Origin of the sequence: Collinsella sp. HCP28S3_E12 (assembly GCF_052065595.1) — a bacterium.
In the GTDB taxonomy this organism is placed as follows: Bacteria; Actinomycetota; Coriobacteriia; order Coriobacteriales; family Coriobacteriaceae; genus Collinsella.
Genome location: NZ_JBQHTS010000013.1, coordinates 1 through 57671 on the forward strand (window position 1 = coordinate 1; position 57671 = coordinate 57671).

Sequence of the window (57671 nt, forward strand, 5' to 3'; positions counted from 1 at the left end):
CAAGGGGATCCATCCCTTGCGCCGCTATGCGGCTATCCTTACATGAAAAAAGGCGTGATCACTTTCGTCACGCCTTTTGCCTATTTAACTGTCTTACGAACACCCCGCTAAAGCGGCGCATTCTTTCATATCCACATTTGAGTGTATCAGCGAACCCAAAAGGTTGTGCAACGAATGGGCAAATACGAGGTGCGAGTGGACCCATCCACGCGATAAGCGGATGAAAAGCAGGTTTGTTGCGCAACAAATGCATGAACGCGTGCCCAATTATGAGCGCCCCGTGCGGCAGGCTGACGGGACATGCCGCGGAGCTGACGCCGCCTAGATCGCACGACGGGCCTCGATGGCACGGCCGAGCGTAAGCTCGTCAGCATACTCCAGGTCGCCGCCCACGGGCAGGCCGCTCGCCAGACGCGACACCTCGACGCCCAGAGGCTTGATGGTGCGGGCAAGGTAGCTCGCCGTGGTCTCGCCCTCAATGTTGGGGTTGGTGGCGATAATGACCTCGTGGATGTCCTCGTGGCCCAAGCGCGCCAGCAACTCGCGGATGTGCAGCTGCTCGGGGCCGATCTTGTCCATGGGGCTGATCACGCCGCCCAGCACGTGGTAGAGGCCGTGGTAGCTGCCCGTGCGCTCAATCGCCTGGACATCGCGCGGCTCACCCACCACGCAGATGCGGGTGGTGTCGCGCATCGAGTCTTGGCAGATGGAGCACTCGTCAGCGGTGGCGTAATTAAAGCAGCGGCTGCAAAAATGCACTTCCTGCTTAACCTCTAGAATGGCCTCGGCCAGGCGGCGCGCCTCCTCGGCGTCGGCCTCGAGCAGGTAGTAGGCGATGCGCTGGGCCGATTTGGGGCCAATGCCCGGCAGACGGCCCAGCTCATCGAGCAATTTTTGCAGACTATGGTTGGCACTCATTATATGTGCGCGTCTTAGAACGGCATGCCCGGGATGTTGAGGCCGCCGGCGATGGCGCCCATCTGCTTGTTGGCGAGCTCGTTGACGCCGCGGACGGCCTCGTTGACGGCAGCCATAATCATGTCCTGCAGCATATCGACGTCCTCGGGATCGAGCGCATCGGGGTCGATGGTGAGGTTGACGAGCTCCATCTCGCCGTTAACGGTCACCTTGACCATGCCGCCGCCGGCAGAGGCGTCGACGGTCTGGGACTTGAGGTTCTCCTGCGCGGCGGCAAGCTGCTCCTGCATCTTGCGGGCCTGCTTCATCATCTGCTGCATGTTCATACCGGCCATGATGGCTCCTTTACGTGTGGTCGCGCGACAAGCTGCAAGGGCAGCCGGGCACGGCGGGACTTTCAAACTCAAAAATCGTACCACGGCGCGGGGCAAACGAGCGGGGCGGTCGCGCTAACTCAGTCGATGTACATGTCCTCTAGCGTGACGCGCCGCCCAAGACTATGCAAGGTCGAATTATGCAAGGTCTCACAACTCGGCGTATATACCCGCCCGCATAGTTACTCCACCGGCTTGAAGATGGTGGACTGGCCAAAGACACTACGTATGAGGGCTTTGGCCTCGTCCTCGGTCTGCGGGATGCCCGGGGCTGCGCCCTGGTGACCGAAAGGACTGCCAGCACCGGGGTTGGACTCCCAAGGGGCAGCGAGGCCGTCGTCACTTGCAGGAGCGGACGTCGCAGCCGCGGGAGCTGCGGCCGAAGCGGCAGGGCTGGGCGCAGGCGCCGCGGCAGGCACGTCGAACGGAGGAAGATCTTCCCCGCTCGCATCGCCGGCGAAGCCGCCGACCATGGCGTCGTCGTAGGGTACCTGCTCGGATTCCCATGGCGCAGCCTGCGCAGACGGCTGAATCTTGGGAGCAGACGCGCACTCGGGCGCTCGGGGCGCGGGCTCGGTCGGGAGCTTGCCCGTGGCAGGAGCACCGGCAGGGTTGTCGGAGCGCAGCCAGGGGGCCTTGGCCAGGTCGGATGACTTGGGTGCAGGCGCGGCAGCGGGCTTGGACGCGGGGATCGGAGCAGCCGGTTTGGGCACGGCGGGTTCAGTCACCGACGGGATCGGTGCCGCTACCGGTGCCGCTTTTGGCTGCGTCGCGCTGGCGCTCAAGGATGCAGGGGCCGCCGAGGACACGGGTTGCGGGTCCGCAGATGCCGCAGCCCGTGCAGATGGAGAATGCTCCTCATGTTGAGGAGCCGGCCTGACACCCCCATCCAGAACATAGTCGACGGTGCGACGACCGAAGACCGCACTGACTGTCGGCAAAAACACCGCCTGTGTATCAGCACGCCCGAGCATCTTGATAGCAAATGCCGTAGGGAACGAGACCGTGAGCTTAGAACCATCGTCTGCCGTAGCGCGAGCGTTCAACAGGAGTGCCGCATAAGAAGGTTGTTGGGCCTTGACGCGCTCGACGACCTCGACCCATTTGCGCTGGAGCTCGCCGGCATCCTCTACCGCAGGGGTCTCGGCGGCGCCGGCGGCAGCAACCTGAGCGGCAGTGTTGGGCTGGGGCTTAGGCGCCGGAGCGGTGATAGGCGCGGGGGCCGCAACGGGCTGAGGCGTCGGAGCTGGCGCAGGCCGAGGCGCAGGCGCCGCAGGCTTGGAAGCTGACACGGACGCAGGCTGGGCCGCCGGAGCGGCGGCGCCGCGATCCCAAGGCATGCCGCCCTGGCGCGCGGGCGTAGCAGTGGGAGCGGCGGATGCCACAGGGGCAGCAGCTCGGGCACCCGAAATCAGCGTCGGTTGTTGTGTCGCCACAGGTGCAGCCGCGACAGCCGCAGGCGCAGCACCAGCAGCAGCCACGCTCGCCGGCACCGCGGCGTTGGCGACCATGGCCTCCAAGCGTGCCACGCGCTCGGCCAGGGCCTCAATGGTCAGATCGGCCTCGGGACGTGCCAGGCGCGTGCAGGCGATCTCGAGCACCAGGCGCACGTCGCTCGCACCCCTCATCTCCAACGCGGCATCGTCGAGCACTGTCAGCACGCGGGCCAGACGGTCGGCCGGATGCCCGCCAAAGGCAGCGGCCTCGGCAGCAAGCGCCTCGGCCTGCTCGGCCCCGCCCTCAAACAGCTCGCCACGGGTACCGGCAACGCAGGCCACATACACGTCGCGCACGTGCGCCACCAGGTCGCGCGTCAGCTCAAGCAGGTCATTGCCCTCCTCGACCTGTGCGCGAATGAGCCCATAGAGTTCAGCAATATCACGCTCGGCGATGGCGCGGGCAAACTCGCCCAGGATCTGGTCCGAAACCTCGCCCAAAAGCGAGCGGGCATCGTCCGCATGCACGGAGCCGTTGCCAAAAACGCTCAGCTGCTCCAGCGTGGAAAGCGCGTCGCGCATGCCGCCCTTGGCATGGCGCGCCACGATGGCGAGCGCCTCGTCGTCGTAATCGAAGCCCTCCTGCTCGCACACGTAGGACAGGCGATGCTCGATATCCTCGTTGCCGATGCGGTGGAAATCGAAGCGCTGGCAGCGCGAGAGGATGGTCTCCAGAATCTTTTGCGGATCGGTGGTGCACAACACAAAGATCACGTGCGCCGGCGGCTCCTCGAGCGTCTTGAGCAGCGCGTTGAACGCCGCCGTCGTGAGCATATGGACCTCGTCGATAATATAGATCTTGTACTTGCCACGCACCGGGGCAAAGTTAACGGAGTTGATGATCTCCTCGCGCACATTGTCCACGCCCGTACGGCTTGCGGCATCGAGCTCGTAGACATCGGGGTGGTTGCCCTCGGCGATGAGCTCGCACTCTTCGCAAGTGCCGTCGGGCATGCAGCCGCTTGCGCCCTCGGCGCGCGCCGCCTCGGCATTGCGGCATAGCAGCGCCTTGGCCAGAATGCGCGCCATGGTGGTCTTGCCCGTGCCGCGCGGTCCGCAGAACAGGTACGCGTGGGACAGGCGTCCCTCGGTGATGGCGTGCTCGAGCGTCGAGACGATATGCTGCTGGCCCACCACGGAGTCGAAGGTGAGCGGGCGATACTTTCGGTACAACGATTCCATGGGTGCTCCCCCGGGTATACTGAGTTTTGTTGCCGCGACGGCCATGCGGTCGCACGGCATACTGCACTCATAATAACCCGTACGGCGAGCCCGCCGCGATAGGAGTCCAAAGAGCATGGCAGACGCAGAGAGCAACCTCGTTCCCTCCGAAGCAGCCGACCAGGTCGAGGTCGCGCTCGAGAAACAGGCAGCAGCCGACGACGGCATCCTGTACCTCAACGAGTATCAGTACGAAAACGACCTCGTCACCGACTTCGCCCGCTTGGTCGCCTCGCCCAGGCGTCGCGGCTCGCTGTATGTCGCCGCGGCAATTGCCGCGCTGCTCGGCATCGGCATGTTGGTGGCCGGCGGCAACTGGATCAAGTTTGGCGTCGTCCTGATCGTGTTCGGCGCCTTTTTGGCCTGGTGGAGCAAAAACCTGCACCACACGCTCGCCCGCGACTTTATCGACGCCGTCGAGGCCGACAAGTCCATGGGTGGCCGCTATCGCCGCGTCGCCGCCAACGAGGACGGCTTGATGGTTTGGGGCAAGAGCGGCAAGTCGCAGTTCTTCCCGTTTGAGAAGCTCGACCACGTACTCGACGGCGAGCGCATCTTTGTTGCCATGTTCGCAGACCAGGGCGTGACGATCCCCAAGGACACCTTTGTTCGCGGCGACGCCGAGCAGTTTGGCTCCTTCCTTAAGGCGCGCATCAACAAAAAGCTCCGCATCGAGACCAAGAAGAAGAAAATGAAGGCCGAGAAGGCTGCAGCCGAGGCCAAGCAGGGAGACAAGGCAGACAAGCCCCAGGACAACAAGGGCAAGCAGTGCAAGCAGAAGAAGGGCAAGAAGAAGCGCTAAGGCCAAGTCAGACAGGCAGCCTCGCATCCCGCTATCCTCCCCATGCACCAGAGCGTGCTACACTAGCAGCATCTATGCCACCGCGAATGGCTCGGCCCCGCGCCCGCCGCTCGCAAACGAACTTTAAACGCACGAGGGTTGGCCATGCCGCTTTTCTCGCAACATACCGCCCGGTTCTCGCCGGACGTCCCTTTGGAGGGCACCAGCTCTCGCGAGCTGCTCAAGCGGTACCAGCCGCTCGAGACGCTTGCGACCGGCGGTTTTGGCTCCATCGAGATTTGCCGCGACACGCACCTGCGTCGTCGCGTGGCCATTAAGCGCATCCCTCTTATCAACGGCTCCGGCATGCCCGCCAGCGACATCATGGATGTACTGCGCGAGGCACATACCGCCGCCATGCTTCAACATCCCAATATCGTGCAGGTTATCGACTTTACGCATGACACCGCCTATGCCTACCTGGTCATGGAGTATGTCGACGGCATGTCGCTGGCCGAGTTTTTGCATCGCGTGGACGGCCACTCGCTCACCTTTGACGAGGCAGCGACCATTGCCGACGCATTGGGTCAGGCGCTCACCTTTGCCCATGCAAACGGCGTGCTTCATCTGGACATAAAGCCCGCCAATGTGCTCATTGACCACTCGGGCAATGTAAAGCTCACCGACTTTGGCATGGCGCGGCTGTCATCTGCCGGCGGCTTTGGCGGATCGCGCGGCGGCACCATCGGCTACATGCCGCCCGAACAGCTCGATATCGAGACCGGCACGGTCGACGAGCGCGCCGATGTCTTTGCCCTTGCCTGCGTGATCTACGAGAGCCTGTGCGGCAGCGCCCCCTTTATGGCGGCAACGCCTGCCGACTCGCTCGACCGCATCATCGGCGGCGCCACCTACCCCAGCGAGCTGATCCCGCACTTTCCCCCGGGAGCCGAGGCAGCGCTCATGAGCGCCCTCTCCCCTATGCCGCAAGACCGCCCCGATAGCATCGAGGCATTCTGCGACCAACTCCTTGCCGGCTTGGGGAGCGTGCGCGAAGGCCGTCGCAGCTTGGAGCAGATGGTAAGCGAGCTATCGGACGACGAGCACGCGGCAGACGATATGGAGTCGCTGCCTTACGAGGATAACGCCATCGAAGTCGACCCCGCGCTCGGTTGGGCGGGCACGCGCTGGAGCTGCGCGCGCGATTACACCATGCGCGGCATCTCGGCGCTAACGTGTGCAACCTTCAGCTTTTTGTTTATGCAGACAGCGGGCGTCGCGGCGCTTCCCGGGCTGGTCGCCGCGGCCATCGCTATTGGCGCGGCGGCAGGCTTGGCACCGCAGATCGGCTCGGCTATCTCGGCCGTAGGCTTTTTGGTGCTCATGGCCAACGCCACCATGCAGGCGCAGGGCATCCTGTCGATGCTGCCGGTCGCGGTCATTTTTGCCGCCGCCATGTCCGGATGGTGGATTGCCTGGGGACGCACCGAAGCGGCCGCGAGCGCGGCACTCACCTGCACGCTTGCGCTAGGTTGTCTAACCGGCGACGCCATCCTTGCCGCCGGGGCCGCCGCGGGCTTCGCGGCGTTTTGGCTCGGCCCGGCAAGCGCCGCTGCCGCCACGGGTATAGGCGCGCTTTTTGCCCGCCTGGCCGCAGCTGCCCTCCCTACGGGAGGCGTGCTGGGGCTTGGCAATGTCGCCGCAGCGCTGGGCGACGCGTTCCTCTGGGCCGCCTTCGCACTGATTGCAGCAGCAGCCGCGGCAACGTCGCTGCTGCTCAATGCCCATGCCAAGCGCGCCGAGCAGGGGTCAAACCTCGCCGCCATCGTCGCAATTGCCGTCGCCGGTATCGGCTCGGCCGTATCGTTTTGTCTTGCACACCATATGGAAATTGCCAGCCTTGCGGGCACGGTCGTCGCCAAGGCGGCGGTTGCGGGAATCCTATCCTCTATAATCGTTGGGATATGCCTGTATTTGCTCGGATACCAAAGAACCTATACGGAGAGTGATCTTTCGTGAACTTCCTGAACATCTTCGAGGACCACGTGGCCGGCATCTTCGGTGCCACCCGTGCCCCGTTCTCCTTTAAGAAGCTTGCCAAGCAGGCTGCTCGCGACATGGAGGATCAAACTCTGGTGATCAACGGCGTCAACACCGCGCCGGCGCTCTATACCATCCTGATCGCCACCGATGACGATCCCATGCTTGCCCCGTTCTATCCCGAGCTTTCGCGCGAGGTGCGCGAGTTTGTGAAGGCGCAGGCCGAAAAACGCCGCTACGTCTTTGTCGGCGAGCCCCTTGTTCGCTTTATGATCGACCCTCAGCTGCGCGCCGGCAAGTTCTCGGTCTTTGCCGAGAACGTCGACGCTCCCACACTCGGCCGTCTGTACGAGGAAGAGCGCGCCTATCAAAATGGCCTGGGACAGAACAGCTCGGCCACAAGCCGTGCCGCAAGCGCCCCCCGCGCCGGTCAGCAGCAGTTTGCATCGCCGCAGCAACACCCGGCCGCCATGCCCCAGCAGCAGCCGACACCCCGCGCTGCCACTCCCGACCCGCTCGCTGTGGCCGACCCCTTTGCACCCAATGTCCCCGATCCCGCAGCCCCCATCCCTGTGCCGCAAACCGTCTCGCGCGACGCACTTGCCGGTATGGGCGGAGCGGCTGCCACTGGCGCCGCCGTGGGCCTTGGCGCTGCGACCAGCATCGCCTCCAACATGGCAAGCCCCCGCGCCCCGCAGCGTCCGCTCGCCCAACTCGTCGACGTCGTGAGCGGCGAGAGCCACAACATCACCTCCGCGCAGGTGACCATCGGTCGTGAGCGCTCGGTATCCGACATCGCCCTGCGCGATCCCAACGTGTCGCGCCGTCATGCCCAACTCACCTTTACCGGCTCTGACTGGTCGATCGAGGACCTCAACTCCACCAACGGCACGCTCGTCAACAACCGCCGCATCACGCGCTGCCCGCTGCGCAACGGCGATCTGCTAACGTTTGGCCTGAGCACCTTTGAATTTAGGGGTTAATCGCTTATGAACATCGATATCGTCCTTTTTGCAGGCCGCATCGTACTGGTCGTCCTGCTTTATATCTTCTTGTTCGCCGTCATGAAGACCGGCGTGGGGCTCGTGCGCGGCCAGCGCCGAGACTCTGCCATCTGGACGATCGATGTGGACAAGGGCCCGCGCGGCATCCGCGGTATTCACGTGGATATGCTTGGCCCCGTCATCGTCGGTCGTTCGCCGTCATCTGACATCTGCATCAACGAGCCGTTTGTCTCTGCCTCGCATGCGCGTTTTTCGCTGCAGGGCCCGGCACTTATTATCGAGGACCTCAACTCGCTCAACGGCACCCTTGTTAACGGCCGCCAGCTGGTGGAGCCCGCAACGCTGCGCGAGGGCGACGAAGTCCAGATTGGCGACGTGGTCATGAAGGTGAACCGTCGATGATCGACGAGGAGAACAAGTCCACAACCATGTCCGAGGCGCTGGCTGCCCCCGCGGCCGTGCCGGCTCATGCCGCCCCGGCGGGCCCTGCGCCCGTTGAGCCCGAGGACACCGTGTTCTCCCTGCCTCTTTCGCATGTAACGCAAGACCATCCAATGCCCATCGATGGCCAGGATGAAGATAATTCCACCGATGCCCCCATCGGCGCGCACGCCGTTGCCGATCAACCTTCGGCACCGGAAACTACACCTGCGCCGGCCCACTTTGCCGAGTCTGTCGCCGCGGCAATCGATGAGAGCGCCGCGGTGTTTTTGGCCCCCGAGCCCACGGCACCGGTGTTTCCCGTAGTTCCAGCACCCACCGCAGCGCCCGAGCCCGCATCTACACCGGCACCCGCGGCGGCATCCTCCCCCGCGGCCGCATCGGCGCCCGAGGCCGTGCAGCCTACGGCCGAAGAGATGCCCGTCACAGCGACGGAGGACGCCTCTCAGCCCCACAGCACGCCCGCGCCCGCGCACTTCGCGGCACCCGAGCCCGCAGCCGTCGCCCCGCAAGACGAAGAGCCTGCCGACAACACAACCGAAGTGCCCGCCACGTCTAAAGTCGACGATCCGAGCAACGAGGCCAACGCCGTCTCGCCCGGCGACACGGCTGAGATTGATGTCGCCGCCGTGGAGGCCAAGCTCAAGGACCCTGGTTCGACCATGAGTTTTGAGCCGCTGGCCGACGAGCGCATCGAGACCGATTCGACCTACGATGCCGGCACCACCACGCAACTCATGTGGGGCGCCCGCTCCGATGTTGGCTGCGTGCGTCCGCACAACGAGGACTCCTACCTGGTACAGTCGCCGCTCTTTTGCGTGTGCGACGGCATGGGTGGTCACGCCGCCGGCGAGGTAGCCTCCTCCATCGCGGTCGAGACCATCGCCAAGACGGCGCCACAGGCTGCCGACGCCGCGCGCCTAGCCGCAGCCGTCGAAGCTGCCAACGCCGCCGTCATCGAGGCCGCACTCAACGGCCTGGGCAAGCCCGGTATGGGCTGCACGGCAACCTGCGCCTATATCGAAAACGACATGCTCGCCATCGCCCACGTGGGCGACTCGCGCGCCTACCTGCTCCACGAGGGCACGCTCATCCGCGTGACCCGCGACCACTCCTATGTGGAGGAGCTCGTGGACGCTGGCGAAATTACGGCCGACGAGGCGCGCGTCCATCCCAACCGCTCGGTTATCACGCGTGCGCTGGGTTCGGACCCCGCCATGTATGCCGACCACTTTACCCTGCACATCGAAGAGGGCGACCGCCTGATCCTGTGCTCGGACGGCCTTTCGAGCATGATTCCCGATAGCGAAATCGAAAACATCGCCACGCAATCGTCTACGGCGCAGATTTGCGTCGACAACCTGGTGGACGCCGCGCTCGCTGCCGGCGGCCACGACAACGTGACGGTAGTCGTTGTGGACCTGGTCGACGACGGCGTCATGCGCGAGGCAAAGCGTGTTCGCCGCCGCAACGTCACCATTGCCGCCATCCTGGGCATCGCTTTTGTGCTGGCGGCAACCATCTGGGCCTACGCGGGCGTCACCGGCTCGTATTACCTGGGCACCTACAAGGACACCGTCGCGGTCTACCGGGGCATTCCCGGCAAGCCGCTCGGCCTTAAGCTGCACTGGCTCGAGAGCACGACCGCCATCAAGCTATCCGACCTACCCGAAGACACGCAGAATCGTCTGAAAGCAGGCATTCCGCAAACGAGTGTCGACGACGCGCAGGACACTATCTCCAAGTACCGTCATCAGATCGATGAGGAACAGACCCGCCAGGTGATCGACGCGCAAACGATTCGCGACAACACCGACCAGGAATCGACTTCCAAATCGAATTCCGAAAAAACCGCCGAACAGTCCGCCGAGGCCGAAGCCTCCGATAAGAATTAGAAAGGGAGTGCCGCTTATGAGTCGCCGCAACACCGAAATGCTCTTGCTCATCGCCTCGGCGTTCCCCGTCATCCTGCTGTATGCGATGTACGTGCTCACCGCAGGCGCTTCCATCTCGTTTGAAACGCTCGCCGTGCCGATCGGTCTTTTTGCCGCCTTCGCCGCGGCGCATATCGCCGTGCGCATCCTGGCGCCCGGTGCCGATCCGGCCATCCTGCCCATCGTCTTTGTGCTTTCGGGTATCGGCATCACGTTCGTAACGCGTCTGGCACCCGCCCTCGCCATCTCGCAGCTCGTCATTCTGTTTGTCTCGGTGGCACTGATGGTGGGCACGCTCGCGATGATCAAGAATCTCGATGTGGTCATGCGCTACAAGTACACCTTTGGCATCATCGGCATCATCTTGCTGATGCTGCCCATCTTTATCGGCACCACCATCTCGGGCTCCAAGCTGTGGATTCGCATCGCCGGCTTCACCATCCAGCCCGGCGAGTTCGCCAAGATTTTTATCGTATTGTTCTTGGCCGGATACCTAGCCGAGAACCGCGAGCTACTCTCCATCTCCAATCGCAAGATCTTGGGCCTCAAGGTCCCGCGCCTGCGCCTGCTGCTACCGCTGTTCGCTGTGTGGGGTGTATGCCTTCTGGTCGTTGTCTTCGAGCGCGACTTGGGCTCCGCCGTGCTGTTCTACACCATCTTCTTGCTGATGCTCTACGTCGCCACGGGACGTTTCTCGTATGTCGTCATCGGCCTTGCGCTTTTGGCAGTGGGTGCCGTGGGCGCCTACAAGTTCCTGTCGCATGTCCAGGTACGTTTCCAGATCTGGGCCGACCCCTTTAAGGATGCCCAGGGCCAGGGCTACCAGATTGTGCAATCCCTTTTCTCGTTGGCTGACGGCGGTCTTATCGGCGTTGGCATCGGTAATGGCATGGCCAATAACATCCCCGTCGTCGAGTCCGACTTCATTTTCTCGGCCATCGGCGAGGAAATGGGCCTTTTGGGCGGCGGCGCCGTACTCGTCCTGTTTATGCTCTTTGCCGTGCGAGGCCTGACCACGGCCGCCCGCGCTAAGTCTGACCTTGCCGCATTTAGCGCCACGGGCCTCACGGCCGCCATTAGCTTCCAGGCCTTCTTGATCGTTGGCGGCGTTACCCGCCTGATTCCGCTGACCGGCGTCACCCTGCCCTTTATGAGCCAGGGCGGCTCCTCGCTGCTGGCGAGCTTTATCATTGTCGCGCTTTTGCTGCGCGCCGGCGATGAGGCCACCGGTCGCGAGGCCGAGCTCACCGGCACCGGCACCATGGCCGCCATCACTGACGACCAGGTCGCTTCTGCCGCGGCGCATGCCGGCACGCGCTTCGCTTCTTCGTCTTCCTACGGCCGTGGCAGCCACTCCACCGGCTCGCGCATGCGTCGTCGCCTGCTCGATACGCCCGAATCTGGCGTGCTCGGCCGCGTGGCGCTCGCTAACCGCCTAACCCGCGCGGTATTTGCCTTTACGGCCCTGTTCGCCATCCTCATCGGCAACCTCACCTATGTCCAGGTCATCAAGGCCAAGGATTACCAGGATATGCCGACCAACAATCACACCATCGCCCGTTCCAAGTACATCCAGCGCGGCTCCATCATCACGTCCGACGGCGTGACGCTGGCCGAATCGCTGCAACAGGAGGACGGCACCTACGTACGCTCCTACCCTAACGGCAACCTGGCCGCCCATGTGGTTGGCTATGTGAGCCAGCAGTACGGCACCGCCGGTATCGAGAGCGTGATGAACGACACGCTCACCGGTTCCAAGGATTACTCCAGCTGGAACAACGCCATCGCGTCGCTCGCGGGCCAAAACCAGCCGGGCAACACCGCCAAACTCACCATCGACTCCCGCATCCAGACGGCTGCCGAACAGGCTCTCAAGGGCTTTAAGGGCGCCGTTGTGGTCATGGACCCGCGCACTGGCGCGGTGCTCGCATGTGCCAGCTCGCCCACCTACGACAACACCAACATCGACGCCCTGCTGCAATCGGGTGGCGGTGAGGACGGTTCTATGTACGACCGCGCCATGGACGCCCTCTATACTCCGGGCTCCACGTTTAAGGTCGTCACGCTTTCGGCGGCGCTCGAGTCCGGTGCAGCGACGCTCGACACCACCTATAGCGCTCCGGCCGAGATGGAGATCGGCGGCGCTGCCGTCACCAATGCCGACGACATCGGCTACGGCACCATCTCGCTCCGCCGCGCGTTTGCCGTGTCGTCCAACGTCGCCTACGGCCAGCTGGCCCGCGACCTCGGCGCCGAGACGCTCGTCAACCAGGCGAACGCCTTTGGGTTTGGCCAGTCGCTCGGCCAAGACTTCTCCACCACGCCCTCCATCATGCCCGACCCGTCGGTGATGACGGAATGGGAGCTCGCCTGGGCCGGCGCCGGCCAGCCCGTCGGCATGGACCACACGCCGGGTCCGCAGACCACCGTCATGCAGAACGCCGTTATCGCGGCGGCCATCGCCAACAGCGGCGTCGTCATGGACCCGTTCTTCGTTGCCCAGGTGCTCGCCCCAGACGGAACCGTGGTCAAGACCACGCAGTCCCGCTCACTGGGCCAGGCCGTCAGCGCCACCACGGCCGAACAGGTCAAACAGGCCATGCTCGACGTCGTTCAATCCGGCACCGGCACCGATGCCCAGATTCCGGGCGTCAAGGTTGCCGGCAAGACCGGCTCTGCCGAGATCGTCGGCACCAAGGTCAACTCGATGTTCGTCGGTTTTGCGCCTTACGATTCACCCACGGTCGCCATCTCGGTAGCCTTGGAGGATTACGACAAGCACGACGTCGAGGCGGCAAAGATCGCCGGCATCGTCCTGACCGCGGCGCTTGCCGCCCAGGGAGCGTGATGCCCGTGATTGATGCGCAAGCATGGGGCGTGCCGCGGCCGATAACACTAGCGGCAATGCGCCACACGGCCCCAGCGGCCTCAAATTTGGTACTACACACATCGTTGAGCGAATAGTCATGTTAGGAGCAGGAATGGAACAGAGGGTCCTCGGGGGAAGATACCTCCTCAAGGATAAGGTAGGGACAGGCGGCATGGCGACCGTCTACCGTGCACAGGACCAGGTCCTCGACCGCACGGTAGCTATCAAAATCATGCTGCCGCAATATGCCGGCGACGCCACCTTTGCTGCACGCTTTAAGCAGGAGGCCCAGGCAGCCGCCGGCCTCTCCTCCCCCTATATCGTCGGCGTCTACGATTGGGGCAAGGACGGCGACACCTATTACATCGTCATGGAATACCTGCGCGGCACCGACCTTAAGAGCGGCATCAAGAGCCACGGCGCCCTTGATCCCAAAAAGGTCGCTCAGATCGGCTCGCAGATCAGCTCCGCACTTTCGGTCGCCCACAAGCACGAGATCATCCACCGCGATATTAAGCCGCAGAACATCATGGTGCTGCCCGACGGCAACATCAAGGTCATGGACTTTGGCATCGCGCGCGCCAAGAACAGCCACCTTACGCAGGACAACAACGTTTTGGGCACCGCCCACTACGTAAGCCCCGAGCAGACCCGCGGGCAGGATCTAGGCCCCACCTCGGACATTTACTCGCTGGGCGTCGTGATGTACGAGTGCGCCACCGGCCGCGTGCCTTTCGACGGCGACGATGCCATCTCGGTCGCACTCAAGCAGGTCAACGAGCTGCCCGTGCCGCCGAGCCAGATCAACTCCGGTGTCGATGCCGATCTTGAGCGCATTATCCTCAAGTGCATGGAAAAAGATCCGGCTAACCGTTTCCAGACGGCCGACGAGCTGCGTCAGGTGCTCAACAGCTACCTGTCTGGTCGCGCCGTCAACGTGCCGGAGCCTACGCGCGTTATCGGCGCCGTTGGCGACCTGGGTGCCACCAAGACCCGAGAGCTATCCGACCAGACGCGCGCCATGGTACGCCCCGTCTCGGGCGTGAGCGGACAAAATAACGCTCGCAGCTCCGTCTCGGGTTCAACCGGCTCTTACGCCACCGAGCAGCCCAAATCCAACAAGAACAAGATCATCGCCGCCGTAGTTGCTGCGGTAGCCGTAATCGGCGTCATCGTGGCCTTTGCCACCGGACTCTTTGGCGGCGAGCAGGTCCCGGTTCCCGATGTGTTGGGTAAGGACCAGGAGACCGCCGTCGAACTGATTAAGGATGCCGGCCTTGACGTCGGAACCATTGACCAGAGCTACAACGACGACGTCGACGAGGGAAAGGTTGTCGAGCAGACTCCTAACGGTCACACCAAGAAGCCCAAGGGCACCAAGGTGAATCTGGTAATCTCCAAGGGTCCCAAGCCCTCCGAGAAGGTTGATGTCCCGCAGCTCGTTGGTCTGACCAAGGACCAGGCAGAGGCGGCGCTGGCAAGCGTCGGCCTTAAGGGCAATGCCACCGAGGAAGCCAACGAGGCCGAAGAAGGCCAGGTCTTTGAGCAGGGCACCGATGCGGGCAAGGAAGTCGAGAAGGGCACGACCATTTCGTACAAAGTCTCGAGTGGACCCGACACCACCTCCGTTCCCGATCTGACCGACATGACCGAGGCTCAGGCACGCAACGCCCTCGATATGGCCGGCTTCGGCGTCGATGTGACCTACCAGGAGAACGATTCCGTCACCGAGGGCACCGTCATTAGCTGGAACCCCAGCGGTAAGCAAAAGCCCGGCGCCACGATTACCGTCGTCATCGCCAAGAAGTCCGGCAAGGCAAACGTTCCGGGCAACCTGTACGGCAAGAGTATCTCCTCCGCCGTCACCGCGCTCAACAACGCCGGATTCTACAACATCGCATTCTGCGATCAGAACGGCAACCCCGTGAGTGGTAACGAAAACGCCACCGTGACGGGCGTCTCCCCCACTGGCAAGCAGTCCACCGACAGCACGATCACGCTGACGGTTTCGATTTCTGGCTCTGGCACCGATTCAGGCGACGATTCCGGCACGACCAACTAGTCATCGAGACATTGCCCACAGCAGCTGATGCCACAAACATATTCGCTCACAGGCGCCCGCTTGCTCCCCCAGCAAGCGGGCGCTTTCTTTATCCGAAGCAGTGAAAACTACGGTATGCCTTTAAACCAGAAGAGCCCGGTACCGCAGCGGTACCGGGCTCGATATTGCTCTGGTGCCCCCGGGCGGATTCGAAAACTCCCCCCGCGGGGAAATCGGTGACGCGGGTGTCGACGGCCCGAATCCGGCCCTTAGACCAGAAGAGCCCGGCACCGTGGTGGTACCGGGCTCGATATTGCTCTGGTGCCCCCGGGCGGATTCGAACCGTCGACACCCGCTTTAGGAGAGCGGTGCTCTATCCCCTGAGCTACGGAGGCATGTTGTACTAGTGTAGCAGATTTGCGCCACTGCCATGCAGCGCATAGCCACTCTTCGAAGTTACGGTGGGACAGCCTTCCGGAAAGCGTGTCCCACTATCCAGACGAATTCTGGGACGTGCTTTCCGGATGGGGCCTCTCTAGGAAACTACGACCCGAAATTTGAGCTCGAAACGGGATATGGTTTCCCAAATGAGCCTGTTCCGGAAACTGCATCCCAGAATAGGCGCTCAAACAGGGATGATATTTCCCCAGCGAATCCCGCGAAGAGCTACAGGTAGTCATTGGGGACGTTCTTAAATGACTAGTCGTATAAGAACGTCGCAGGCGACTAGCTGCCTTTGTGGAAAAGGCCTTTGATAACGGAGGGGATGCTCTTGGCGCCCTTGGCCGTCACATCGATAAAGTCGGGCGAACGCACGAGCTTATCCTCGTCGACGTACTTGCGAACTGCACGAAGCGTCTCTTTGTCGTCGCGCGTCGAAAACGTAAAGTGGCCGTTATCCTTGGTAAAGATAGCAAAACGCGTGATCTTCTTAGTGCCGCGCAAAACCTCGGCGGCAATATAGTCGACCTCGTCCCACGGAATTTGAATAAAATCCTCGGGATTGCGCTCGTTGTAATACTCGAACGCCTTATTGCCCACCATCACGTTACCGTGGCTGGTAAGGCCCATCAGGCAGGTTGCCGGTGTTGCCAGATCGACCGTGCTGTTCTGAGATTGCGCCATGCGCGCCTCGCCCTCCAAATAAAACAATCGGACCGCATCCAGTGTACCCACCGGGTGCGGTCCGTTTCAATGGCTCAAAAGCCCTTGCCTAGCAACTCTCGGTCTTAAGCCGAAGCGTGCTTACATGAAGCCGCAAACGCGACCGATGATACCGACGGCGAAGAGAGCCAGGATGATGACGATCGGGCTGACCTTCTTCTTGAGCAGCTTGCAGACGAACAGCGTCAGGCACACGGCAGCAAGGCCGGGGATGAGCTGATCGAGGTTAGCCTGAAGCGTGGTGACCTTCACCTGATCAAGGGCGGTAGCACCGACGGAGTTGTACATCGTCAGTGCTTCCTTGATGCCCTCGGCACCGGAAGGCAGGTTAGCCCAGTCAATGAAGGCGCCGGCAGACTGCGTGACCTTGGAGACGACCGGGGTGAAGGAGATGGACACCCAGCGCTCGACCAGGGCGCCGATGATGAACATACCCAGGATGGAAGCACCCTCGGTGACCTTGCCCATCAGACCGCCGGAGAGATCCTTGGCGATGGAGGAGCCGACCTTATAGCCAAACTCCTGCGTGTACCACAGGAAGGCGTAACGGATGATGTTCCACGCGAAGAAGAACAGCAGCGGACCGGCGATGCTGCCGGACAGGGCCAGGGAAGCGCCCAGAGCGCCCAGGATCGGGCGAAGGGTGAACCAGAAGGCGGGGTCGCCGACGCCGGCGAGCGGGCCCATCATACCGACCTTGACGCCCTGAATGGCGACGTCATCGATCGGCGCACCGTTGGCGCGCTCCTCCTCGAGAGCGAGGGTAACGCCAATGACGGGGGCGGAAACATAGGGATGGGTGTTATAGAACTCCAGGTGGCGCTTAAGCGCGGAAATCTGGTCGTCCTTGCTGGTGTAGAGCTTCTTGATCGCAGGGATCATTGCGAAGCACCAGCCGCCATTCTGCATACGCTCGTAGTTCCACGAGCCCTGAAGGAACTGATGACGGAAGCAAACCTTCTTGCGGTCAGCCTTGGTGAGCTGAATCTTGTTCTCTGCCATATGTATCACTCCCCTCCTACTCGTAATCGTTCAGAATGTCGCCGAGCGGGTCACCGGAGCCACCGCCCATGCCGCCACCCTGCTTGGCCAGATCCTTGAGGCCAAGGTAGATGAGGGCAAGGGAGATGCCGATGAGGCCAAGAGCGATCAGCGTGAGCTGAGGGATGGCAGCAAGGACAAAGCCGAGGATGAAGAACGGCCAGGTCTCCTTGGTGGCCATCATGTTGATGACCATGGCGTAACCGACGGAAGCGACCATGCCGCCGCCGACAGCCATGCCGCCGGACAGCCAGTCGGGCATAGCGTTAAGCGCGTTGGTAACCGCCTCGGCCGGGATGATGCACAGAAGTACTGCCGGGATGGCGATACGAAGGCCCTGCATGAGGATGGCGGCGTACTGCCAGCGCTCGATGCCGGAGAAGTCGCCCTTCTCGGCGCAACCGTCCATGGCGTGAGCGATAGCGGTAGCCAGGGTACGGCAGATCATGGTCAGGAACAGGCCAGCGACCGACAGCGGGACGGCGACGGCGATGGCGGCGGTAACGGCCTTGGCCGAATCGGTGGCGCCACCGTTGAGGGCGAGCACCATGATAATCGAAGAAGCGACCGAGGCCAGAGCGGCGTCAGGCGCGACGGCGGCGCCGACGTTAGCCCAGCCAAGGGCCATCATCTGGAGCGAACCGCCCAGGAGGATGCCCTCCTGAAGGTGACCGGTTACGAGACCGATAAGCGTGCATGCCACGAGCGGCTGATGGAACTGGAACTCATCCAGAATGCCTTCCATACCGGCAAGCAACGCGACAATCGCAACAAGCAGAATAGTGATTGCAGACATGTATCGGACCCTCCTTTACTATGCTTGAGCGGCCAGTTCGGCCTTAGCTTTCTTCAACATGGCGTCGAGATCCTCGGAGGAATCCGAAGGAACCTTGCGGACCTCGAACTTGACGCCCTTGGCCTTGAGGGCCTCGAGAGTCTTAACGTCGTCATCGCCCATAGCGACGGCGTTGGTGACGACGACCTTGCCCTTGGAGTGAGCCATGGAACCGATGTTGACTTCCTTGATGTCGACGCCGGCCTCGATAGCCTTGAGCAGATCCTGCGGGTTCTCAAAGAGCAGCATGGCCTTGGTGTCACCAAAGCGCGTGTCCTTGACAACCTCGGCCATCTTCTTGATGGGCACGACGTTGGCATGGACTCCCGGAGGGGCAGCCTGCTCGATCATGGTCTTGCGGAGCTCGTCGTGAGCAACGCCGTCGGAAACCACGATGATGCGGTTGGGGTTGATCTGCTTGGTCCACGTGGTGGCCACCTGACCATGCAGCAGACGGGTGTCGATACGGACGTGGGCGATCTTGATGTGCCCATCGCCGATGACCGTTCCCGGAGGGATGGCGCCTGCAGGAGCAGCGGCGGCCGTGGCCGGCTTCTTCTCCTCGGGCTCCAGAGACTCGGGCTTGACGCGCACGCCAGCCTTAGCCTCAGTCACGAGATGTTTTGCGATCGCATGTGCAGTGTTCTTTGCGTCAAAGCGCTGCGAATATGCCTCGATGAGCATAGGCAGGTTGACACCGGTGACGATAGCCCAGGAATCGTGGCCCTCGATGAGACCGCTGATCTGGTTGAACGGCGTGCCGCCCCACAGATCAACGAGGAAGAGCACCTGCTCCTGGTCCTCGAAGGAAGCGATTGCTTCCTCGACCTTGGCACGGAAGTCGTCGGGGCCCATGCTCGGCTCGAGCGAGACCACGGCCACAGACGGCTGATCGCCAAAGACCATCGAGCCCGTCTGCTTGATTCCGGCTGCCAAGTCCCCGTGGCTAGCAAGAACAATACTTACCATCACATAACCTCCTCTTTGTCTACGTATTTCCTACACGACATGAAAGGAGTATACCTGTTCGTCCTGTAAAATTATAGAGAAAAATGCGAATGATTGGATAATTTGTTTAAACGTCTAGGTTTGTTACAAGTTGATTACGTTACTGCTTTTTGACGGATTACACGCCAAGGCATCACTTATCAAGCCATTCATTTTACAGATACAAGCAGGCTGGTCATTAATATCGATTTTAGGCAAGCGCGAATGCGCTTGTACTGCAGTTATTTTGTTTAAACAGACATAACTTGACTATTAGCGTGACTTATGCACTAACGTAAGTAGTCATTGGGGACGTTCTTAAACGACTAGTCAAACAAGAACGTCCCCAACGACTAGGGGCTAGACGATGTGGAGGGGGTTGGCAGCGTCGACGGCATCGGGGGCGTCGGAGAGGCCGTCGGGAGCAGCATCTGGCGGGTCCTCGTCGGGGGTCTCAATCTGCTTGATCATGACCTCCTGGCCCTGCAGCAGGTATGTCTCGCCGCTACCGCAATGGGGACAGATCTTGCCGTGCTCGACCGTCGCATAGTCGCGGCCGCACGCCTCGCAATGCGTCACGGCCTCGACAGGCTCCACGATAAGCTCCGTGCCCTCGGTGATAGGCTTTTTATCTGCCGCCCAGCGCCAAGCGTCGAGCAGCAAGTCGGGAACGACGCCCGAGACCTCGCCCAGCAGCAGCGTGACGCTCGAAACGCGACTCACGCCATTGGCGCGCGCCACGTTCTCGACATCGCGAATAATGTGATAGACGATTCCCAATTCATGCAAGGTAGAAACCTTTCAGCAACGGTTGATGCGATGTCAGCCAAACGTCAGCGAGCGGCGATCCAGGTGCCCCAGGTTGCCCCGAAACAAGGCGTCCGCTGGGCTTTTTGCCCGCGGCGCCGCAGTTGAGGGGCAAGATGGGGTATCTGGGCGCCGCGCAGCGTCGGCAGTGCCGCCGTTCGTTAGAACGGCGGAACCTCATTACTTCTTCCCGAATTTGATCTTGATGGCACGCTTGAGCGCGTACTTGCCCAAGCTGGGGAGCTTTTGCTCGTATTTGACCATCGTGGAGCACTCGGGGCGGTCGCGATCCAGGTGGATGGCATCGAACGCGCACTTGGTAGTGCACAGACCGCAGCCGATGCACTTGTTGGGGTCGACGATCGAGGCACCGCAACCCAGGCAGCGAGCGGTCTCGGCGCGTACCTGCTCCTCGGTAAAGGTCTCGATGTACTCGCTAAAGGGCGCGGCCTTCTCGCGCTCGCGGTCGACATGTGCCACCTCGCGGCTCGCGTTGTCGTAGCTCTCGATCACGACATCGTCGCGGTCGAGCGCGATGTAGCGGCGCTGGTTGCGGCCGATGGTGAGCGTGGAGCCCGGTTGCACAAAGCGGTGGATGGACACGGCGGCCTCGTGACCGGCAGCGATGGCGTTGATGGCAAAGCTCGGACCGGTGTAGACGTCGCCGCCCACAAAGATGTCGGGCTCGGCGGTCTGGTAGGTCTGAGGATCGGCAAGGGCACCCTGGCCACGGCCAAGCTCCACCTTGGAGCCAGCCAGCAGGTCGCCCCACACGATGGACTGACCGATCGACATGACCACGCGGTCGGCGTCGACACGACGCAGGTCGTTCTCGTCGTACTCGGGCGCAAAACGGCCCTCGTCGTCAAAGACACGCGTGCAGCGCTTGAAGGTGATACCGCACACACGACCGGCCTCGTCCAGATGGACCTCCTTGGGGCCCCAGCCGCAGCTGATGTGGGCGCCGTCCTCAACGGCCTCGCGACGCTCCTCCTCGCTGGCGGGCATCTGGTCCTCGCTCTCCAGGCAGAACATCTCAACGTGCTCGGAACCCAGACGGCAGGCGTTGCGCGCGACATCGACAGCCACGTTGCCGCCGCCCACCACGATGGTGCGGCCGGGCAGCGTGTCGATCTTGCCACTGTTGACCTCACGCAAAAAGTCGACGGCCACGGTCACGTCCTCGGCATCCTCGCCCGGAATACCGGCGAGGCGGCCGCCCTGGCAGCCAATGGCAACATAAAAGGCCTTAAAGCCCTGCTCGCGCAGCTCGTCGAGCGTCACATCGCGACCGACCTCCACGCCATAGCGGAACTCGGCGCCCATCAGGCGAATGACCTCGACCTCGGCCTCGATAACATCCTTCTGCAGCTTAAAGCTGGGAATGCCATAGGTGAGCATGCCGCCCGGGCGCTCATTCTTCTCGAACACGACGGGCTTGTAGCCCTTCTCGGCCAGGTAGAAAGCGCAGGACAGGCCGGCCGGACCGGCACCGATGATGGCGATCTTCTGGTCGAAGCCGCCGGCGCGCGTCGGGGTCACCACAGGTGGGACATAGCGGGTCGCGGCATCCAGATCGCGCTGGGCGATAAACTTCTTGACCTCGTCGATGGCCACGGCCTCGTCCACGCGACCGCGGGTGCAGGCATCCTCGCAGCGGCGATTGCACACACGGCCACAGATAGCGGGCAGCGGGTTCTCGCGCTTGATGAGCGCTAGCGCCTCGTCATAGCGGCCCTGCGCCGCGAGCTTCAGATAGCCCTGAACGGCAATGTGCGCGGGGCAGGCCGTCTTGCAGGGCGCGGTGCCGGAATCGTGTGTCTCGATGCGGTTGTCGTTGCGGTAGTTGGGCGACCACTTGGTGTGGTCCCACTTGGTGGCATCGGGCAGCTCCTGGCGCGGATACTCGGGCACCTGTCCGCCGGCCTTTTTGCTGCAGAGCTTCTGGCCGAGCTTGACGGCACCAGCCGGGCACACCTCAACGCAGCGACCGCAGGCTACGCACTTGTCCTTCTCGACCTTGGCGACATAGGCCGAGCGCGACAGGTTGGGCGTGTTGAACAGCTGCGAGGTGCGCAGGGCGTAGCACACGTTGACGTTGCAGTTGCAGATGGCGAAGATCTTGTTCTCGCCGTCGATATTGGTGATCTGGTGCACAAAGCCGTTGTCCTCGGCCTGGCGCAAGATGTCATAGACCTCCTCACGCGTCACATAATGGCCGCGGTCGGTCTCAACCACATAGTCGGCCATATCGCCCACGGCAATGCACCAGTCGGCGGGGTCGTCGGCACAGCCCTCGCCCATCACACGACGGCTCGCGCGGCAGCTGCAGGTGCTGGCGGCATATTTGCCCTCGTATTTGTCGAGCCAATGCTCGATATGCTCGATCGGCACCGAGGTGCTCGAAGCATCGATAGCCTTCTCGACCGGAATGACGTGCATGCCGATGCCGGCGCCTCCGGGCGGCACCATCGGCGTGGCTTTGGACAGCGGCCCCTTGGACGCCTGCTCAAAGAACTTGGCATAGACCGGATGCTCCTCGAGCTGGCTCACGCGCATGTTGAGGAACTCGGCGGAACCCGGCACCAGCATGGGCAGTACCCACTGCTTGGCGCGCTCGGGATTTTCCCAGTTGTACTCGAGCAGACCCGTGTAGCTCATGTCGTCGAGCATCTTCTCGATCTGGGCCTCGGGCATGCCGGTGAGCTTGACCATCTCGGGCAGCGTATAGGGACGGCGCATCTTCATCTTGCAGAGCACTTCGGCCTGCTCGTCGGTTGCGGCCTCGGCAAACGACCAGTACTCGTAGCCCAGCAGCTCGTCGCGATGCAGCAGACGGTTGGTGCAATGCTCGCACAGCTTGACAATGGCCTCGCGCGGATGCTCCGGCAGCGGCGGCACGAACTCCGAACCGATGTCGGGCTCGGTGTAGCTAATTCCCGGTCCGTTGAGAATCATGGTTGTCCCTTCTCTTGCCGCAGCCCGACGAGGCCGCAGCGCCCCTCTTTTTTGCAGGCCGGGCATGCCCCCATGCCGTTCACCCGCCATTGTTGACATTATGTCAAAAATAGTATTGACGAACCGTCAACACTATTCAAGACTATTAGGCGAACGGTCGGGCCCAAACGGATGAAAGGCGGCAAGCGCATGAGCGATAACGCAGCGAACACCCCTGTGGCCGACGCCGTCCCCACGCCCGACAGCGCGGCAAAGCGCCTGACAGGTGACGAGCGCCGTCGCGAGATTCTCGCCGCCGTGCGCGCCGTGAGCTCCGAGCTGGGCGTGTCCCATCTATCCGTCTCGGCCGTGACCAAGCGAGCCGGCTGCACGCGCTCGCTGTTCTACCACTACTTCGTCGACATGGACGCCGCCGTCACCGCCGTCATGGACGAGGCAATCGACGGTTTTATCTCCGAGCTCGAGCAGTGGAATGCCAGCCGCATCGTCGGTGATATCGAGGGCGCACTCGACACCGTCGCCCCGCTCTTTAAGCGCCTGGTTGTGAGCGGCCACGAGCTGCCGAGCACGCTCATCTCGAGCAGCGGCGCGCTCTACGGCGGCTTTCTGCACAACGTGGTCCAGCGCGTGGCGCAATACATCTGCGACACCACCGTGGTGGACTTTGTCGCCCATCATGACCTGCGCATCGACCATGTCTACGAGACGTTTTACACCCTCATCATGGGGCTGTTGATGTACATCCGCACGCACCCCGATGTGCCCGACGAGACGGTTAAGGAGATTATCGCCTCGACACTCCACATCGAGGGCTACACCGCCAAGTATTCCGAGCGCAAGCCCAGGAACTGATGACATTTGGCCAAACTGCCCGCGACGGAAGAGGGGCCGCGGGCGTATGAAAGGAGAGCAGCATGCTGTTCGATGTTTGGGGTAGCGATACCCTTATCCACTGGGCCGGCTGGGCGATGGTCTTTATCGGCTTGATCGTACTCAACGAGGTCGGCCGCCGTACCAAGCTCGGCGCGGCCATCATCTTTGGCGTGGCTCCGCTGGCCATGACCATCTACTGCATCGCCATCGCCGTCGGCGTTTCGCAGGGTGCCGAGTGGGCGCTCACCAACCCCACCCATGTATACCAGAACAGCTGGTTCCATTACGCCAAGGTATACGCGGCGCTGGCCGGCTGCTGGGGCTTCATTGCCATTAAGTACCAGTGGGGCAAGATCGGCAAGGCGCATTGGTTCCGCGCATGGCCGTTTGTGATCGTCGCCATCAACATCTTGATTGCCGTCGTGTCCGACTTTGAGAGCGCCTATCACTTCTTTGTCCTGGGCGAGTCCACCTGGGTCACCTCCGAAGGTGCTACGCAGCTGGCCGGCTGGAACAACGTGTTCAACGGCATCGCGGGCATCATCAACATCTTCTGCATGACCGGTTGGTGGAGCGTCTACGCCTCCGAGGACAAGACTGACATGCTGTGGCCCGACATGACCTGGGTCTACATCATCGCCTACGATATCTGGAACTTCTGCTACACCTACAACTGCCTGCCCACCCACTCCTGGTTCTGCGGCTTTGCGCTGCTGCTGGCGCCCACTGTCGCCGCCTTTATCTGGAACAAGGGCGGCTGGATCCAGAACCGCGCCTTTACGCTGGCCATTTGGTGCATGTTTGCCCAGGTGTTCCCCTACTTCCAGGAGGAGTCCATCTTTGTGACGCACTCCACGCTCGACCCCGGCGCCGCCACCGCGGTCTCGATCGTCGCACTGGTCGCCAACATCGCCGCGATCATCTACGTCGCCTACCGTGCCAAGAAGCTCGGCCGCAACCCCTACAAGCAGGATGTCTTTGAGGGCACCAGCGATTGGGAGAAGGCCACTGCCCGTCGCGCCAAGGTTGATTACGCGCACGCCGAGTAACGCGCCTGACGCAAACATCGCTTGAGCACGAAGCGGCATAGCCGGCTCCGCGCAACTCAACGCACTGCAGAGCCCCCGGAATGTGATTCGTTCGCGTTCCGGGGGCTTTTTGCTGCCGCGAGGATGCGGCTAAACGATACGCTCGGGTTAAATCGGATCTTATATTTCGCATGCGCTTTATATGGCTCCATTTTTGGGTACAGTGTTGAGCCGATATTGCATTGGGGGATATATGAGCGATGAGACACGTGGCCGCGAGGATGCGGCCCAGGATGCGGAAGCATGTGCCGAGGCCCTGGAGAGCCTTGACCGGATTGCGTTAGACGAGCTCTCGTTGAGCGATTTGGCCGTCGACGCGCAGGACGAGATGCGCGAAGGCACTGAGGACGAAGGCAGCGACGCCAAAGACGCTTCTGACGAGGCCGAAGCCGAAGCCGAAGAGGACGATAGCAAGGACGACGTCCAGTCGGAATCCGCCTCGGGAGAAGGGACCGCCCTGCTTGGCAGCTTGCCTGCCGATGACTCGCTCACCCGCGAGCTTCCTGGCCTGGGTTCTGCGCCGGCCGTCGACGAGACCATCGCCATGGGCGATATTCCCCTGCCGTCCGTTCCCTCGGCACGCGAAGCCAAGGCTCGCCATCACAAGATGTCGCCCAAGCGACGCAATTTGATGGTTGCCGGCGTCGTTGCCGCCGCGCTCGTTGCCGGCGGCGCGGGCTATGCCGCTTGGAACGGATACCAACAAGAACAGGCCGCCATCGCTGCCGTCAACGCCCACACCATGATGTCGGTGCAGATTGGCGTACATGCCGCAGGGCTCGACTGTTCCACCGGCTCCAAGATTCCCGTGCAGGTGAGCGGGCAAGACTCTGACGGCTCCTCCGTGAGCGAAACGCTCTACGTTGACGAGCACGGCCGCGGTATTAAGCTGCTGCCTGGCGACTATACGCTCTCCATCGCTGGGTCCCCCATCGCAGCTGACGGTACCATTTACACCGTGCCGACCACCAAGGCGCAGGTTAGCGTAAAGAGCGACGGGCAGGACCTGAGCGCTCAGGCATCCTTTAAGCTTAAGGTACCTTCGGCAGACACGGTGACCGACGACCAGATCGATGCCGCGGCCAAGTACGCCGAGGAGGGTGGCGTGAGCTCTGCCGCGGTCGCAAAGGTGCTCCAGCAGGCGGCAACCGCGCGCCGTGACGCCGCCGTCAATGCCATGAGTTCCCGCGAGGCGCAGGCGGCCCGCGACGCCGATGCTCGGCATAAGGCAACGAACCTGTATCAGCTCGATATTCCCGTTGAGTGGTACGGCAAAGTCGCGACTTGGCAAAACGGCAATACGCTGTGCATCTATCTTGCCAGCGACAGCAATACGCCGATCGCGACGCTTGTCGCAGTGCGCGACGGCGAGAGCTTTACGCCCGATAAGGGCGATACGGTTTTGGGTGCGGCAAGCCTTGGCAACGGCTACACGGTCTACGCCAGCGGCCCCGTCTATCCGTATGTGGTGCCCCAGACCATCAACGGGCGCACGCAAGACCCCGTGTCGACCTACCCCATGGACACGGCCATCGATCTTGTCGAGCTTACAACCGGCAACCGCTATACCTATAGCCAGATCAAGAACGTACTGGTCGGCAAAGACGGCAAGGCAGACGCCGCGACCAAACTCGAGACCGACTACCTCGCCCAGATTCTGATGCCAAGCATCAAGGCCCAAGACTAGCCGGCCGCAGCGAGGGTAGCTAATTTGGGACGGGGCTTTTTTAGCTGCCCCGACCGTTAATCGACTAAACCGGCACATTACCAGCCGGGGCAGCTAAAAAAGCCCCGTCCCAAATTAGCTACCCTGCAGGAGTTAGCGCCACGGATCGGCTTCGAACATCGGCTCGCGCTCGGGGCGGCGATCGCTGTAGGGATCGTAGCCGTCGTCGTCCTCGTTCTCGGCACGGATGTAGGGGTCGCGCGGCTTGGGTGCCGGCTTAGGCGCAGGCTTGGGTGCGGCGGGCGCTGACTCAGGCGCCGGTGCGTTCGTCTCGTTCTCGTCTTTCATCTGCATAGCTCCTTGCCATGTACTCACGTTCAACATCATCGATTGTCGCACGAAAAAGGGCGGCGGACCCAATTGGATCCGCCGCCCTTGGCGTTTGGCTCAAAAGGTAGATTTTAAGGCATGGCCCAACAATCTACTCGGCGTCGGGCACCTCGTAGGTGGCAGACGGCGTGTTATCGCACACGACGGTAAAGGCACCGTCCTTGTCGACGTCAACCGTCACCTGATCGCCCTCGCGCACCGTACCGTCGATGATAGCGGCGGCGATGGCGTCCACGACCTCGCGCTGCACCAGACGCTTGAGCGGACGGGCACCAAAGACCGGGTCCAGACCGCCCACGGCGAGCATCTGCTTGGCCGCCGGGGTGATGGCAAGCGTCATGCGCTCCTTGGCCAGACGTGCGCGGACGTCGGCGAGCTGAATATCGACGATCTTTTCGATCTGCGCCATGCCGAGCGGATGGAACACCACGATATCGTCGATACGGTTGAGGAACTCGGGACGGAAAGTCTGAGCCATGGCCGCGTCAACCTGATGGCGCATCTCCTCCTCGTCCTTGCCCGAAAGATCGGCGATAGCCTTGGAGCCCACGTTGGACGTCATGATGATGATCGTGTTCTTGAAGGACACCTGACGACCCTGACCATCGGTCAGACGACCGTCGTCGAGCACCTGCAGCAGCACGTTGAAGACATCCGGATGAGCCTTCTCCATCTCGTCGAGCAAGATCACGGAGTACGGACGACGGCGCACGGCCTCGGTGAGCTGTCCGCCCTCGTCGTAGCCCACGTATCCCGGGGGTGCACCGATCAGACGCTGAACGCTGAACTTCTCCATGTACTCGGACATGTCGATACGCACGAGCGCGCGCTCGTCATCGAACAGGCACTCGGCCAGCGCCTTGGCGAGTTCGGTCTTGCCCACACCGGTGGGGCCCAGGAAGAAGAAGCTGCCGATGGGCTTGTCCGGATCGGAGAGGCCCGCACGGCTACGGCGCACGGCCGCGGCGACGGCGGAGACGGCCTCATCCTGGCCGATGACGCGCTTATGCAGCTCGCCTTCCAAGCCCTTCAGCTTGTCGAGCTCACCCTGCATCATCTTGGAGACGGGCACACCGGTCCAGGCGCTCACGACCTCGGCGATCTCATCGGAGGTCACCTGCTCGTTGAGGCCTTCACCGTCCTGCTGCTTTTGTGCCTCGAGCGCGGCCTCGGAATCCTGAATCTGCTGCTGCAGACCCGGAATCACGGAGTAACGCAGCTCGGACGCACGGCCCAAGTCTCCGTTGCGCGTCGCACGTTCCTCTTCGCTCTTGGCCTCATCGAGCATGCCCTTGAGCTCCTGCACATGGTCGATGGCGTTCTTTTGGTTGAGCCAACCGGCCTTTTGCACGTTGAGCTTTTCTTGAACCTCGGCAATCTCCTGGCGCAGGGTCTCCAGACGCTCCTTGGAGGCGTCGTCGGTCTCCTTCATGAGCGCCTGTTCCTCGATCTGCAGCTGGGTGAGCTGACGCGTGGTGGCGTCGATCTCGACCGGCATGCTGTCGAGCTCCATGCGCAGGCGGCTTGCGGCCTCATCGACCAGGTCGATGGCCTTGTCGGGCAGGAAGCGGTCGGCGATATAACGATCGGAGAGGTCGGCGGCGGCCACGAGCGCGCTATCGGTAATGTGCACGCCGTGGAAGATCTCGTACTTCTCCTTGAGGCCACGCAGAATCGAGATGGTGTCCTCGACGGTAGGCTCGCTCACCATAACGGTCTGGAAACGACGGGCGAGCGCCGCGTCCTTCTCGATGTACTTGCGGTATTCGTCGAGCGTGGTCGCGCCGATCGCGTGCAGGTCGCCGCGGGCGAGCGCAGGCTTGAGGATGTTGCCGGCGTCCATGGAGCCCTCGGTGGCACCCGCGCCCACAATGGTGTGGAGCTCATCGATGAACAGGATGACCTTGCCTTCGGACTTTTGCACTTCCTTGAGCACGGCCTTTAAGCGGTCCTCGAACTCGCCGCGGTACTTGGCACCGGCGACCAGCGCGCTCATGTCGAGCTCGATGAGGTCGCGGTCGCGCAGCGTGCTCGGCACGTCGCCGGCCACGATACGCTGGGCGATGCCCTCGACGATGGCCGTTTTACCGACACCCGGCTCACCGATGAGCACAGGGTTGTTCTTGGTGCGACGGGACAGGACCTGGATAGTACGACGAATCTCGTCGGTACGGCCGATAACCGGATCGAGCTTGCCGGCACGGGCCAGGTCGCAGATGTTGCGGCCGTACTGCTCCAGTGCCTCAAACTGGGTCTTGTCCTTGGCGGACGTCACGCGGTCATCGCCGCGCAGCTCCTCGTAGACCTGCTCGATACGCTCCTTGGTAACGCCGGCGTCGCGCAGCACGCGGCCCGCCTCACCTTTGTCCTCGGCAAGCGCCATCAGCAGATGCTCGGTCACTACAAAGCTGTCGCCCATCTTGGTGGCCTTTTTCTCGGCCTTCTCGATGACACGGACGAGCTCGTTGGACAGGCCCATCTGCTGGCCCTCGCCCGAAACCTTGGGTGCGCGGTCGATGGCATCTTGCGTGGAGTGTGCAAGCTGGGCTGGGTCGGCGCCGATGCGCTCGATAATCACGGAGATATTGCGCTCGCCGGCACCGAGCAGGGCGGACAGCAGGTGAATCGGCTCCACCGCGCCGGCCTGTGCGTCGGCAGCCGTGCTCATGGCGGTCTGTAACGCCTCGCGCGACGTCATTGCTAGCTTATCGATTCTCATGGAATCACCTCTCTTGGGGCGGCCGCCCTACGGGGCGGCTTCACGTTGTCCGAGAAGTATTGTTGCCAGCTTTGTACGATCTTATACACAAATCTAAGTCTCTATATATAAGATTTTCTGAGTGATTGATGGATAGGGAGCAGGCACGCTCACCCGCTGCGGTCTCGTCCCCTTACTATCTCAATCTGTAACATCTAGCGGCTGTTTATGGCTCCAGATGTTACAAATCAAGATGAAATGACCAGCGGCACCCGTTTGTCTCAATCTGTAACATCTACTCGGCAAATAGAGCTCTATCTGTTACAAATCGAGACGAACAGAAGACACTCGAATCGAAAATCTAAATCTGTAACACCAGGCTCACTTTTAGCGGCCAAGATGTTACAGGTCGAGACAAACCGAGAACCGCCACAAAGGTGCCTGCCCCCTTTGTGGCGGTTCTCGACAAAAAAGAAGCCACCCCATTAACAGAGGCGGCATCAAGCAAACCTATTTATTAGCGTCCCTCAAGACCCAACGAGAACGCAGAAATGTAGCCCGGGGCTTATCCTTTCCCGAACGCGACCCTCGCGAAGCGCGTGAGCGGGCGGGAAAGGATAAGCCCCGGGCGGACAATTAAGTGCGTTACTCGGCAGCGGCCTTGAACTTGTTGTAGTTGATCAGGCAGCCGGCCTTGACGATGGCACGCTCCTCCGCCGTCATATCGGCAATGTAGAGCTCAATCTGCTCGACCGCACCATCGGCGCGCACCACGTAGGCGGCGATGTTCTGCAGATCGCCGTCGAGCGCGGCACGGATACCCGGCACGAAGACGTAGTCGCCCACCTCAAAGTTGGGCTCGGCCTCCATCTGGAAGGGCACCATGCCCCAGTTCATCACATTGGAGCGATAGCGCTTGGTGGCGTACTCGTGGACGATGTTGGCCAGACCGCCAATCACGCGCTGGCAGCTCGCGGCCTGCTCGCGGGCAGAACCGTCACCGGGCTTCTTGGCATAGAGCATGGAGCCGTACTCGGTCGCCTTGGCATCGGCCACGACGCCGGCGCCGGCCAGCGCCTCAAACACGCCGGCAAGCTCGGCATCGAGTGCCGCCAGATCGCCCGCCGCCTCGCCGGCAACGCGGCGCTTCTCCACGGCGTCGACCTCCTTGGAACGACCCACGTAGGCCGGATCGCGGCGGCTGAGCGTAAACTCTGCCAGGCCCAGCGGGTTGGAGCGGAAGGAGCTCGTCTCACCCGAGGGAATGAGCTCGTCGGTCGTGGTGACCGGGTCCATGATCTTGGAGCACACCTTGAGCAGGATATCGTCGCCGAGAGGCTCCATCGCGGGCCACGGCTTGATGTTGGGGCCTTCGACCAGCTCGTCAGCAGGCTCGGCCTTGCCAAAGCCCCAGTACACGCGCTTTTTATACGGCGCGTCGTCAAAGGTGTACTCGCAGGCCTCGTCCCAAGTCTCCTCGGGCAGGTCGGTCGCCGGCGTCAGGACGCCTCCGTTGGCGGCCGTCGCCGCAATGGAGCGAGCGTCCATTAGGGCCACGGCGCTCAGCTGACCATTGCCCGGCTTGGAACCCTCGCGGTTGGGGAAGTTGCGCGTGGTGTGGCGGATGGACAGGCCGTTGTTGGCAGGCGTGTCGCCGGCGCCAAAGCACGGACCGCAGAACGCCGTGCGCACGATCGCGCCGGCCTCCATAAGGTCGTAGATATAGCCACGGCGCGTAAGTTCGAGTGCCACGGGCTGGCTCGTGGGATAGACCGACAGCGAGAACTCGCCGCAGCCGGTGTTGGCGCCCTTGAGCACGCGGGCAGCCTGGACCACGGAGTCGTAGTTGCCGCCCGAGCAGCCGGCGATAACGCCCTGTTGCACGTGAAGCTTGCCGTCGACGATCTTGTCGAGCAGGCTAAAGTGCGTCTTGCCCTCGCCGATCTTAGCGGCCTCGAGCTCCACCTCATGCAGGATGTCCTCGAGGTTCTCGTTGAGCTCCTCGATCTCAAAGCCGTTGGAAGGATGGAATGGCAGCGCGATCATGGGCTTGATGCTCGACAGATCGACCTCGACGCAACCGTCGTAGTAGGCGACATCGGCGGGCTTGAGCTCGCGGTAGTCGTCGCCGCGACCGTGCGTGGCCAAAAACGCGTGCGTGTCCTCGTCGGTGGCCCAGATGCTCGACAGGCAGGTGGTCTCGGTGGTCATGACGTCGACGCCGTTGCGGTAATCGGTCGTCATGCTCGCGATGCCGGGGCCCACAAACTCCATGACCTTGTTCTTGACATAGCCCTTGGCAAAGACGGCACGGATGATGGCGAGCGCCACGTCGTGCGGGCCGACGCCGGGACGCGGGGCGCCCGTGAGGTAGATAGCGACAACGCCGGGATAGGCAACGTCGTAGGTGTCGCGCAGCAACTGCTTTGCCAGCTCGCCGCCGCCCTCGCCCACGGCCATGGTGCCCAGGGCGCCATAGCGGGTGTGCGAGTCGGAGCCCAGGATCATCTTGCCGCAACCGGCGAAGTTCTCGCGCATAAAGGAGTGGATGACGGCGATGTGCGGCGGAACGAAGATGCCGCCGTACTTTTTGGCCGCGGAAAGGCCAAAGACGTGGTCGTCCTCATTGATGGTGCCGCCCACGGCGCACAGCGAGTTATGGCAGTTGGTGAGCACGTAGGGCAGCGGGAACTGCTCCATGCCCGAGGCGCGCGCCGTCTGGATGATGCCGACAAAGGTGATGTCGTGGCTCGCCATGGCATCGAAGCGAATCTTGAGCGCCTCGGGGTCGCCGGACGTATTGTGTGCCTGGAGGATCGAATACGCGATGGTGCCGCGCTTGGCATCCTCGGGCGTCTGCGTAATACCGCGCTCAGCAGCCTCGGCCGCAGGCACAACCTCGCTGCCGCCGCGCAGGTAGATGCCGTCTTCGTACAGCTTGACCATACTGTCTCCCACTCTGCCCAAAAGATTTGGGCGCATAGCATGCATTCGTTCAATATCGTGCCATAGAACGGTTGCGAGTGGGTTACGAATCTGCACGTTCACTTTATCTCGGTAAAGTACAGGACGAGCCCGATGTGGGTCAGCAGATTTGGTGCAAGAGCGTCCCTTTCGACTAGTCATTTAAGAACGTCCCCAATGACTACCAACGACTACCGCATTCGGAGCAAGGCAACGCCGCAGGTAGAGGATGGACAGCGAGCGGGCCGCATTTCCAAAGTGAGGAACGTCCCCAAGTGCCGCATCCGGGCCATGGCAACGCCGCAGGTAGAGGACGGACAGCGAGCGACGTCCAGGGCGAACAAGTTGGCATGAAAAAGGCAAGGCATAGACCTTCTGGTCATGCCTTGCCTTTTGAATGACAAATTGTCGCCCTGGGCGGCGCGCAGCGTCGACCGGTCCGCCGTTCGTTAGAACGGCGGAACCTAGAGATCCCCGCCGGCTCCCAGTAGCTTGCGCATGACCTGTTCGGGATTAACCGATCCATCGCGCGGGGCCAGGGAGGTGATCTTCTTCTGCATCTTGTACTCGTGCAGCTCGTCCTCGAGCTGGCGCATGCGGGCGCGGAGCTTTTCGTTCTCGCGCTCGCGCTCCTCGGCACGCTCCTTCATATCGAGGATGCGCACCACGCCGGCAAGGTTGATGCCCTCGTCGGTCAGCTGGTTGATGAGCTCCAGGCGCTCGATATCGGCACGCGAATACAGGCGCGTGTTGCCGCCCGAGCGCTGGGGGTTCACCAGACCCTTGGACTCGTAGACGCGCAGAGTCTGCGGATGCATGCCGGTCAGCTCGGCCGCCACGCTGATCATGTACAGCGGTTTGTTCCTATTGTCCTCGGCCATGCTACCTGACCCCTTTCCGTCTCGTTATCGTCCATCATAAGCCCGCGGGCGTGGGCGTGTACCGCGACCGCCCTAGAACGTCGCCTTGTAACGGTTGACCTTCTCGCGGTAGTCGCGCGTGTCGGCCTCGCGCAGCTTGGTCATGGCATCGCGCTCGTCATCGGATAGGTTCGTGGGAACCTGCACCTTGATCTCGACGAGCAGCGCGCCCGTACGGCCACGGTGCTTAACGTCGGGCGCCCCCATCTCCTTAAAGCGGAACTTCTTGCCCGTCTGGGTACCCGCAGGCACTTTCAAACGGACCGTCGCACCGCCGGGCGTGGGCACGTCCACCGTGCAGCCGAGCGCCGCCTCGTAGACCGAGACCGGTATCTCCATGGTCACGTCGGCGCCTTTGCGCTTAAACAGCGGGTGCTCCTCCACATGCGTGGTCACGACCAGGTCGCCGCGCTCGCCACCGGCGATGCCATACTCGCCGCGACGCTTGTAGCGTAGCTTGCCGCCGTCGACCGCGCCCGCGGGCACCGAGACCGTAATGGTCTGCTGCTCGCCTGTCGAGGGAATGCGATAGGTGACCTTGTGCGTCACGCCGCGAAACGCGTCCTCGGCCGTCACATCGACGGTCAGCGACAGGTCGCCGCCCTTGCGAGCGCGGCTGCGACCCGCGCCGGCACCGGCAGCGCCTGCAGCCCCGGCAAAGCCCGAGCCCCAATCGCTGCCCCAGGCGCCGTTGCCGCTAAAGATGCTGTCGAAGATGTCGCCCCAGCCGCTGGCACCCGCGCCGGCACCGTAGCCGCCGCCATACGCGCCGCCTGCGCCCGGCATGCCGCCAAACATGAGCATCTGGTCGTACTCTTTGCGCTTCTTCTCGTCCGAAAGCGTCTCGTAGGCCTCGCTGATCTCCTTGAACTTGGCCTCGTCGCCGCCGGCGTCGGGGTGATATTTTTGCGCGAGCTTGCGAAACGCGCTCTTGATCTCTTTGTCGGAGGCGCTCTTGGATACGCCCAGGATGTCATAGAAGGTTTTGCCTGCAGCCATCGTAGCTCCTCTCCTGTTTTATCCGTCGCCCAGCGGGCGGCGGTTCATGCTTTCATATGGCACTAGGCCAGAAAGGGCCCCGGGTGTTGCCCCGGGGCCCTTCTCAATTACTCCTCGGTGCTCTCGGCCGTATCGGCCGCAGCATCCTCGGGCGCCGCTTCGGGCTCCGGTGCGGGGCGCTTTTCGCCACCGTAGGTCACCGTCACCATCGCGGAACGCAGGATGCGGTCCGCCATGCGGTAGCCCTTCTGGTACACGTCGTTGACGGTCTCGTCGTACTGCGACGAGTCCTCGACACGACCCACAGCCTGGTGCTCGAGCGGATCGAACGCCTCGCCCTTGGGGTCGATGGGCTCAACGCCCTCGTGCGCAAACACATCGAGTAGCTTGGCATGCACCGCGTCGACGCCGTCGACGAACTGCTTAAAGTCGTCGGCAAGCTCTTGGCTGCGGGCATGGTCGATCGCACGCTCGATATCGTCGACCACCGGCAGCAGCGCAGTGACAAGCTTCTCTGTCGCGCGCTCACGCTCGGCGATACGCTCGCTGGCGGTGCGGCGACGGAAGTTCTCCCAGTCGGCCTGCAGACGGGCGGTGCGCTCGGTGGCGTCCTTCGCCTTGTCCTCGGCAGCCTTCTGAGCCTCTGCCGCAGCATCGAGCTCGTTGCGCACGTCGGCAAGCTCCTTCTGGGCCTGCTCGAACTTGAGCTTAAAGTCGTTGTCGGCGGCTTCCTCACCGGCGCGGATAGCGGCTTCCACCATCTCGTCCTCGGTCATCGTCGCCTCCTTGTTGGAATCCTCTACCTGGTTCTCGACAGCCTCGGCGGCCTCGGCCTCGTTGGCCTCGGTATCGTCGACGGCCTCTACGGGAATCTTCACGTCCTTCTCCTCAGAGTCAACGGGGGCGGCTCCAACGGCAGCCGCCTCCGTGCGAGCTTTACGGGCGGACATGATTACTTGTCCTCGTCGTCCACAACCTCGTAGTCGGCGTCGACGACGTCATCGTCGGCAGGCTGGGCGCCGGCGGCACCGTCGGTCTGCTGCTGAGCGTCGGCGTAGACAACCTGAGCCAGCTCGTAGGCCACGGACTGCAGGGACTCGCCAGCGGCCTTGATGGCCTCGACGTCAGAGCCCTCGAGCGCCTTCTTGGCATCGGCGATAGCGGCCTCGGCCTTGGACTTCACGTCGGCGGAAACCTTGTCGCCCAGCTCGTTGAGGGTCTGCTCGGTGGAGTAGCACAGGCTGTCGGTCTGGTTGCGGACCTCGACCTCTTCCTTCTGCTTCTTGTCCTCCTCGGCATGAGCCTCGGCGTCCTTGACCATACGATCGACTTCTTCGTCGGACAGAGCGGTGGAGCCGGAGATGGTGATCTGCTGCTCCTTGCCGGTGCCCTTGTCCTTAGCGGAGACCTTGACGATGCCGTTGGCGTCGATGTCGAAGGTGACCTCGATCTGCGGCACGCCGCGGCGGGCAGCCGGGATACCGGTCAGCTGGAACTTACCGAGCGACTTGTTGTCGCGGGCAAGTTCGCGCTCGCCCTGGAGCACGTTGATCTCGACGCTGGTCTGGTTGTCGGCAGCGGTGGAGTAGACCTCGGTCTTGGAGGTCGGAATCGTGGTGTTGCGGTCGATCATCTTGGTCATAATGCCGCCCATGGTCTCGACGCCCAGCGACAGCGGGGTAACGTCGAGCAGCAGGATGCCCTCGACGTCGCCGGTGAGCACGCCGCCCTGGACGGCAGCGCCGTCGGCAACGACCTCGTCGGGGTTCACGGACATGTTGGGCTGCTTGCCGGTCATGGTCTTGACGAGCTCCTGGACGGCGGGCATACGGGTGGAGCCGCCGACGAGGATGACCTCGGTCAGATCGGAGAGCTTAAGGTTAGCGTCGCGCAGGGCGTTGGTGACAGGCTGCTTGCAGCGCTCGAGCAGGTCGCGGGTGATCTTCTCGAACTCGGCGCGGGTCAGCGTGTAGTTGAGGTGCAGCGGGCCGGACTGGTTCATGGTGATGAACGGCAGGTTGATAGTGGACTGCTGGGCGGCGGAGAGCTCCTTCTTGGCGTTCTCGGCGGCCTCCTTCAGACGCTGCAGGGCCATGGGGTCCTGACGCAAGTCGACACCGTTCTCCTGCTGGAACTTATCGGCCATCCAGTCGATGACGCGCTGATCCCAGTCGTCGCCGCCCAGGTGGTTGTCGCCCGAGGTGGACAGAACCTCAAACACGCCGTCGGCGAGGTCGAGGATGGAGACGTCGAAGGTACCGCCGCCCAGGTCGAAGACCAGGATGCGCTGGTCGGAGCCCTGCTTGTCCAGGCCATAGGCCAAAGCGGCAGCGGTCGGCTCGTTGACGATACGCTTAACGTTGAGGCCGGCGATCTTACCGGCGTCCTTGGTGGCCTGACGCTGGGCGTCGTTGAAGTAGGCCGGGACGGTGATGACGGCGTCGGTGACGGTCTCGCCCAGATACTTCTCGGCGTCGGCCTTCATCTTTGCGAGCGTCATGGCGCTCACCTGCTCGGCGGTGTATTCCTTGCCCTCGATGTCGACGACGGCACGGCCACCCTGGCCCTCCTTGACCTCATACGGCACGGTCTTGAGCTCGGAGGTGCACTCGGAGTACTTGCGGCCCATGAAGCGCTTGATGGAGAACACGGTGTTCTTGGGGTTGGTGACTGCCTGGTTCTTAGCGGCCTTGCCCACGACGCGGTCGCCGTCGGCACGGAAGCCCACGACAGACGGGGTGGTGCGGTCGCCCTCGGCGTTCACGATGATGGTCGGAGAACCGCCCTCGAGAACGGCCATTGCGGAGTTAGTAGTACCAAGGTCGATACCAAGAATCTTGCCCATTAGAAATTCCCTCTCTCTTGTGCGTTTGCACCGACTCGGCGGTCTGCCAAGCGGTCTTTCGGTTTGTCTTTCAGGATGTAGTGTATCCCCTTATGGACCGGAATATACAAAATCTAAGTCAATTCATATAAGATTTCTTATCACTTAGAGTTTAGGTTCTCGAATACGCAGGTAGATGCGCTGATTGAGTTCTCGGCAAATCTCTCGAGATCTATGTAGAGATGGCTGAGGTTTGGGCCGGGGGTGCCTGGGGCTGCTTTACGGAAAGCTCGTCCCGGTTTGAGTGTGGATTCCGGGTCGTAGTTTCCGTCTGAAGGCTCAACCGGAAACCGTATCCCGTTTTGAGAGCTGATACCGGGTCGTAGTTTCCGCTAGCGGGCCCAACCGGAAACTGCGACCCGTTTTTCGACCAGATAACGGGATGCGCTTTCCGAAAGCCCACTCAATTGCTCAATAATTCGAGTCACCTCTAGCTAACATTTGCACAGCTCACCAGCCTCACCTGTGCGTTTCTTAGTAAGCCTTGGCATACTCGGCGAATGGTATGAAGATGCCGGCCAGAGGGTATTGCAAACGGTCGCTCACGTGGTATGTTTTTGCCCGAATCAAACCGGCGCGCATCGCCTGTAGCGTCGGTCAACAGAGAGGAAACTACCATGGCTCATCCCGTAATTGATGCCGACGAGTGCATCGCTTGTGGCGTTTGCGTCGACTCCTGCCCCGCTGGCGTTCTGGAGCTCCAGGACGTCGCTACCGTTGCTGACGAGGACTCCTGCGTCGCCTGTGGCGCTTGCCAGGACGCTTGCCCCGCCGGCGCGATCACCGAGATCGTCGAGGAGTAACAACTCCCCCACTTGCACACTCACAAGTACACCGTGCACAAAAAAGGAGGCCTCCGCATCGCCGCAGAGGCCTCTTTTTTGTGCGGATAGCTAATTTGGCACCGTCGCAGGTTGAGCATAAGTCAGCGAAAACGCCCCTAAGCGAGCAAGGTGACGTGAAAGAGGAGGGAAGCGTACTTTTTTGTACGCGACCGACGATTGAACGTCAGATTGCCGCTTAGGGGCGTTTGCAGCGTCGGCTACGATAGATCGTCTTCGTAGGGCATCAGGTCTGCCAGATAGCCCTTCTCCTTGAGCATAGCCTCGATCTCGTCGAGGGTTTGCTCATCCTCTGCCGCGATGCGATGGAAGTGATAGCCGCTCGTCACCGTTAGTAGTGGAAAGCTTTTGCCGCTCTCGATATCGTGCAGGTAACGCTCAACATCGCGACGATTGCGGATGTCCAGGTCGGCCGTGATCTTACCGTACACGCGGTGATTGACGATCACGTTGAGCACGGCGCCTCCGGCGTCGACGATACTCGTGAGCTCATCGCCTGCCTGCTCCATGCTATGGCGAACCTTGACCAGGCGCGTGGGCACGGCGGGGCTGCTGGGGGCCTCCTGCAGCACGTAGCCGCGATTGGTCGCCACGATATCGTGCCCATCGGCGCGCAGCAGGGCGATGTCTTGCACGACAACCTGGCGGCTCACACCCACCTCGCGAGCAAGCGTACTGCCGGAGACGGGGTCTTTGGCTCGCTCGAGCACGCCCATGATGGAACGGCGACGCTCGCGGGCGTCCATTATTTACCGTCCAGCAGACGCAGGTGCTTAAGCGAGAGGTCGAGAATCGGCGCAGAGTGCGTCAACGCTCCCGAGCTAATAAAGTCAACGCCCAGGTCGGCAAGCGCACGGATATTGCTGGCATCCACGTTGCCCGAACACTCGGTCTTGGCGCGACCGGCAATAAGCTCAATCGCGGCAGCCATGTCATCGTGGGTCATGTTGTCGAGCATGATGATGTCGGCGCCGGCCTCCACGGCCTCGCGCACCATGTCCAGGTTCTCGCACTCGATCTCGACCGTCGCGGTAAACGATGCATGGGCGCGCGCCATCTCGATCGCACGCGTCACGCCGCCGGCGGCGTCGATGTGGTTGTCCTTGAGCATGACGGCCGTCGACAGATTGTAGCGGTGGTTGCTGCCGCCGCCGATCTCGACCGCGGCCTTCTCGAAGACGCGCATACCCGGCGTGGTCTTGCGCGTGTCGACGAGCACGGTCTTGGTGCCCTCGAGCGCCGCAGCCATCTGGTGCGTATAGGTAGCGATACCGCTCATGCGCTGCAGGTAGTTGAGCGCCACGCGCTCGCCCGAAAGCAGCACGCGCGCATCGCCGCGTACCTGGCCCACGTGGTCGCCGGCGTGCACCTCGTCTCCATCGGCAACATCAAACAGCACCGAGCTCTGCGAATCCAGCAGCTCAAAGGTGCGAGCGAACACATCCAGGCCCGCGATGATGCCATCGGCCTTGGCGATGAGCTCCACCGTGGCGGGACGCGCCGTGGGGCACACGCTCGCCGTGCTCACGTCCTCAAACGTAATGTCCTCGCGCAGAGCCTGCAGAATCAGATCATCGACGACGAGCTTCATGGTAATGGGGTTCATGGTCTACTCCTCCACGGCCTGCGTGCCGGCGGCACGGGCCAAATCATCGATTGCCAGGGTGTCGGCGCTCAGGGCGCGATGACGGCCATCGAGCGCGGGCTCGCCCGCCTGCTCCACGGCGAGCGACTGGCCGGTACGCATGTGCCACGCGGCGCGACGACCCCAGACCAGCGCCTCGAGCAGGCTGTTTGATGCAAGGCGGTTCTTGCCGTGAACGCCGTTGCAGGCCGTCTCGCCGGCGGCGTAGAGCTCGGGCATCGAGGTGCGGCCGTCCTTGTCGACCCACACGCCGCCCATAAAGTAGTGCTGCGTGGGTGTGACGGGAATGGGCTCGTCCAAGATGTCGCGGCCGTCCTCCAGGCAGCGTGCGCGAATGTTGGCAAAGTGTCCGGTCACGACGTCGCGCTCAACGGGGGCAAAGCTCAGCCACTCGTGCTCGGTACCATCCTGCTTCATCTGCTCGCGAATAGCGGCAGCGACCACATCGCGCGGCTGAAGCTCATCGGTAAAGCGCTCGCCGGCGGCGTTGAGCAAAATCGCGCCCTCGCCGCGGCAGCTCTCGCTGATCAGGAAGGTGCGGCCCGGCTGCGGCGAGAACAGTCCCGTGGGGTGAATCTGCACGTAGTCCAGGTGCTCCATCTTAATGCCATGCTCCTGGGCGATGTAGCAGGCATCGCCCGTGAGCTGCGGGTAGTTGGTCGAGTGGTCGTACACACCGCCGATGCCGCCTGTCGCCCACAGCGTGTGGCGGGCATGGATCTTAAACGGCTCGCCGGCATGCACGCCCTCGGCGGCATTTGCCAGCTCGTCGGCGGGGCGAACCGAGTTGTCCTCGTCCACGGGAACGGCGACGACGCCGATGCACGCCGTGGCGCCATCACGCTCGCCCGTCAGAATGTCGGTCATGGCCACGTGCTCCAAAATCTGCACGTTATCCAGCTTGCGAACGGCCTGGAGGAGCTTGGTCGTGATTTCCTTGCCCGTAATGTCGGCATGGAAGGCGATGCGCGGGCGGCTGTGCGCACCCTCGCGGGTAAAGTCGAGGCTGCCGTCGGCCTTGCGCTCAAAGTCCACGCCCATGGCCAGCAGGTCGTTGATGACCGAGCGGCTCGAGCGGATCATGATGTCGACGCTCTCGCGGCGGTTATCGTAGTGGCCGGCGTGCATGGTGTCCTCAAAGAAGGCGTCGTAGTCAGAGCCTTCGGGAAGCACGCAGATACCGCCCTGCGCGAGCATCGAATCGCACTCGTCGACAGCACCCTTGGAGAGCATGATCACGCGCGTGCTCGTCGGCAGATTGAGGGCCGCGTATAGGCCCGCCACGCCGCAACCGGCAATGACGACATCGCACTCCATGTCGGGGCATTGTTTGGTTTCCACAGGAATCCTCTCCCTTGTAATGTGACATAAGGGATGGTCCCTCATGTCACATCGTTCTAGCGCGCCGCGTATTCGAGCATGCGGTCGAGCGTGAGCTTGGCCTGGTCGGCGGCCTCATCCGACACGCCGATCTGCACCTCGCCCTCGCCCGTATCCAGGCAGCGCACGAGCTTTTCGAGCGTGATGAGATCCATGTTGACGCAGGTGGGCTGCACCGCGGGGAAGTAGAACTTCTTGCCGGTGCCCTGGCAGCGCCGCTCGAGCTCGTAGAGCACGCCGCGGACCGTCACGATGATAAACTCGCTCGCGTCCGACTCCTCGGCATACTTGATGATGCCGGCAGTGGAGCCGATGTAGTCGGCCTCGGCCAGGACGTCGGCCTTGCACTCGGGGTGCGCCAGCACGAGCGCGTCGGGGTGCGCCTCCTGTGCGTCGACGATCTGCTCGACGGTGATGATGTGATGGCGCGGGCAGTAGCCGTTGTTGAGGATGACGTGCTTTTGGGGCACCTGCTCGGCCACAAAGCGGCCCAGGTTCTGGTCGGGAATGAACAAGATGTGCTGCTGCGGCAGCTCGGAGACGATCTTGACGGCGTTAGAGCTGGTAACGCACACGTCACTCCAGCTCTTGATCTCGACCGTCGAGTTGACGTAACACACCACGGCCAGGTCGTCGCCATATTCGGCGCGCGCCGCGTCGACCGTCTCGTGCTTGACCATGTGCGCCATGGGACAGTCCGCGCCCGGCTCGGGCAGCAGCACGGTCTTGGTGGGGTTGAGCAGCTTGGCGCTCTCGCCCATAAACTCCACGCCGCACAGCACGATAGTCTGCTGCGGCAGGCTCTTGGCAAGCTTTGCCAGGTAGAAGCTGTCGCCGACGTAATCGGCAACGGCCTGGACCTCGGGCGCCACATAATAGTGCGCCAGGATCACTGCGTCACGTTGGGTTTTTAGCTGATGAATGGCCTCGACGAGCTCTGCGGGCACCAGTGCCGCGCGCTCCGTTGCCGTCGTTGCCGATGCCAGGCCGGCCGCGATATCGCGTGCAAGCTCCGATGCATCCATGTTCGCGCTCTGTGCCATCAAGGCCCCTCTCTTTTGGCGAATCTTGGGGCTTTAGTATGACACCTGGCTTTACAGCTGACAAGACAGCTGTAAAGCCAGGTGTAAAGTTGGAATAAGGATTCAATCTTGGGGCGGGTCCATTTTCGAACTGGCAAGCTGAGGACAGTCGAAAATGGATCCGCCACACGGTTCGAGCGGCCCGTTTTATCTTAGTCCGAGAGGCGGTGGGCATAAAAGCGGGTCCGGATCGCTCGATCCGGACCCGCTGGGAACTGGTGCGCGGTTAAGCGCGGCGCTTCATGATGGCCCACGCCAGCAGCAGGACTGCCACACCGGCAGCGAGTACGGCACCCGCAACGACATAAGTGCTGTCGCCGGACTCAGGCAACGCCTCCTTGCTAGCCCTCTTCTTAGGCTTGGAAGTCGTGGTCGTAGTAGTCGTAGTGGTCTGGCCAGGAGCGGGCTTGGCAGCCTCGGCAACGGTAAAGGTCGTCTCGGCCGTGCCCGTGGTCGAAACCACGCTCAGCCTGTGTTCGCCCACGCCGAGCGTATTCAGGAAGCTCGCCTTGAGCGTCACGATCGTAGAGCCCTCGGTGAGCACGTAGTTCTCGGCCGCGACCTCCTTATCGTCGACCAGTACCTTCTGGAAGAACGCGAGCGGTGCGCTCGAACGGAAGCTCAGGTCCTTGACGGCGTCAACCACCATCGTCTGGCCCTTACCGTCGATGATCTCGGGTACCAGAATCGCGATTTCCTCGGTTGCGCCCTTCTCGCCGCAGACGGTGCACTCCTGGTGTTTCTTGCCCTTGGCCTCGGTAGTCGCCGGTTTGTCGACAACCCACTTAAAGGTATGCTCGGCCTTGTCGATGATGTCGCCGCAGCGGCAGTTATGCCAGTGGTTCTTGGCATCGCGTACCCAGCCGGAGCCGTCGGGCTCGTGCTTAAGCACGCCCTCGACCGTCACGTTCACATCGCCCTCGACGTCCTTGAGCTCATAGGTGCCCTTGGCGGAAAGCTTTACGGACGTGCCGTTGACCTTGACGGTGTAGTCCTTGCCCGCAAAGTACGCGCTGTCGATGCCCATGGTGAGTGTTGCGGTCCCGTGCCAATCGAGCTCGGTTGCCGTCGAGGTGAGCGCGTAGCCCACCTGATTGCTCGGCAGCGTCACGACCAGCTTGGGGCCGGCCGCCACGGTAACCTCGGTGGCGGAAGAAGCGTCGTAGTTGGCCTTGGCCTGGTAGCGCACCTCATACGTGCCGGCGGCAAGACCCGTAAGCTCGGCCGTGCCCTCGTCCACCGCCTGATACTTGTCAGCACCCTTGGCACGCCACTCCATCGTCGCGTCGACGCCCGTGATCTTGCCGTCACGCTTGCCGCTCACGGTCTCGGCCGCAACCTGGACCACCGGCGCGCCCTGCGCGGCGTTCTTGATGGAGAAGTCGCACGTCAGGCCCTCAGTCGGAAGCACGTAGTTGCCCGCGGCCTTGCCCGTCAGTGCGGTGAGGTTCGCCGTGTAAGAAGCGCCGGCCTCGGTCTGGGAGCCTTCGACGGTCGCGCCAAGGTCATCCTTGCCGATGACGTTGCCGAGCGTCGCCTCGGGGCAGTGCTCCTTGCCATCGTAAACAAACTCGCTGGTACCCCACTTCACAGTGAGCACGCGCTGGTTGATGGTGAACACGCCGTCAACAAACGTGATGTTGTAGTTGGGGTTAGCGTCCTTGGCCTGCGTCAGGTGCAGAGCATAGCCGCCGTCGCGCACGTTGTCGTCATCTTCGCGCTTAATCTCAATGCCCTGAAGGCTCTCGCCCTCGACAAGCTCGCCGGATGTGATCGCCCACGTAAACACGGGGTCAGCCTCGCCGTAGGTCTTGGAGGCGTCCTGGGCGGTGACCGTGATCGCGCGCGGCTTGACCTCGAGAGTCACCTTACCCTCGGCCTTCACGCCGTCGATCGTTACCTCATAGGACACAGTCAGCGTGCCGACGTCCTTAATCTTGGGGGCCTCGAGGGACCAGTTCTTGCCGTCGGTGCTGTACTGGGCCGTCGCGCCCTCGGGCAGACTCGTCGCATCAACCGTGTGATAGTCGCCGTCGTACACGTCGGAGTAGCCCTTGATGCCGAAGGCGGGGATCTCGACAGACTCGCGCTCGTAGCCACACGTCTTGCAGCGCTCATGCTTGGAACCGGGCTTATCAGCCGTAGCGGCCTGGTCGACGACCCACTCAAAGTCATGCTTTGCGCGGCCAACGTCTTCCTTGCCACAGGTGCAGATATTCCAATGTTCGGCGTCGTCGTGCTTCCAACCGCTACCGTCGGCCTTCTTAGGGCCGTCCTTGACCTCAACCGTCAGGGCCTCGGAGGCGTTATGGTTACGGTCGGCCTTAAGGCGAACGCTGTATTTGCCAGCGGCGAGGCCCTTAACCGACGTCTCGCCTTCGGCAATCCGCTGATAGTCGCTGGCAACCTCGGCTTTCCATTCGTAGGTGTTATCAATCCCGTCGATGCTGCCGTCCGCCAAGGCATGCCCGGTCGCGGCCGTCGTCTTGACGTCCTTGGGAGCGGCCTGTTCGGCGGGAGCGATCTTAATCTCAAGCTCGCCCTCCACCGGCACGTAGTCGGGTGCGGTAATACGGTACTTAATTGTCTCGGCGCACGCGTTGGTATAGGAGGGGATTCGGTCTTCGTACAGCGAGCCACCATTGACGCTATATTCGATCTTCATGCCCTCGGGGGCGTTGTCGACCGTCACCGACGGCGAGTGAGCCTTGCCATCGTAGGTGCCGTCAAAGCCCTTGGCCTGAACATTCTCGAACTGCGTGCCGTAGATGCTCCAGTAGAAAAACTTGCCGTATGTGAAGTTTCCCAGACCCCAAGCCTGGCTCCTATACGCACCGGGATCTTTCTCCGAAACCGATTCGTCCCAAGCGAAACGCTCGAAATCGACGCCCTCTTTAAGCTCAATCCATTCGTCGCCAAGCTTATACGTCACCTTAATGCGAGGCTTTATCTCCTCACCCGTCCACTCATAAGACGGAACGTCGTTGAACACGTCACCGTTGCTGAACCTGACGTTATCCTTCAACTTGTCGTAGCCAATGATTTCGACCTTGCAAAGATCCTTGCGGTTGGAGTCCTTCTCCGCAAGCGAGGCGGGGTTGATCTTGAACACGCGCTCGAGCGTAACATCGCTCTGCCCCTCGATGGCAACCGTCGCCACCACGCGATAGGTACCCGCATTCAGAGGCACCGACCCTTCCATCGCGAAGCCCTGGGGATTATCGTCATCCACGCCGCTATAAAAGCGTGCGCTCACAATCTTTACCTTGCCCTGGGCTACAGCGTTGTCCTTTTGAGACGGCTTGGTCGTAGCAAGCACGGCGTCGCGCTGCTTGCCGTTGTAGGTAAAGCTCAGGTCGCCGCTCTTGGACGACATCAGCGAGATCGTCTCGCCGTCCCTGGAGTAGACACAGTGCGAGGCCTCATACTGTCCGTTGCACGTAGCCGCGATGCTGTACCCATCCCTGTTGGCGGAATAGGCCCACTCGTGCTCGTGCTTGCGATGGATAACCTTGACCTTGCCATCGGTAACGTCGTATGCAAGGTTTTCGTTGGCGAGCTTGAGCCTGCTCGCGAGATCCTCCTGCGAAAGACCGCTCGTGCCAAGGTCCACATACTCATAGTAGTAATACTGCTTATTGGACTCGGGATCGAACTTGGTATCGTCGATAGACAGGACGGCTTCGCCCGTAAAAGACTTATCGACGTGAACCTTGCCGTAGCTACCGACATCGGACGCATCGACGCCCTTCGCCTTGGCCGTAGTGACCTTCGTGTTGCCGGCGAGCGTCACAGAACCAAGGGCGTAAACCGCGCAGCGCTGCGAGTCCTGACCTCTTATGTCGCGACCGTTGAAATAATCAGAGGGGAACACGAACGAATCGTCGATAACCGTACCGTTTATGGTGCACGACGCATCCTTTGCCACCGCAATGGCACTCGTCATGTGCATCTGATATTGAATACCCCACACATTGAACATATAAGAGCAGGGTCCATTCCATGACGTGTTATTTGTTGAACGGATACTGCAGTTATTCAGGGCGACTATGGCATTTTTGACGCCAATATTGCCCGCATGCACATGACCGCTCTCAACCTTCATCTCGTCGCATGCAATCATTCCCTGACTGTTGTTTTCGAACGTGCAGCCGTTCAACGTAACTTTTGGAGTCTTCGACCGCCCGACCACGCTCAAGGCGCCGACGCAGTCATCACTATTATTCTCAAACGTGCAGTTGACAAACGTTGCATCCACCGCGACCTGGCTGCCTCTGATAGTTACAGGCGCCGGCGAGGCTTCGTAAATTTCATTACCCTGGTCAACCTTGAATGCGTTGTTCTTGCAGCATTTCCAACCGCTGACACTCACGTTCGTGAAGCTGGCCGTCTCCCCCGCACCCATGGTTCCATAGAGCGTGATTGCCCGATCGGTATCTTTGTTCTCGGTCCTTGAAACAAGCTTGAGGTTTTCCACGGAAAGGTTGAGGCTCTTGCCCGTATTCGGTTTATCGACACCTCCACGCGCTTCGTAATCATTGCTATCGCTCAAAAACGTTTTTCCATCGCAGCGTACCTCGGTCGAGACACCCGAATCACCGATGAACTCGACATAACCGCCCTTGAGCACAAAGAGCGGGTGTTGCGAATATGTAAGGTCACGCTCGACGGTCAGCGGACCGCCCAGAGACGAGCTGTCGGTGAAATATAGGCGGGTCGGATTCTCCTTGGTGCCGCCCTCGACCTCATAGTGGTCGATATCAACCGTGCCGGCAAACCGATAGTCTTTGCCGCCGGAAAGTTGGATTACATCACTTTCGCCATACGAAAGCTCGCTTTTCAGGTGTTTCGGTTTGATCGCGCCCTGCGGATACGCCTCGGCTACCGTAGGTGTGGCGAGCGTCGTCGCCGCACCCCCAAGCGCCAGCGCTGCAGCCAGCACGCAAGCAGCAAGTCTGCGCATCCCCATCTTCTTCTCCCTCATCACGGCTCCCCTTACCCCTATGCTTTCGCAATGTTCGCTATCGCTTGGCGCCGGCGGGCGGCCTGACTCCCCGTCCGACCGCCGGCATCGATTGACATGTGTATCCATGGAGTATTGTGCGGCCGTCAAAACTGACGCCCTGCCGCTCAGCGCGAGTTGCGCACCGTGGGGCGCAAACGGGGTGTTCCTCCGCGGGCGGCGCGCACCCAATGTGGCAAAATCGAACTACTAAGGGGGCCCGAATGCTCAAGATCATCGCCTGCGACGACGACGTCGCTTTTCTAGATAGACTGCACCGGATGATCGACCGCTGGTCGACCGAGACGGGCACGGCGGTCGACGTTGCACTCGTCACGCGCGGCGAGGACCTGCTGGCCCGCCATGCCGCATCGCGCGCCGACATCATTCTGCTCGACATGATCATGCCGCTCGTCAACGGCATGGACACCGCGCGGGAGTTGCGCCAATCCGATACAGCCGTGCGTCTGGTGTTCCTCACCTCATCGCCCGAGTTCGCGCTGGAGTCCTATGAGGTCCGCGCCTTCGACTACCTACTCAAGCCTGTAGCGTACGAACGCCTGGCGCAACTGCTCGACGAGCTTTCGAGCATGCGACCTGACGCGACCGATGAGCTCGTGACCAAAACGTCCTTTGGATACCATGCTCTGCGCCTGTCCGATATCGAATACGCCGAGGCCCGCAACAAGCACGTGGTATTCCACCTGCGCGACGGGCGCGATATCGAGGCGCTCGAGCCGTTCCGCAACATCGAGGACCAGCTGGCCAAAAACGCGAACTTCTTTAAATGTCACCGTAGCTACCAGGTCAACCTGCGCAATATCGACCACTTCAACCGCACGGATATCGTCATGCGCTCGGGCGCTTGCATCCCGCTGGCGCGCAGTTGCAAGCAGGGTTTCCAGGATGCCTACTTTGCGGCACGGTTCGAGAGCGGGAGGCGCTAATGCTCCCCGCGGCCGAGATGGCACTTTGGGCAATCCACCACGCAACGACCCTGCTTTTTGGCGTTTTTGCCTCGGCGGCGCTCTGCGGTATCGAGATCAACCGGCGTCATGCGCTTGAGCTGGTGATGGTCGGCGCCGTAACCGGATGCGCATTCGGCCTCGCCAATGCCGTCGGCGGCGAGCTTTTCGCCCGTCAGGTATATCCGCTCGTCGTGCATCTGCCGCTCGTCATCTACCTGTGCGCGCGCTATCGCCTGAACCCGCTGCTCGTTATGCTGGGCGTCACCAGTGCTTATCTGAGCTGCCAGTTCAGCAACTGGATGGGCATCGCCGCGCTCGCCGCCACCGACTCGCAAATCGCGTACTACGCGGCACGCATTATCACCACGGCCGTCGTCTTTGCAATCCTGCTGCATTGGGCCAGCGACATCGGTCCGCGCCTGGCGGTTAAAACCCCCACCGAACTCGAGATTCTGCTCATCCTGCCGCTCGTCTATTACATCTTTGACTACGCCACCAACGTCTACACCACGCTCTTCCACTCGGGCTCCGTGGTGACGGTTGAGTTTTTGGCGTTTGCGCTTTGCGCGTTCTACCTCATGTTTCTTACTGTGTATATGCGCGAATACGAGGCAAAGGAAATCGCCGAGCGCGAGCGCTGGATGCTCGCGACCCGCGACAGCGCAGCCATCAAGGAGCTCGAGGCCTGGCGCCAATCTGGACGTGAGCTTTCGGTTCTCCGCCACGACATGCGGCACTTCCTGCGCGGCCTTGCGGCTTTGATCGAGGAGGGCCACATCGACGAGGCGCTCGAGCGCATCGACGAGCTCTGCGAGACAAACGACCGCACCGCTGTGCGCCGCTACTGCGCCAACGACACGGTCAATATCGTGCTTTCGTCATTTAGCTCCGATATCAACCGAAACGGCATCAGCGCCGATTTGCGCGCCGCCGTGCCCGAGAGCGTCCATGTAGCCGACGTCGATCTGTTTAGCGTACTCTCAAACGCCCTGGACAACGCCATCGTCGCCGCAAGCGCCGCTCCCCAGGGCAAGCGATTTGTCGATCTGGACCTGCGTTGCGAGGACGGACAACTGCTACTTTTGGTCTCCAACACGTTTGGGCGCCCGCCGCGCATGGTCGACGGCATGCCCGTGGCCGAGCACACCGGACACGGCTTTGGAACCAGGAGCATTAAGCTTGCCGTCGAGCGCATGAACGGCAACTGCCAGTTTCGCATTCACGGCGATCGGTTTGAGCTTCGCGCAGTGATGTAAGGGCGCGACAAGTCGGCGCCGCGCTCGACCCATCAGGACCGCCTTGCTGGCGCCAGTCCGCTACAGCGGCGCGGCGGCCGGGGTCAGCTGCTTGATGTAGGCCCACATGCGCTGCTTGGCGGCCTTGTCGGTCAGCGCGGCCTCAAAGCCGTCGAGCGCGAGTACGCGACGACCCTGCACGTGGGCGACCAAGCCGGGCTTGAGCATGGCGGTATCAAAGTCGTCGATCGCCACGAGCATGTCTGCGTAGGTCTCGCGCATGGTATCGGCCGCGCGATCGTCCAGCAGCAGGACTGCCTCGGGGTCCAAGGCCTCGAGCGCCTCGCGGAACAGCTCGCACGGCAGGTCCTCGCCTATCGCAACCGCCCCGTCGCCCGCGCCGGCAACACTTGCCAGCACGCAGAAATCCTCGGGGGCGTAACCGATGGCGCCGAGCGCCTTACGCAACGCGGCGCCGTCTGGACCGGCAGCCAACTCGCCGCCTGCACGCTCGGCATCGTCTAAATCACCTTTTACCAGCACAATTGGCGAGCACGCGTTACCCGCGATACGCACGCCGCGGCCCGCGAGCGATGCGAGCTCCTGCTCGGTCGCCTGGGCGATGGCTTCTTTTTTCTGGCTTTGTGACGTGGGCATGCGCTCTCCAATCGTTTGCATGCCCACCATTATATAAAAGAGCCGCCCGCGAGTGGTTGCATTGCGGGCCGTTGGGTATAAGCACAGTCGTACTGAGTCTTACGCGGCAGAGCCGCGTCGCATTATGGAGGTCACTATGGCTGACATTAAGCAGATTACCCCCGAGAATTTCGATTCCGTCGTTAACGGCAGCCTTCCCGTGCTGGTTGATTTTTGGGCACCGTGGTGCGGTCCCTGCCGTTCGCTCTCGCCCATTGTTGACGAAATGGCCGACGAGCTGGCCGGCAAGATTACCGTCGCCAAATGCAACGTCGACGACAATCAGGACCTGGCCATGAAGTTTGGCGTTATGAGCATCCCCACGCTGGTTGTCTTTAAGAACGGCGAGGAAATCGACCGCTCCGTCGGTGCGCTGCCCAAGGCCAGGCTGCAGGCGCTGCTTGAGAAGCACCTGTAATACGCCGGTCATGTGTTGCCGTCCATGAGTGGTTTTGTGCCGCTCGCCGGAGAGCCGGGTGTTGCGCCCGCGACCACGGATAGTATGGTAATCACAAACAGCCCCCAGTGAACGGGTGCGGGTCAGACGGACTCGCACCCGTTTTCTTATGCGGCGATGCGTAAAGCGGGCGTAGTAGAATCTGAACCACTGATTAGACCCGTACAAAAGGAGATTCCCATGCATGACGTCGGAATGAACATGAGCCAGCTTGCTATGAGCGTCAAGCAGGTCGACGACACCATTGAGCTCGCCCACGAGTGGAGCCATCAGCTGCTGCATGCGACCGAGAACTTTGACATGGAGCGCATTGGCGCGAAGCTCGAGGCCGCCATGGCGGCGCTCCACGAGGCGCACGATGCGCTCGAGGGCTACGAGGAGGCCATCGAGGCCGACCATAACTCCGTCGGCTCCGTAAAGCTGGTGTAGCGTGGCCGAGCACGAGCACGCCTGCGAGCACGAGCATCCGCACGGGCCGACCGGCGACGTGGGCTGCCGCCTCAGCAGCTCCGCCTCCGAGCTGGTCCGTTTTTCGGTCACCGCGCCCGACGACCTGTTGCGCCGCTTTGACGAGCAAATCGCGCGCCGCGGCGACGTTGCCAACCGCTCCGAGGCCGTGCGCGACCTGATTCGCGCCTCCATTGCCAAGGAGCAGATGCGAACGCCCGACGAGCAGGTCATCGGGTCGCTCACCATGATCTATGACCACCATACCGGCGATCTGACGCGCCGTCTGGACGAGGTGCAGCACGACTACACCGACGAGATTGTCTCGACCATGCACGTGCATCTGGACCACCACAACTGCTTGGAGATTCTGGCGCTCAAGGGTCGCGGCGAGCGTGTCTACGAGCTGGCTGACCGTCTGCTGGGCCTGCGCGGCGTTAAGCACGGCGAGCTCACCTGCGCCGCCACCGAGCAGAGCCTGGGGCTGTAGCGGGTCTTTGCGCGGCGCACCTGCCAAGAAGGGACAGGTTTGTTTTGGCAGGTTTAACGTTTTACCTACCAAAATAAACCTGTCCCTTTTTGGCAGGTCTCGATGAAGGAGGGTCGCATGCGACATGCGCATATCCATGTAACGGGCATTGTGCAGGGCGTTGGCATGCGGCCATTTGTGTATCGCGAGGCCATGGCGCACGGTATTTGCGGCTGGGTGCTTAACGCGGGCGATGGCGTGCATATCGAGGCGCACGCCCTAAGCGAGGCGCTCGACGAATTTGTCGCCGCGCTTTCCGAGCATGCGCCCGCGGCGGCTCGTGTGGAGCATGTCGAGGTTATGGACCTAGCGCCCGGCGACTGGGACGCCGCCAACGAGCGGGGCTTTCGCATTGTGGCATCGCAGGATCAAACCGCCCACACGACGCTCGTCTCGCCCGACATCGCCACGTGCGACGACTGCCTGCACGAGCTGTTCGACCCCGCCGACCGACGCTTTCACTATCCCTTTATCAACTGCACCAACTGCGGACCGCGCTTTACCATCATCCGGTCGCTGCCCTATGACCGAGCGGCCACCTCGATGGATTGCTTTCCCATGTGCCCCACCTGTGCCGCAGAGTATGGCGACCCGCTTGACCGGCGGTTTCACGCGCAGCCCGATGCCTGCTTTGATTGCGGGCCGCACATTACGTGGCGCGAGGCCGGCGAAGCCGCCGCGTCGCTGACCGTCGGCACCACGCGCAAGACCAGCGACGCTATTATCGACCGCTGCGTCGAGCTGCTGGCCAGCGGCGGTATTGTTGCTATCAAGGGCCTGGGCGGATTCCACTTGGCATGCGACGCCTCCAACGAGCAGGCGGTGGTCGAGCTTCGCCGCCGCAAACGCCGCAGCAACAAACCGCTTGCCGTTATGGTGCGCGGCCTTGCCGATACTGAACGCCTGTGCCATGTAAACGACGTTGAGCGCGGCCTGCTGGCCGGCAGCATTCGCCCCATCGTGCTGCTGCGCCAACGTGCCGTTTGCGAGAGTGGCGGCTCCCCCAACGCGCTCGCACCGTCCGTCGCGCGCAACCTTCCTGAGCTTGGCGTTATGCTCCCCTATACACCGCTTCAGCATCTGTTGCTTGCCGCGGCAGAAGCCCGCGGTATGCACGCGCTCGTCATGACCAGCGGAAACCTGAGCGAGGAACCTATCGAGACCGATGACAACCTTGCATGGGAGCACCTTGTTGCCGCCGGCATCGCTGACGCGCTGCTTGGCAACGACCGTGCGATTCTCTCGCGCTACGATGATTCCGTGGTGCGCGTGGTCGGTGGGGTCGCCATGCCCGTTCGCCGCGCTCGCGGATATGCACCCCAGCCGCTGCCGTTGCCGGCGCTCGACGGCGCTCCGTCCTGCGTGCTCGCCTGCGGGCCACAACAAAAGGCCACGATTGCGCTCACGCGTGAAGGGACGAACGGCGAGGCAACCTGTTTTATGTCGCAGCATATCGGCGATGTTGAAAACGGCGGGACCTTCGATGCCTGGAACGCCGCGCGCACGCGCTTGGAAGATCTCTTTGACTTGGCGCCCGCCGCCTTGGTCTGCGATCTACACCCCAGCTATCTATCGAGCCAGTGGGCGCGCGAGCAGGCGCGAAAATGCAATCTGCCGCTCGTCGAGGTGCAGCACCATCATGCGCACATCGCAAGCGTAATGGCCGAGGCGATTGCCGCGGGCCAGCTTACAACCGACGCGCGCGTCCTTGGCATCGCCTTTGACGGCACCGGCGCCGGCACCGATGGGACCATTTGGGGCGGCGAGTTTCTTGTTGCCAGCCTTGGCGGCTTTGAGCGCGCCGCGCATTTGCGCACCTGGACGCTCCCCGGCAGGGCGGCCTCCGTGCGCGACGCCCGCCGCAACGCCTTTGCCCTGCTCAGCGAGCTCGGCCTGCTTGAACATCCGGGGGCCGAGCGGCTCTTGGACGGCCTAGACGAGCAAACACGCAGCGTGACGGCAACGATGATCGAGCGGAACATCAACAGCCCACGCACGAGCAGTATGGGGCGTCTCTTTGACGCCGCCGCTGCAGTTTTGGGCATTTGCGGGCAGGCAACCTACGAAGGCGAGCCCGCCATCGAACTCGAAGCCGCCGCCTGGCGCGCGCTCGGCAGCAAAATTACCCATGTTCCCGGCGATAAAGACGGCTGTTCCGCATCTGACCCATTGCGACTGGACAGTTTGTTCAGATTTGTATTAAAAACAGACCCTTTAACCAACGGTTTTGGCTCAGATTACCCCGAAGAGGGCTCTCCAGGCACCTCATTTGCGGTTAATACGCCCGCCGGATACCCCAAATCAACCCATTCGGGGCCCTCGCAGACGATTTATACCACCCATTACCACTCTAAAAAGTACAAATCTGAACTAACTGTCCAAGCAACCTCGAGCAGGTCTCTCGTCCTGGGCCCCAGCTCACTTTTTGCGGCGCTTTTGGAGGGAACCAGAGCCAGTGTGCCCGCCGACAGGCTCGCACTCGACTTCCATGTCGCCGTCGCGCGCTCCTCGGCACGCATCGCCAGCGAGATCTGCACCCGTGAAGGCCTCGATACCGTTGCGCTCTCGGGCGGCGTGTTCATGAACCGACTTCTGCTCCAGCTCCTCACCCGCGAGCTCAAAAGCGCAGGTCTTACTGTCCTTATCCCCCATACCGTGCCCGTCAATGACGGCTGCATCGCCTACGGTCAGGCGGCGGTCGCAAGCGCTCGTCTTGCGCAGATCGCATCGCAGTAGCTCGCTCTCGCACACCGCTGTGCCCAGCCGTCTCACAGGCGTAACGCGTTTGCCCGCGAACCCCGCGAGCGCTACCATCAACTGATGGATTATCGAGCGCCTATCCAGCGCAAAACGTATAAAAGGGGAACAATATGTGCCTTGCCGTCCCCGGTAAAGTAGTCAAACGCGACGATGGCCTCAAGGCTACCGTCGACATGATGGGCATCGAGCGCCCCGTGTCGCTGCGACTCGTGCCGACGGCGCAGGTTGGCGACTATATTCTCGTGCACGCCGGCTTTGGCATCCAAATCGTCGACGAGCAGGAAGCGCAAGAAACGCTCGAGCTCGTTAACGCCATGACCGAACTGGCCGAAGAAGACCAACTGGCCAGCAACCCGGCCGAGGCATACTAGTGGCGGCCGGACAGCCGGTGCGCTCCGGTATCGACTTTTCGGCATTTCGCGACCCCAAGCTGGCTCGCGAGCTCATCGAACGCATTCGCGGTCTTGTCGGCGACCGTACCATCAACCTTATGGAAGTCTGCGGCACGCACACCGTGAGCATCGGCCGCTATGGCTTTCGCTCCATTATGCCGGCTGGGCTCAAGCTGCTGAGCGGCCCGGGCTGCCCCGTCTGCGTTACCGCCAACCGTGACATCGACCACGCGATCGCGCTCGCCAACATAGACGGCGCCATCATCACCACCTTTGGCGACATGATGCGCGTGCCCGGATCGTCCACCTCGCTCGCAGCGCAAAAGGCGGCAGGGCGCGATATCCGCATCGTCTACTCCCCGCTCGACGCACTCGACATTGCCGAGCAAAATCCCGATCGTCCGGTCATTTTTATGGGTGTGGGCTTTGAGACTACGACGCCCACCATCGCCGCTGCCATCTTGGAGGCCGAGACGCGCGGGCTTTTGAACTTTTCGGTCTATTGCGCCCACAAGACCACGCCGCCGGCGTTGCGCGCCATCGCCAACGATCCCGAGACCGCCATCGACGGCTTTATCCTGCCGGGCCACGTCGCCACCATCACGGGCTTGGCGCCCTTTAGCTTTTTGGTCGACGAGTTCGATACCCCGGGCGTGGTCACGGGATTTGAACCGGTCGATATCCTACAAGGCATCTGCATGCTGGTCCAGATGGCTGTCGAGGGCAGGCCCACGATCGACAACGCCTACCGTCGCGGCGTCAACGCAGACGGCAACCCCGTGGCGCGACAGTTGGTCGAGCAGGTGTTTGAGCCATGCGACACCACATGGCGCGGGCTGGGGCCGATTGCCAACTCGGGCCTTTCCATCCGCCCTGAGTTCTCGCGCTTTGATGCCCGTACCCGCTTTGACGTGCCCGTTGAGGCGACGGTCGAGCCGCGTGGGTGCCGCTGCGGCGACGTGCTGCGCGGGGCCATTACGCCGAGCGGCTGCCCGCTCTTTGGCCGCACCTGCACGCCCGAGCATCCCGTCGGCCCCTGCATGGTGAGCTCCGAAGGCAGCTGCGCGGCGTACTACCGCTACCGCGACTATTAGGTTCCGCCGTTCTAACGAGAGGCGGACTGGTCGACGCTGCGCCTCACCCATATAATTCCACCCACGATTGGAGTTTTGGATATGTCCCATAGCATCACCGATAGCACCGTCCTTTTGGGCCATGGCTCCGGCGGTCAGATGATGAAACGCATCATCGATGAGGTCTTTTTGGATGCCTTTGGGACGCCCGAGTTGCTCGAAGGCAACGACGCCGGCGTCGCCGCGCTGCCCGCGAGCGGGCGCATCGCCATGTCGACCGACAGCTTTGTAGTCTCGCCGCAGTTCTTCCCCGGTGGCAACATCGGCCGTCTCGCCGTGTGCGGAACCGTCAACGATGTCGCGACCTCGGGCGCCAACGTGCGCTACCTATCGTGCGGTTTTATCCTCGAAGAGGGCTATCCCATGGATAAGCTCCGCCAGATTGTGCAGACCATGGCCGAGACGGCGCGCGAGGCGGGCGTAGCGATCATCACCGGCGACACCAAAGTTGTTGAGCGCGGCGGGGCCGACGGCGTCTACATCAATACCGCCGGCGTGGGCGAAGTGCCTGCGGATGTGGCGCTCAGCGGTGCAAACTGCCAGCCTGGCGATGTCATCCTGGTGTCGGGCACACTCGGCGACCACGGCATCGCCATCATGAGCCAGCGCGAGGGCCTGGCGTTTTCGAGCACGATCGAAAGCGATGCCGCGCCGCTCAACCACCTGATTGCCGACGTTTTGGCCGCAGCGCCCGGCACGCGTTGCTTTCGCGACCCCACGCGCGGCGGCCTGGCATCCACACTCAACGAGTTTGCCCAGGCCAGCGGTGTTGCCATGGAGATCGACGAGGATGCCGTGCCCGTGCGCCCCGACGTGCAGGCGGCATGTGAGATGCTCGGCTACGATGTGCTGCAGGTAGCAAACGAGGGCAAGATGGTCGCCGTGGTGCCGGCCGAGCAAGGCGATGCGGCTCTAGCCGCCATGCGCGTCGCCCGCTACGGCGAGAATGCCGCCATCATCGGTCGCGTGCTGCCACTTGCCGAGGGCTCCCGTCCCGCCGTGCGCGTGCGCACCGGCTGGGGCTCTACCCGCATCCTCGACATGCTCGTGGGAGAGCAGCTGCCGAGAATTTGCTAGGGCGGAATCTCATGAGTGGCGCGATGTCACCTGATATCCCTGGAGATGTTCAGATTCCAAGCACACCCAACGCGTAAGCCCAGTATTATGGGGTGCGTTTTGAAACCCAACGACGGGAGCTTTCATGGCAGCAGCTTTTTCCCATGTGATCTTTGATCTGGACGGCACCATCCTCAACACGCTCGAGGACCTGGCAGCCGCCGGCAACCATACCTGCGAGGCGCACGGCTGGCCCACGTTTGCCGTTGACGAGTACCGCTACAAGGTGGGAAACGGTATGCTCAAGCTGGTTGAGCGCTTTATGCCCGCCGAGTACGCGGGCGACGGCCGTATGTTTGAGCAGACGCTTGCCGAGTTTAGGGCTTATTACGGCGAGCACAAGGAGGACCACACCGCCCCCTATGCCGGCACGATCGAGATGCTCGACCGCTTGCGTGCCGCGGGTGTGCAGCTTGCCGTGCTCACTAACAAGGACCACGTCTCGGCGGCCCCGCTTATCGAGAAGTATTTTGGTTCCGAGCGCTTTGCGCTGGTACAGGGCCGTGTCGATGCGTTTCCGCCTAAGCCCGAGGCACCCGTCACGCTGCATGTGATGGAAGAGCTGGGCGCCGACCCGGCGACCACGCTCTACGT

The 57671-nt window shown here is 62.0% G+C and carries 43 protein-coding genes and 1 tRNA gene (1 of these 44 running past the window's edge); 21 read left to right on the top strand and 23 right to left on the bottom strand.

What is annotated here, in order from left to right:
• Positions 1-321: 321 nt before the first annotated feature.
• The 3 genes from recR to dnaX all read right to left on the bottom strand — a co-directional run bounded on the left by recR (position 322) and on the right by dnaX (position 3970).
• Positions 322-918: a recombination mediator RecR gene (gene recR, locus ACTNBY_RS06345; RefSeq protein WP_099432550.1), complete on the bottom strand. Its 597-nt coding sequence runs from the start codon at positions 916-918 to the stop codon at positions 322-324.
• A 14-nt stretch (positions 919-932) separates the two neighbouring features.
• The gene (locus tag ACTNBY_RS06350; RefSeq protein ID WP_427719331.1) at positions 933-1253 is read right to left on the bottom strand and encodes a YbaB/EbfC family nucleoid-associated protein; all 321 of its coding nucleotides are present in this window, start codon (positions 1251-1253) and stop codon (positions 933-935) included.
• A 221-nt stretch (positions 1254-1474) separates the two neighbouring features.
• Entirely contained in the window at positions 1475-3970 is a 2496-nt protein-coding gene (gene dnaX, locus ACTNBY_RS06355; protein WP_441063846.1) for a DNA polymerase III subunit gamma/tau, read from the bottom strand.
• 115 nt (positions 3971-4085) lie between these two features.
• Here dnaX and ACTNBY_RS06360 point away from each other — a divergent pair, with 115 nt between their 5' ends.
• The 7 genes from ACTNBY_RS06360 to pknB all read left to right on the top strand — a co-directional run bounded on the left by ACTNBY_RS06360 (position 4086) and on the right by pknB (position 15140).
• Positions 4086-4811, top strand: coding sequence for a hypothetical protein (locus ACTNBY_RS06360; RefSeq protein ID WP_427719328.1), 726 nt, complete (start codon positions 4086-4088; stop codon positions 4809-4811).
• A 144-nt stretch (positions 4812-4955) separates the two neighbouring features.
• Positions 4956-6809: a serine/threonine-protein kinase gene (locus tag ACTNBY_RS06365; RefSeq protein ID WP_441063847.1), complete on the top strand. Its 1854-nt coding sequence runs from the start codon at positions 4956-4958 to the stop codon at positions 6807-6809.
• Positions 6806-7813, top strand: coding sequence for an FhaA domain-containing protein (locus ACTNBY_RS06370; RefSeq protein ID WP_427719325.1), 1008 nt, complete (start codon positions 6806-6808; stop codon positions 7811-7813). The genes ACTNBY_RS06365 and ACTNBY_RS06370 overlap by 4 nt, the downstream gene beginning before the upstream one ends.
• Positions 7814-7819: 6 nt before the next feature.
• A complete protein-coding gene (locus ACTNBY_RS06375; protein ID WP_055250779.1) occupies positions 7820-8236 on the top strand; it encodes an FHA domain-containing protein in 417 nt (138 codons plus the stop codon).
• Positions 8233-10170: a Stp1/IreP family PP2C-type Ser/Thr phosphatase gene (locus tag ACTNBY_RS06380; RefSeq protein WP_441063848.1), complete on the top strand. Its 1938-nt coding sequence runs from the start codon at positions 8233-8235 to the stop codon at positions 10168-10170. The genes ACTNBY_RS06375 and ACTNBY_RS06380 overlap by 4 nt, the downstream gene beginning before the upstream one ends.
• A gap of 16 nt (positions 10171-10186) precedes the next feature.
• On the top strand, positions 10187-13057 hold the full coding sequence (locus ACTNBY_RS06385; protein WP_441041749.1) for an FtsW/RodA/SpoVE family cell cycle protein: 2871 nt from the start codon (positions 10187-10189) through the stop codon (positions 13055-13057).
• 133 nt (positions 13058-13190) lie between these two features.
• Entirely contained in the window at positions 13191-15140 is a 1950-nt protein-coding gene (pknB, locus tag ACTNBY_RS06390; protein WP_441063850.1) for a Stk1 family PASTA domain-containing Ser/Thr kinase, read from the top strand.
• Between the two features lie 298 nt (positions 15141-15438).
• On the opposite strand, the gene ACTNBY_RS06395 is transcribed toward pknB, so the two are convergent.
• The 7 genes from ACTNBY_RS06395 to ACTNBY_RS06425 form a co-directional block, all read right to left on the bottom strand.
• A tRNA-Arg gene (locus tag ACTNBY_RS06395) sits at positions 15439-15514 on the bottom strand.
• A 331-nt stretch (positions 15515-15845) separates the two neighbouring features.
• Positions 15846-16244 (bottom strand): DUF956 family protein, encoded by a 399-nt coding sequence (locus ACTNBY_RS06400; protein WP_427795138.1) that lies wholly within the window; start codon positions 16242-16244, stop codon positions 15846-15848.
• 120 nt (positions 16245-16364) lie between these two features.
• Positions 16365-17285 (bottom strand): PTS system mannose/fructose/sorbose family transporter subunit IID, encoded by a 921-nt coding sequence (locus ACTNBY_RS06405; protein WP_154518429.1) that lies wholly within the window; start codon positions 17283-17285, stop codon positions 16365-16367.
• A gap of 16 nt (positions 17286-17301) precedes the next feature.
• The gene (locus tag ACTNBY_RS06410; RefSeq protein WP_055285302.1) at positions 17302-18120 is read right to left on the bottom strand and encodes a PTS mannose/fructose/sorbose transporter subunit IIC; all 819 of its coding nucleotides are present in this window, start codon (positions 18118-18120) and stop codon (positions 17302-17304) included.
• A gap of 18 nt (positions 18121-18138) precedes the next feature.
• Positions 18139-19128 carry a PTS sugar transporter subunit IIB gene (locus ACTNBY_RS06415; RefSeq protein ID WP_154518426.1) on the bottom strand — a complete coding sequence of 330 codons (990 nt, stop codon included), beginning with the start codon at positions 19126-19128 and terminating at the stop codon, positions 18139-18141.
• A gap of 378 nt (positions 19129-19506) precedes the next feature.
• Entirely contained in the window at positions 19507-19935 is a 429-nt protein-coding gene (locus ACTNBY_RS06420; RefSeq protein ID WP_441015388.1) for a hydrogenase maturation nickel metallochaperone HypA/HybF, read from the bottom strand.
• Positions 19936-20133: 198 nt separating this feature from the next.
• Positions 20134-22911, bottom strand: a complete 2778-nt coding sequence (locus tag ACTNBY_RS06425; RefSeq protein WP_441063852.1) for an FAD-dependent oxidoreductase — start codon at positions 22909-22911, stop codon at positions 20134-20136.
• Positions 22912-23100: 189 nt separating this feature from the next.
• On the opposite strand from ACTNBY_RS06425, the gene ACTNBY_RS06430 reads away from it, so the two are divergent.
• The 3 genes from ACTNBY_RS06430 (at position 23101) to ACTNBY_RS06440 (ending at position 26559) form a co-directional block, all read left to right on the top strand.
• Positions 23101-23763, top strand: coding sequence for a TetR/AcrR family transcriptional regulator (locus ACTNBY_RS06430; RefSeq protein ID WP_427719312.1), 663 nt, complete (start codon positions 23101-23103; stop codon positions 23761-23763).
• 62 nt (positions 23764-23825) lie between these two features.
• Positions 23826-24833: a DUF5692 family protein gene (locus ACTNBY_RS06435; protein WP_154518417.1), complete on the top strand. Its 1008-nt coding sequence runs from the start codon at positions 23826-23828 to the stop codon at positions 24831-24833.
• 232 nt (positions 24834-25065) lie between these two features.
• Positions 25066-26559, top strand: coding sequence for a hypothetical protein (locus tag ACTNBY_RS06440; protein ID WP_441063853.1), 1494 nt, complete (start codon positions 25066-25068; stop codon positions 26557-26559).
• Positions 26560-26691: 132 nt separating this feature from the next.
• On the opposite strand, the gene ACTNBY_RS06445 is transcribed toward ACTNBY_RS06440, so the two are convergent.
• The 7 genes from ACTNBY_RS06445 to dnaK form a co-directional block, all read right to left on the bottom strand.
• Positions 26692-26886, bottom strand: coding sequence for a hypothetical protein (locus ACTNBY_RS06445; protein ID WP_229770727.1), 195 nt, complete (start codon positions 26884-26886; stop codon positions 26692-26694).
• Between the two features lie 133 nt (positions 26887-27019).
• A complete protein-coding gene (gene clpB / locus ACTNBY_RS06450; RefSeq protein WP_441063854.1) occupies positions 27020-29647 on the bottom strand; it encodes an ATP-dependent chaperone ClpB in 2628 nt (875 codons plus the stop codon).
• A 624-nt stretch (positions 29648-30271) separates the two neighbouring features.
• Positions 30272-32572 carry a hydratase gene (locus tag ACTNBY_RS06455; protein WP_441063855.1) on the bottom strand — a complete coding sequence of 767 codons (2301 nt, stop codon included), beginning with the start codon at positions 32570-32572 and terminating at the stop codon, positions 30272-30274.
• A gap of 482 nt (positions 32573-33054) precedes the next feature.
• Positions 33055-33471: a heat shock protein transcriptional repressor HspR gene (locus ACTNBY_RS06460; RefSeq protein WP_427719306.1), complete on the bottom strand. Its 417-nt coding sequence runs from the start codon at positions 33469-33471 to the stop codon at positions 33055-33057.
• A 72-nt stretch (positions 33472-33543) separates the two neighbouring features.
• Positions 33544-34509: a DnaJ C-terminal domain-containing protein gene (locus ACTNBY_RS06465; RefSeq protein WP_441063856.1), complete on the bottom strand. Its 966-nt coding sequence runs from the start codon at positions 34507-34509 to the stop codon at positions 33544-33546.
• Between the two features lie 107 nt (positions 34510-34616).
• Positions 34617-35459 (bottom strand): nucleotide exchange factor GrpE, encoded by an 843-nt coding sequence (locus ACTNBY_RS06470; protein ID WP_427727348.1) that lies wholly within the window; start codon positions 35457-35459, stop codon positions 34617-34619.
• Positions 35460-35461: 2 nt separating this feature from the next.
• Positions 35462-37354, bottom strand: coding sequence for a molecular chaperone DnaK (gene dnaK / locus ACTNBY_RS06475; RefSeq protein ID WP_154518137.1), 1893 nt, complete (start codon positions 37352-37354; stop codon positions 35462-35464).
• A gap of 590 nt (positions 37355-37944) precedes the next feature.
• On the opposite strand from dnaK, the gene ACTNBY_RS06480 reads away from it, so the two are divergent.
• The gene (locus tag ACTNBY_RS06480) at positions 37945-38196 is read left to right on the top strand and encodes an indolepyruvate ferredoxin oxidoreductase subunit alpha (RefSeq protein ID WP_158564522.1); all 252 of its coding nucleotides are present in this window, start codon (positions 37945-37947) and stop codon (positions 38194-38196) included.
• 239 nt (positions 38197-38435) lie between these two features.
• Here the strand turns inward: ACTNBY_RS06480 and ACTNBY_RS06485 are convergent, their stop codons facing one another.
• From ACTNBY_RS06485 to ACTNBY_RS06505, 5 genes are all read right to left on the bottom strand, one after another.
• Positions 38436-38981: a transcription repressor NadR gene (locus ACTNBY_RS06485; protein WP_441063858.1), complete on the bottom strand. Its 546-nt coding sequence runs from the start codon at positions 38979-38981 to the stop codon at positions 38436-38438.
• Positions 38981-39841, bottom strand: a complete 861-nt coding sequence (nadC, locus tag ACTNBY_RS06490; RefSeq protein WP_427719300.1) for a carboxylating nicotinate-nucleotide diphosphorylase — start codon at positions 39839-39841, stop codon at positions 38981-38983. Before nadC ends, ACTNBY_RS06485 begins: the two co-directional genes overlap by 1 nt.
• A 3-nt stretch (positions 39842-39844) precedes the next feature.
• Complete coding sequence (locus ACTNBY_RS06495; RefSeq protein WP_441063860.1) at positions 39845-41221, bottom strand: L-aspartate oxidase; 1377 nt, start codon at positions 41219-41221, stop codon at positions 39845-39847.
• A gap of 56 nt (positions 41222-41277) precedes the next feature.
• The gene (gene nadA / locus ACTNBY_RS06500) at positions 41278-42303 is read right to left on the bottom strand and encodes a quinolinate synthase NadA (RefSeq protein WP_441063861.1); all 1026 of its coding nucleotides are present in this window, start codon (positions 42301-42303) and stop codon (positions 41278-41280) included.
• A 265-nt stretch (positions 42304-42568) separates the two neighbouring features.
• Entirely contained in the window at positions 42569-47326 is a 4758-nt protein-coding gene (locus tag ACTNBY_RS06505; protein WP_441063862.1) for an MBG domain-containing protein, read from the bottom strand.
• Positions 47327-47568: 242 nt separating this feature from the next.
• Here ACTNBY_RS06505 and ACTNBY_RS06510 point away from each other — a divergent pair, with 242 nt between their 5' ends.
• Both ACTNBY_RS06510 and ACTNBY_RS06515 read left to right on the top strand, forming a co-directional pair.
• On the top strand, positions 47569-48291 hold the full coding sequence (locus ACTNBY_RS06510; protein ID WP_441063863.1) for a LytR/AlgR family response regulator transcription factor: 723 nt from the start codon (positions 47569-47571) through the stop codon (positions 48289-48291).
• On the top strand, positions 48291-49568 hold the full coding sequence (locus ACTNBY_RS06515; RefSeq protein ID WP_441063865.1) for a sensor histidine kinase: 1278 nt from the start codon (positions 48291-48293) through the stop codon (positions 49566-49568). Before ACTNBY_RS06510 ends, ACTNBY_RS06515 begins: the two co-directional genes overlap by 1 nt.
• Before the next feature lie 60 nt (positions 49569-49628).
• On the opposite strand, the gene ACTNBY_RS06520 is transcribed toward ACTNBY_RS06515, so the two are convergent.
• Positions 49629-50204, bottom strand: a complete 576-nt coding sequence (locus ACTNBY_RS06520; protein WP_154518158.1) for a hypothetical protein — start codon at positions 50202-50204, stop codon at positions 49629-49631.
• Positions 50205-50340: 136 nt separating this feature from the next.
• On the opposite strand from ACTNBY_RS06520, the gene trxA reads away from it, so the two are divergent.
• The 8 genes from trxA to ACTNBY_RS06560 form a co-directional block, all read left to right on the top strand.
• Entirely contained in the window at positions 50341-50661 is a 321-nt protein-coding gene (gene trxA, locus ACTNBY_RS06525) for a thioredoxin (RefSeq protein ID WP_441015360.1), read from the top strand.
• Positions 50662-50880: 219 nt separating this feature from the next.
• Positions 50881-51129, top strand: coding sequence for a hypothetical protein (locus ACTNBY_RS06530; protein WP_006235225.1), 249 nt, complete (start codon positions 50881-50883; stop codon positions 51127-51129).
• A 1-nt stretch (position 51130) separates the two neighbouring features.
• Positions 51131-51637, top strand: a complete 507-nt coding sequence (gene nikR / locus ACTNBY_RS06535) for a nickel-responsive transcriptional regulator NikR (protein WP_441063866.1) — start codon at positions 51131-51133, stop codon at positions 51635-51637.
• Between the two features lie 117 nt (positions 51638-51754).
• Positions 51755-54412 carry a carbamoyltransferase HypF gene (gene hypF / locus ACTNBY_RS06540; RefSeq protein ID WP_441063868.1) on the top strand — a complete coding sequence of 886 codons (2658 nt, stop codon included), beginning with the start codon at positions 51755-51757 and terminating at the stop codon, positions 54410-54412.
• Positions 54413-54546: 134 nt separating this feature from the next.
• A complete protein-coding gene (locus ACTNBY_RS06545) occupies positions 54547-54807 on the top strand; it encodes a HypC/HybG/HupF family hydrogenase formation chaperone (RefSeq protein WP_154518167.1) in 261 nt (86 codons plus the stop codon).
• A complete protein-coding gene (gene hypD / locus ACTNBY_RS06550) occupies positions 54807-55922 on the top strand; it encodes a hydrogenase formation protein HypD (RefSeq protein ID WP_441063869.1) in 1116 nt (371 codons plus the stop codon). The genes ACTNBY_RS06545 and hypD overlap by 1 nt, the downstream gene beginning before the upstream one ends.
• An 81-nt stretch (positions 55923-56003) precedes the next feature.
• Positions 56004-57038 (top strand): hydrogenase expression/formation protein HypE, encoded by a 1035-nt coding sequence (hypE, locus tag ACTNBY_RS06555; protein ID WP_441063871.1) that lies wholly within the window; start codon positions 56004-56006, stop codon positions 57036-57038.
• Positions 57039-57162: 124 nt separating this feature from the next.
• A protein-coding gene (locus ACTNBY_RS06560; protein WP_229770728.1) for an HAD family hydrolase crosses the window boundary here: on the top strand, positions 57163-57671 show its 5' portion. 160 nt of this gene lie beyond the right edge of the window; only the first 509 of its 669 coding nucleotides appear in the window; its start codon is at positions 57163-57165; its stop codon lies beyond the right edge, outside the window.

Coding starts and splice junctions, on each gene's coding strand:
- dnaX (WP_441063846.1), bottom strand. CDS start 3,970: ATGGAATCGTTGTACCGAAAGTATCGCCCGCTCACCTTCGACTCCGTG.
- ACTNBY_RS06415 (WP_154518426.1), bottom strand. CDS start 19,128: ATGGTAAGTATTGTTCTTGCTAGCCACGGGGACTTGGCAGCCGGAATC.
- ACTNBY_RS06480 (WP_158564522.1), top strand. CDS start 37,945: ATGTTTTTGCCCGAATCAAACCGGCGCGCATCGCCTGTAGCGTCGGTC.
- pknB (WP_441063850.1), top strand. CDS start 13,191: ATGGAACAGAGGGTCCTCGGGGGAAGATACCTCCTCAAGGATAAGGTA.
- ACTNBY_RS06430 (WP_427719312.1), top strand. CDS start 23,101: ATGAGCGATAACGCAGCGAACACCCCTGTGGCCGACGCCGTCCCCACG.
- ACTNBY_RS06375 (WP_055250779.1), top strand. CDS start 7,820: ATGAACATCGATATCGTCCTTTTTGCAGGCCGCATCGTACTGGTCGTC.
- ACTNBY_RS06435 (WP_154518417.1), top strand. CDS start 23,826: ATGCTGTTCGATGTTTGGGGTAGCGATACCCTTATCCACTGGGCCGGC.
- ACTNBY_RS06410 (WP_055285302.1), bottom strand. CDS start 18,120: ATGTCTGCAATCACTATTCTGCTTGTTGCGATTGTCGCGTTGCTTGCC.
- ACTNBY_RS06485 (WP_441063858.1), bottom strand. CDS start 38,981: ATGGACGCCCGCGAGCGTCGCCGTTCCATCATGGGCGTGCTCGAGCGA.
- ACTNBY_RS06455 (WP_441063855.1), bottom strand. CDS start 32,572: ATGGTCAAGCTGTACGAAGACGGCATCTACCTGCGCGGCGGCAGCGAG.
- trxA (WP_441015360.1), top strand. CDS start 50,341: ATGGCTGACATTAAGCAGATTACCCCCGAGAATTTCGATTCCGTCGTT.
- ACTNBY_RS06400 (WP_427795138.1), bottom strand. CDS start 16,244: ATGGCGCAATCTCAGAACAGCACGGTCGATCTGGCAACACCGGCAACC.
- hypF (WP_441063868.1), top strand. CDS start 51,755: ATGCGACATGCGCATATCCATGTAACGGGCATTGTGCAGGGCGTTGGC.
- ACTNBY_RS06510 (WP_441063863.1), top strand. CDS start 47,569: ATGCTCAAGATCATCGCCTGCGACGACGACGTCGCTTTTCTAGATAGA.
- dnaK (WP_154518137.1), bottom strand. CDS start 37,354: ATGGGCAAGATTCTTGGTATCGACCTTGGTACTACTAACTCCGCAATG.
- nadC (WP_427719300.1), bottom strand. CDS start 39,841: ATGAACCCCATTACCATGAAGCTCGTCGTCGATGATCTGATTCTGCAG.
- ACTNBY_RS06470 (WP_427727348.1), bottom strand. CDS start 35,459: ATGTCCGCCCGTAAAGCTCGCACGGAGGCGGCTGCCGTTGGAGCCGCC.
- ACTNBY_RS06520 (WP_154518158.1), bottom strand. CDS start 50,204: ATGCCCACGTCACAAAGCCAGAAAAAAGAAGCCATCGCCCAGGCGACC.
- ACTNBY_RS06425 (WP_441063852.1), bottom strand. CDS start 22,911: ATGATTCTCAACGGACCGGGAATTAGCTACACCGAGCCCGACATCGGT.
- ACTNBY_RS06385 (WP_441041749.1), top strand. CDS start 10,187: ATGAGTCGCCGCAACACCGAAATGCTCTTGCTCATCGCCTCGGCGTTC.
- ACTNBY_RS06365 (WP_441063847.1), top strand. CDS start 4,956: ATGCCGCTTTTCTCGCAACATACCGCCCGGTTCTCGCCGGACGTCCCT.
- recR (WP_099432550.1), bottom strand. CDS start 918: ATGAGTGCCAACCATAGTCTGCAAAAATTGCTCGATGAGCTGGGCCGT.
- ACTNBY_RS06530 (WP_006235225.1), top strand. CDS start 50,881: ATGCATGACGTCGGAATGAACATGAGCCAGCTTGCTATGAGCGTCAAG.
- ACTNBY_RS06350 (WP_427719331.1), bottom strand. CDS start 1,253: ATGGCCGGTATGAACATGCAGCAGATGATGAAGCAGGCCCGCAAGATG.
- ACTNBY_RS06545 (WP_154518167.1), top strand. CDS start 54,547: ATGTGCCTTGCCGTCCCCGGTAAAGTAGTCAAACGCGACGATGGCCTC.
- ACTNBY_RS06405 (WP_154518429.1), bottom strand. CDS start 17,285: ATGGCAGAGAACAAGATTCAGCTCACCAAGGCTGACCGCAAGAAGGTT.
- ACTNBY_RS06440 (WP_441063853.1), top strand. CDS start 25,066: ATGAGCGATGAGACACGTGGCCGCGAGGATGCGGCCCAGGATGCGGAA.
- ACTNBY_RS06445 (WP_229770727.1), bottom strand. CDS start 26,886: ATGAAAGACGAGAACGAGACGAACGCACCGGCGCCTGAGTCAGCGCCC.
- ACTNBY_RS06460 (WP_427719306.1), bottom strand. CDS start 33,471: ATGGCCGAGGACAATAGGAACAAACCGCTGTACATGATCAGCGTGGCG.
- clpB (WP_441063854.1), bottom strand. CDS start 29,647: ATGAGAATCGATAAGCTAGCAATGACGTCGCGCGAGGCGTTACAGACC.
- hypE (WP_441063871.1), top strand. CDS start 56,004: ATGTCCCATAGCATCACCGATAGCACCGTCCTTTTGGGCCATGGCTCC.
- ACTNBY_RS06505 (WP_441063862.1), bottom strand. CDS start 47,326: ATGAGGGAGAAGAAGATGGGGATGCGCAGACTTGCTGCTTGCGTGCTG.
- ACTNBY_RS06465 (WP_441063856.1), bottom strand. CDS start 34,509: ATGGCTGCAGGCAAAACCTTCTATGACATCCTGGGCGTATCCAAGAGC.
- ACTNBY_RS06380 (WP_441063848.1), top strand. CDS start 8,233: ATGATCGACGAGGAGAACAAGTCCACAACCATGTCCGAGGCGCTGGCT.
- ACTNBY_RS06360 (WP_427719328.1), top strand. CDS start 4,086: ATGGCAGACGCAGAGAGCAACCTCGTTCCCTCCGAAGCAGCCGACCAG.
- nadA (WP_441063861.1), bottom strand. CDS start 42,303: ATGGCACAGAGCGCGAACATGGATGCATCGGAGCTTGCACGCGATATC.
- ACTNBY_RS06515 (WP_441063865.1), top strand. CDS start 48,291: ATGCTCCCCGCGGCCGAGATGGCACTTTGGGCAATCCACCACGCAACG.